The following is a 51,110-nucleotide window of genomic DNA, read 5'->3' as shown; positions in this document are numbered from 1 at the left end:
CGGTCCGTTTCCGGCCCGAATTCCGAATCCGACTTTCCCCTGTCGGCGGGGCGCCTTCCGGCTGGCCCTTACTTTAGAGGATTTCCCCGCCAGGCTCAAAATCGAGCCTTTCGCAGAACAATTCGGCATGCCGAAAAGACCCCTGCGAAGGAGAGTCGTACTGAAGTAAGAGTTTCCGCCGGAGTGGCGGGAGAGCCGCCACGGAACCACTACAGCTCCCTGGCAACCCGGGGAACCTTACGGATCACGTGGGGCGGTGTCAACTGAGGGTGTTCCGGCTTCAACTCGCCCTTGTACCGGTTCAGTCGAGGTCGGTCAGGCGTCCGCCGGCGTCCGGCTGGGCGTGCTCGACGCGGCGCAGGAGGCGGGTGAGGAGTTCGCCGAGCTGGCCGCGTTCCCGGGAGGAGAGATCCTGGAGGAGGTCCTCCTCGAAGACGGAGGCCATGCGCATGACCTCCAGCCACTTCTCCCGGCCGGTGTCGGTGAGGCCGATGATGACGCGGACCCGGTTGTCCATGTCGCGCTCCCGGGTGACCAGTCCCTGGGTCAGCATGCGGTCGATGCGGTGGGTCATGGCCGCGGGGGTCAGGCCCAGACGCTTGGCGATCGTGCCGGGCCACAGCTGGTACGGGCTGCCTGCCATGACCAGTTCCTTGAGGACTTCCCACTCGGGGCTGCTGAGACCGAGGGTGGCCAGTTGGCGGCCGTAGGCGACGCTCATGCGCCGGTCGAGGCGGCTGAGCGCGTTGACGACCTTCTCGACCTGGGGGTCGAGGTCGCGGTACTCGCGCTGGTAGATCGCGATCTGCTCGTCGAGCGTCGGTTGTCGGTCCGGCATGTGCGGAGTATCCCATGGGAACGCATTGGCCCTAAACGCTTGCTCTATGTATTCTTTAGCATCGAAGTTTAGCTTCGAAGTCTTCCCATCCACCCTCTTCACGATCTAGGCAGGTGAGTGTGACCACGGCGACGGCCGCCGCTCTGCGGCGGATCCAGCTCGGCAACGCGCTGGCGGCATTCGGCAACGGCTTCACGGTGCCGTTCCTCTTCGTATACGTCGCGCGGGTGCGCGATCTCGGTGACGGGACGGCGGGCGCGGTACTGGCCGCGTTCGCCGCCGCCGCGCTGGTCGTGCTGCCCTTCACCGGACGGGTGATCGACCGCAGCGGGCCGCTGGTGATGGTCTTCATCGGAGCGGTCTCGGCGGCGCTGGGTGCCCTGGGGTTCGGGCTGTCGACCAGCGCACCGACCGTGCTGGCCTCCTCGGCGCTGATGGGCGCCGGCATCGCCGTGCTCCAGCCGGCGCTCGCCACCATGATCGTGTGGTGCTCGACGCCGAGGACGCGTTCGCGGGCCTTCGCCACCCAGTTCTTCCTCAACAACCTGGGGCTCGGCGTCGGCGGACTGCTGGGCGGGCTGCTCGTGGACGAGAGCGACCCGGCGAGCTTCACCCTGCTGTTCACCATTGAGGCGACGATGTTCCTCGTGCTGCTGGCCGTCCTGGTCACGGTGCGGGTGGCGCGGCCGGAACAGCCGGGTGCGCCGGTCTCCTCCGGCGGGACGGCGCGGGGGTCCGGCTGGGGGGTGCTGCTGCGGGACCGTTCGATGGTGCTGCTGTGCGTGCTGGGGTTCGTGGTCTTCTTCTCCTGCTACGGACAGTTCGAGTCCGGGCTGTCGGCCTACGCCGTGGAGGTCACGCGGATCTCGACGGCGACGCTGGGGATCGCGCTGGCCGCCAACACCGCCATGATCGTGCTCGCGCAGTTCGTGGTGCTGCGGCTGGTCGAGCGGCGGCGGCGCAGCCGGGTCGTCGCGGTGGTCGGGCTGATCTGGACCGTCGCGTGGCTCGCGGCGGGGGCTTCCGGGCTGGTGCAGGGGGCGCAGGCGGTGGCGACCGCGCTGCTCATCGGGACGTACGCGCTGTTCGGAGTCGGCGAGACGATGCTCTCGCCGACCATGGCGCCGCTGGTGGCCGATCTGGCGCCGGCGCGGTTCATCGGGCAGTACAACTCGGCGTTCGCGCTGGTCAAGCAGCTGGCGCTGGCGGTGGGGCCGGCGATCGGCGGGCTCATGGCGGCGGCCGGCGCGTGGTCGGTCTACATCGGGATGCTGGTGCTGTGCTCGCTGGGGATCGCCGTGCTGGCGCTCGTCCTGGGCCGGCGCCTCACCGTGGGCCAGGACCGGCCGGCCTCCGTCGTGGTGGCGCGGGGCGGGCCTGACGCGGAGTCCGGAGTCGAGTCCGCGGCGGCGTCCGGGTCCGGGGTCTCCGGGGCGAACGCTCCTGCCGGGCGGGTGACGACCGCCGCCTGACCCGGGCCCCGGATACCGCTCTTCGCACATCCGTGCCCCTCCCTGGTGCAGCTGTCGCATCGGGGAGGGGCACGGGTGTGTGGTCGGTCATCTGCCCGGGAGGGCGAATTCGCACCAGACCGCTTTGCCGCCGTCCGGCGTTCTGCGGGAGCCCCAGGCCGAGGCGATGGTGGCGACGATGGAGATGCCCCGGCCCGCCTCGTCGGCCGGTTCGGCGCGGCGGCGGTGGGGGAGGTGCTCGTCCCCGTCGGTGACCTCGACGATCAGCCGGCGGTCGGTGCGGCGCAGGCGCAGCCGCATGGGCGGGGTGCCGTGCTGGAGGGAGTTGGCGACCAGTTCGCTGGCGGCCAGGACGCCCAGGTCGCGCAGCTCGGTGGGGAAGCGCCAGGAGGCCAGCACGCCGGAGGCGAACGCGCGGGCGCGCGGGGCGGCTTCGGTGCCGCCGAGGAGTTCGAGCGCCGCGTTGTGGAACAGTTCGGCGTCCGGGCCCGTGCGCGCCGGGTGCTGGAGGACGAGCAGCGCCACATCGTCGTCGTGCTCGGCGGTGATGCCGAGGGCGCGCAGCAGCCGGTCGCAGATGATCTCGGGGGAACCCGAGGCTCCGGCGAACGCGCGTTCCAGCGCTTCGACGCCTTCGTCGATGTCGGCGTCGCGGCGTTCGATGAGGCCGTCGGTGTAGAGGACGGCGGTCGAACCGGGGCCGAGGGGGAGGCTGCCGGAGGTGTGCAGCCAGCCCCCGGTGCCCAGCGGGGGTCCGGTGTGGTCCCCGGCGCGGTGGACGGTGCCATCGGCGTCGCGTACGAGGACGGGGACGTGGCCGGCCGACGCGTAGCTGAGCCGTCCCTCGTTCGGGTCATGTACGGCGTAGACGCAGGTGGCGATCTGGTTGGCGTCGATCTCCGCGGCGAGGCCGTCCAGGAGTTGGAGGACCTCGTGGGGCGGCAGGTCGAGGCGGGCGTAGGCGCGTACGGCGGTGCGGAGCTGGCCCATGACGGCCGCCGCCCGCACGCCCCGGCCCATCACGTCGCCGATCACCAGGGCCGTGCGGCCGGCGCCGAGGGTGATGACGTCGTACCAGTCTCCGCCGACAGCCGCCTCCGTACCGCCCGGCTGGTATGTGGCGGCGACGCGCAGGTCGTCGGGCTGCTCCAGCTCCTGGGGCAGCAGGCTGCGCTGGAGGGTGACGGCGGCCTCGCGCTGGCGGCGCTCGCTGGCGCGCAGCCGCTCGGCGGCCTCGACCTGGTCGGTGACATCGGCGGCGAAGATCAGCACGCCGCTGTCACCCGATGTGGTGAGCGGGGTGCAGGTGAAGGTGTAGTAGCCGTCGCGGGTGTCGCGGGCGCTGGGACGGGGATGGCCCGCCACCTTGCGGGACTTGACCGTACGGGGCCGGCCGCTGCGCAATACCTGGTCCATGAGCGGCAGCAGGCCCAGTTCGACCAGTTCGGGCAGGGCTTCGCGGGCGGCGGCTCCGGTGGGGCGGGGGCCGAAGACCTCGGCGTAGGTGTCGTTGACGAAGGCGATCCGGTGGTCGGGGCCGTGCACGACGGCGGCGAGCGCGGGCACCTGTCCGAGCAGTTCGTACACGGACAGCGCGTCGATGCCGCGCTGGTCCGCCTGGGGTTCGGTCCCGGACCGGCCGCCGCGCCCGGCGCTCTTGGCGGTGCTCGAACTGCTGCTCGTGCCGGTGATGGTGCCGGAAGTGCCGGTGCTGTCGGCGGGCGTGGGGTTTTCGGCGCCCTTCGTGCTCCCCGCGCCCTTCGTGCTCTTCGTTCGTCCGGGACGCTCGGAGCGGGGACGGTGGCGCGCGCCCGGGACGACGGGCGTCTCCTGCCCGGAGCCGGGGCCGGAACCGGAACCGGGCTGCGGCTGGGACACCACCGCCTGGCCGGTCGTCTCGTCCTGGCGGTCCGGGGAGGATCCCGGATCCGCCCCCGGGGCCGGGACCTTGGCGTCGGGGAGGGAGGCGGGGTCGGCTTCGGATGCCCCGTCCGCCGCCTCCGGGGAGTCGTCCTGGGCCATGACGGTGTCGGACGGGGACTGCCGCGCCTCTATCGCCGCCTGGGCGGCAGCGGTGCGCCGCTGTGTGCCGGGCAGTCGGGCGCTCCAGCGCGTGAAGTTCACGTCGTCCGATTCCTTGTGTGGTTCGCTGCGTTCGCTCGGTCGCTCAGATCGCGGATCACAGTGCGGTGTGCTCTTGTGCTCGGTGCTTCGTGCTTGGCGCCTCGTGCACCGGGGTGGCGCTCGGGTGGCCGTACGTACGTACTTGTACTCGTACTCCGGTGCTGACGCGGGTCACTCTTCGCAGACGTGAGCCCACCCATCGTCACACGCCCAGTGTGGCCCACCGTGCCGACATCCGTCAGACGCCGCTGCCCGGCGGGGAGTTCCTCGCTGGCGCCTCAACTCCCGTCGGGGCGCCGTCCTGTGCCCGCCGCCAGTTCGAACTCGGCGCGGGGGTGTTCCAGGGAACCGAGGGAGACGATTTCCCTCTTGAAGAGGCCGGAGAGCACCCATTCGGCGAGCACCCGTGACTTTCTGTTGAACGTCGGGACGCGGCTGAGGTGGTAGGCGCGGTGCATGAACCAGGCAGGGTAGCCCTTGAGCTTATGTCCGTACACATGCGCGACTCCCTTGTGCAGGCCGAGGGATGCGACGGAGCCCGCATGGGCGTGGCGGTACGGGGTGAGGGGTTTGCCGTCGAGCGAAGCGGCGAGGTTGTCCGCGAGGCGGCGGGCCTGGCGGACGGCGTGCTGGGCGTTGGGGGCGCACGGGGGCGGCTCCGCGCCGGGCGGCGCCTCGGGGGCCGCGCCCGGCTCGGCATCCGGGCCCGTGGAGCGGGCGGGTACGGCCGCCGGGCCGGGTTCCGCCGCCAGGTCGGGTACGGATGCCGCGTCTCCCGCCGACCAGGCGTGCGGGGTGTCCTTCACCTGGAGCGTGGCCTCGCAGACGAGCCTGCCGCGTTCGTTGAGGGGCAGACCGGTGGCGGCCAGCACCGGATGCGGCTTGACTCCGGCCGTCCACACGAGGGTGCGGGTCGGATGGCGGGAGCCGTCGCTGAGGGCCGCGACCCGCTTCTCGCACGAGTCGAGGCGGGTGTCGAGGCGTACGTCGATGTTGCGGGCGCGCAGTTCGCGCAGCGCGTAGGCGCCCATCTCCTCGCCGACTTCCGGCAGGATCCGGTCGCTCGCCTCCACGAGGACGAAGCGCAGGTCCTCGGCCGAGATGTTGTGGTAATAGCGGCAGGCGTAGCGGGCCATGTCCTCCAGTTCGGCCAGCGCCTCGACCCCCGCGTAGCCGCCCCCGACGAATACGAAGGTGAGCGCGGCGTCCCGGACGGCGGGGTCGCGGGTGGAGGAGGCGATGTCGAGCTGTTCGAGCACGTGATTGCGCAGGCCGATGGCCTCCTCGACGGTTTTGAAGCCGATGCCGTGCTCGGCGAGCCCGGGCACCGGGAGGACGCGGGAGACGGAGCCGGGGGCGAGGACCAGTTCGGTGTACGGGAGTTCGAGAGTGCTGGGGACGGCCGGGGCATCGGCCCTGCCTGCCCTGCTGCCCCCGCCACCGGTACCTCTTTCGGCCGAGCCGGTCGCGCGTGCGGCGTCCGCGTCGGCGTCCGCCGTGGCGAGGGTGGTGATGTGGGCGACGCGGCGCTCGTGGTCGATGCTGCGGGCCTCGCCGACGATGATGCGGCACGCGGGCAGCACGCGGCGCAGCGGCACCACGACGTGGCGCGGGGAGATCGAGCCCGCGGCGGCCTCGGGCAGGAAGGGCTGGTACGTCATGTACGGATCCGGGTCCAGGACCGTGATCGTGACGTCAGCGCTGCCGTCCGGCCGCGCTCTCAGTTGGTGCCTGAGCCTGCGCTGCAGGCGCAGGGCGGTGTACATGCCGACGTAGCCGCCGCCGACGACGAGGATGTGCGCAGGTTCCCTCATGGCCTTCGTCACCCGTCCATGACGCACCCTCAGCCCCGGGTTTGTCCACAGGCAACATCAATTGATGTGACTGCCGTGCGCCGGACACGGCTTGTGCTTCCAGTCCTGTGAGAAGTGGGAACTCCGCAGGTCAGAAGGGGCGTGCGGGGTGTGTGAGAGGCGCGTTGAGGGGGCCGGACGAGCGTGTGGGCCAGAGGGTGGAAGGCCGTGGCGGAACCGCCCCCTTCTCTCATCTCGTGGGCTCAACTATGTTCGTATCCCAACGGGGTGCGACTTGTGACGACCAGTGCACCGCATCCCGCCGCACACGCGGGGGTCTCCGGGGGGAGACATGGGATTACCGGGGGAACACATGCGCATTCAGGGTATTCACGACTCTCAGTTGGCGACGACGGTCTCTGCCGTATCGGAAGGCCGCGTCGTTCCGGGCGCGACCGGTCCGGGAGGCGACAGGAGTCCGATAGCGGCGCCGCAGGGCGCCGGGGCCGGGGCAGGCGCTCCGGCGGGAGAGGCGGGGCCGGCCACACCGCGCTCGACACCGCTTCGGGTGGACGCACAGCGCAATCTGGAACATGTACTGCGTGCGGCCAGAGAGGTGTTCGGCGAGCTGGGCTACGGCGCGCCGATGGAAGACGTCGCCCGCCGCGCGCGCGTCGGTGTCGGGACGGTATACCGCCGCTTCCCGAGCAAGGACGTGCTGGTGCGGCGCATAGCGGAGGAGGAGACCGCACGGCTGACGGAGCAGGCACGCACGGCGCTGGGGCAGGAGGAGGAGCCGTGGTCGGCGCTCTCGCGCTTCCTGCGCACGTCCGTCGCCTCGGGTGCCGGGCGCCTGTTGCCGCCTCGGATACTGCGCGCCGAGGGCTGGATGGACAGCCCCGCGCGGGTGCCGCACCAGCGCGCCCCGGCCGTGCCCGAGCACGACGGGCAGCCGGGACTGCGGCTGGTGGAGCGGCAGGTACCCGCCGCCGTACCGGAGCGGGACGCGGGCTACGACGCGCAGGACGAGGACCCGGGCGCCGCCGAACTGCTCGATGTGGTCGGAAGACTGGTGGAGCGGGCCCGCGAAGCGGGTGAGCTGCGGACGGATGTGACGGTCGGGGATGTGCTGCTGGTGATCGCCACGGCGGCGCCCTCGCTGCCCGACGCCGCCCAGCAGGCCGCCGCGTCCACCCGGCTGCTGGACATCCTGCTGGAAGGGCTGCGCTCTCGCCCCTCCCGCTGAGCCGCTTCTCGGGCCGGGCCTGCCCGTTCGGCCGGCTGCTCCCCGGACAGGACTGATCCTCGGACAGGGCTGTTCTTCCGGCTGGGCCGCCTCTCCGGCTGGGCGGCCCGCGCGTGGGGGCCTTCCCGCGCCGAGCCGCCGCCGTGCTGAGCGGGGGCTGAGTGCGGGTGGGGCCGGGGCGGCGCTGGGGTGTCCTCAGGGGCTGGTGCTGGGGGGAGTGGGTTCGTTGCCGGAGCCGGGGGTCACGCAGTGGCCCGTACCGCTGTTCGCGTGGGCGTGCGAATCGCCCCGGTCGGGTGGTTGGTGTTCTTGTCGGGTTCTCATTCGGTGGGGCTGTGGCACGCTGACGCGATGTTCCGCAGTGACGGTGGGTACGGGGGCCGCGGCTATGGGAGTTGACGAGGGACGGGGACCGGATCGGGAGGCCGGGCTTCCTGCGCGTCAGGTACCCGGGCAAGGCGGCCCCGCCCGTGGCGGACACCCCCGGCGCGCCGGGGGCGGCGTACCCGAGCAGCGCAGGCGGGGCCCGTTCCCGGGTTCCGGACCGGACCGGGGTCCGGGCTCCGGGGACGACCCGGCGGACCGGCCCTCGGACACACTGCTGGTCGCCCGCATGCGCGAGGGCGACGCCGCCGCGTACGAGGAGCTGTACCGCAGGCACGCGGACCCGGTGCGGCGCTACGCCCGTACCTGCTGCCGTGACGCGCACACGGCGGAGGACCTGACGAACGAGGTGTTCGCGCGCACCCTCCAGGCCGTGCGCGGCGGCAAGGGGCCCGAGACCTCGGTGCGGGCCTACCTGCTGGCCTCGGTGCGGCATGTGGCGGCGGCGTGGGCCCGCACCCGCCGGCGGGAGCAGCTGGTCGACGACTTCGCGGTGTTCGCGCAGTCGGCAGCCGGGGCCGCGGCGGCCTCGGAGGAGGACACGCTCGATCTGGGCGCCGATGTGCGGGCGATGCAGGAGGCGGAGCAGACCCTGGTCGTCCAGGCGTTCAAGAGCCTGTCCGAGCACGACCAGATGCTGCTGTGGCACACGGCGATCGAGGGCGCCAAGCCGCAGGAGGTGGCGCCGCTGCTGGGCAAGTCCAAAGGGGCCACGGCCACGGCGGCGCACCGGGCGCGGGAGAACCTCAAGCAGGCGTACCTCCAGGCCCATGTGAGCCAGGCCCGTACGGCGGAGGGCGACTGCGCGCGGTATGCGGACCGGCTGGGCGCGTATGCGCGTGGCGGGCTGCGGACGCGGGCCGAGCGGGGGCTGCGGCGGCATCTGGCGGAGTGCCCGGCGTGCAGCCAGGCCGCGCTGGAGGTCAAGGACCTGAATGAGGGCATCAGGGTTCTGGTGCCGGTGGCCCTTATCGGCTGGTTCGCGACGGCGGGGGGCGCCAAGGCGTTTGCCGCGCTGGTCGGCGGGGGCGGCGCGGCTGCCGCCGCGGGCGGGGCCGGAGTCGCCGCCGCAGCCGGGGGTGCCGGTGCGGGCGCGGCGGGTGGAGCCGCGGGTGCCGCCGGAGCCGCGAGTGGCCATGCGGCGGGCGGGGCGGGGGGTTCCGGGGGCGGGGCTGCCGGTGGGGCGGGGGCCGAGGGGCTGGGGGCGCCCGCGAAGGTCGCCATCGGGGTGGGGGCGGCGGTGGCGGCCGGTGCCGTCCTCGCGTACGCGCTCGCCGGCGGTGATGCCGAGCCCGCCAAGAAGCCCCAGGCCAGGCCGTCCGCGCCGCCCACGGCCGAACAGCCGCCCGAGAAGCCGGCCCCGAAGCCGAAGCCGCCCGAACCGGGCCCCGAGACCAGGCCCGGCCCGCCCGAGCGGACCCGGGAGGCACCCGCACCGGGGCGACCGCCCGAGACCGAGCCGGCGGACCGCGAGAAGCCGCGCCCCAAGCCCCCGACACCCTCACCCCGCCCGCCCGCCGACCCGCCCGGCACACCGCCGCCCGATCCGCCGCCTTCCCCGCCCGCGCCGCCGGAGCCCGCGCCGCCGGAGCCCGCTCCGCCGGAGCCCGCTCCGCCGCAACCCGCTCCGGTGCAGCACAAGCTGAGCGAGCTGAAGTGGGATCTCCTCAGTCCGGACGCCAAACGCAAGGGCCCCACCGTGCGCACGGTGGGGAGCAGTTGGCTGTGGCAGCGCTGGGGTCTCGATATCGGTGACAAGCGCTACAGCCACGGCGTCAGCGTCCGCACGCCCTCCTCCGTCACGATCGACCTCAACAGACCCTGCACCGCCTACACGGCGCTCGCCGGTGTGGACGACATGACGCCGGGGCGGCGCGCGGTGCGCTTCTCGGTCTACGGCGACGGGACACGGCTGTGGCGCTCCGGGTTCGTGGGCAGGGGCCAGGCGCCGGTCCCGGTGCGGGTGCCGCTGGCGGGCACGGCGTCGATCCGGCTGGTCGTGGAAGCGCGTACCCCGGTGGACCGGATCGCACTGGCGGACTGGGCGCAGTCGCAGATCGCGTGCCGGTAGGCCGCCGAACGCGGGTACGCCGCCGACCGCCGGTAGGCCGACCAGCCCTCCGGGGGGATATGACCCCTCCCCGCGTCCAGCGCTCCGTAGCAGGGCCAGGCCCGTTCAACGCTCGGGGGGCCGGCCCGTTCAGCGCTCGCCTTCCGTCAGGTCCGCGCACAGCGCTTCCAGGTGTGCGAGTGCGGCGCGGGGGGTGAGGGCGGGCTCGCGCGCCGGGGGCGCTCCGCCGGGGAGTCCGGGGACGGCGAAGGCGCGGATGGTGCCGTCCATGCGCAGTTCGGGCACGCTCGCGGGCAGTCCGGCGCGTAGCACGTGGGCCGCGTCGGCGAGCAGGACGGCCGGCTCGTGCCTCCCATCGAGGTACAGGACATAGCCGGCGGTCAGCAGGACGGTGCAGATGACGCTCTCGGCGACCTCGTTCTCCAGCCCCGTGCGCAGCGCCTCGGTGGCCTTGCGGATGGCCGTGGGGATTCCGGTCGCGCCCTCGTTCGCGGTGATGCGGGCGTCCAGCATCTGGGCCAGGATGTCGAAGGCCGCGGGCGGCGTGCCAACGGCGGCGTAGGTGCGGCTCTTCTCGTACAGTTCGCGCGCCTGTACGAACCGTCCGTCCTCGGCGGCGGCGACGGAGCGCAGGAAGACCGCGAAGGTCTGCGCGTCCCGGATGCCGAGCCGGTCGGCGTCCTCCATGGCGCGCTGGGCGAGCCTGTCGGCCTGGGCCGTATCGCCGCGCCGGAACCAGATATCGGCGATGCGGGCGAGCAGGACGGGGATCTCGGTGAGCGCGCCGAGCTGCTGGGCGTAGCGCAGCGCGGTCTCGCACTCTGCGCGCGCGTCGTCGTAGCGGCCCTCCTGGATGGCGATCTCGGCGCGCAGTCCGCACACCTGGCTCAGCATCCACCGGTCGCCCGTGCTCTCGGCGAGCGCGGTGACCTCCGCCAGGTCCTCCGTCGTATCGCGCAGACCGCCCGGGGTGTCGATGCGCACGTGTGCGCGGAAGAGCAGCGCCACGGCCAGCTCCCACGGCGAGCTGTAGCGGCGGCAGTTGGCGACGGAGCTGTCCATGAGCGTGGCGACGCCCTTGTTGCCCTGGAGGAGGTATCCGGTGAACGGCCACAGCAGGCCGGGGAAGCGGGCCGCGGCCGGGCCGGGCTTCTGGAACGACTCGACCAGCTCGGCGGCGACGGCCTGGTGGCGGGGGTCGGAGAGCATCTCCTGGGTGTAGTGCTCGGACAGCAGGAAATACTCCAGGAGCTGGAACTCCCGGAAGAGCGGTTCCTCTTCCTCGTCCCGTTCCCCGGCCTTGTCCGGCAGCATGCCGAGGACGGCCTCGACCCAGTGCGCGCCCTCGTCGCGGTAGTTGCGCAGCCACCAGAACCAGCCGACCGAGCGCACCAGTGTCACCAGTGTGCCCAGGTCCCGGCGCTGGAGGCAGCGGTGGAGGGCCGCGCGCACGTTGTCGAGTTCGGCCTCGATGCGGGGCAGCCACGTGAGCTGCTCCGCCGAGCGGATTCGGGGCTCGGCGGCGGTGACGAAGCGGAGGATCTGCTCGGTGTGCCGGGCCTCGGCCGCCGCACGGTCGCGCGGTTGTTCGAGGGCGCGCTCGCGGGCGTACTCGTGGATGGTCTCCAGCATCCGGTAGCGCATGCCGGTACCGGACAGGGCGGGCGGTGGATCGGGGACGAGGATCGACTTGTCGACCAGGGCGGAGAGCAGGTCGAGCATGTCGTCCGCGGAGACGGGGTCGGAGGGGGTGGGGTCCGAAGGGGCGGGGTCTGCGGGGCCGGGACCCGAGGGGGCTGGGTCTGCGGGCCTCACGGCGGCGGGCCGGGCGGCCCGGGGCGGGGGATCGTCTGCGCACACGTGTTCGGCGGCGGAGAGGGTGCAGCCGCCCGCGAAGACCGACAGCCGCCGTACGACCGTCCGTTCGCGCTCGTCGAGCAGGTCCCAGGACCAGTCGACGACGGCGCGCAGCGTCTGCTGACGGGGCAGCACGGTGCGGCTGCCGCTGGTCAGCAGGCGGAAACGGTCGTCGAGCCGGTCCGCTATCTGTCGCGGTGTCAGCGAACGCAGCCGGGCTGCGGCCAGTTCGATGGCGAGCGGGAGCCCGTCCAGTCTGCGGCAGATCTCGGCGACCGCCTCGGGGTCCTCGCCCGTACGGAAACCGGGGCGCGCGGCGGCACCCCGGTCGGCGAACAGCCGGTGCGCGGAGGCGGGCGGCAACGGCTCGACCGGGCGGACCGTCTCCCCCGGCACTCCCAGGGGCTCGCGGCTGGTGGCCACGACGGTGAGGCCGGGGCAGTGGCCCAGCAGCGTCTCGGCCAGGATCGCGGCGGCGTGGATGAGGTGCTCGCAGTTGTCCAGTACAAGGAGCGGACGACGATTCTCCAGGTGTTCGACGAGCAGGGCCGTGGCGTCGATGTCGCCGGAGTGGGAGCGCGTGCCCTCCGTCGCCGCCGTCGAGAGCGCGGTCTCGCGCCGCCCCAGCGCGCTGAGGACGGCGCCGGGGAGGGCGGCGGGATGGTCGAGCGGGGCCAGCTCCACCATCCAGGTGCCGTCGGGGTACGGCGTCGCGGCGGACTCGCGCGCGGTCGCCGCGACCTGCTCGGCGAGCCGCGTCTTGCCCGAGCCGCCCGGCCCCGTGAGGGTGACCAGCCGCGAACGGGACAGGTCCCGGCCGATGGTCACGAGATCGGACTCCCGCCCGACGAAGCTGGTGAGACGGGCCCGCAGGTTGCCGGGCGGAGGGGCAGGGCGGGGCGGGTCCTCGTCGGGGCGAGAGCCGGTGAACGGGCCACCACCCGGGGGGTCAGCGGGCGAGGAGCCGGCGGAGGAGCCGCCACCTGGTGGGGTGCCGTCGGACGGCGGACCAGCGGGCGGCGGGCCGCCGGTGCGCGGAGTGCCCGGCGTTGCGGGGCCGCTGTCGCGCGGTCGGGTGGTGGCGGGCTCGCCGTCGCCTGGGACGTGTGCGTTCCGGTCCGGGTTCGCGTCCGGGTCCGGGTCCGGGTCCGGGTCCGGTTTTGCGTTCGCGTTCGCGTTCAGGTTCGCGTTCGGTCTCAGCTCTGGGGCCGGGTCCGGGGCCGGTTTCGGGGTCCCGTTCGGGCTCGGGCTCGGGTTCGGATCCGGTCTCGGGTTCGGCCCCGTACGCCCGTTCGCGGTGCCGTCGCGGGCGCGCCCGACCGGGAAGCTGTCGGCGCGCGCGGGGAGGCGCCGCGAGGGCGGGCCGCCGTCGGCGGCGCCGGAGCCCGCGCCCGCGCCCGCACCCGCACCCGCGCCCGCGCCCGCACCCGCACCCGCGCCCGCGCCCGCACCCGCACCCGCACCCGCGTCGAGGAGTTGGGCGTGCAGCGTGCGCAGTTCCGGGCCCGGGTCGGTACCGAGGCGGTGGGCGATGTCCTTGCGCACCGACTCGTACGCCGCCAGGGCCTCGGCCGTACGGCCGCTGTCGCGCAGGGCGCGGATGAAGAGCGACTGGAGGGGTTCGTCCAGCGGGCGTTCGGCCGCCAGCTCCCGCAGCTCGGGCAGGATGCGCGCGGCGCGGCCCAAGGCGAGGTCCGCGGTGAGGCGGCGGAGGAGAGCCGTCTGGCGCAGGGCCTCGGCGCGGGCCGCGGAGGAGGCGCGGTCGGGCAGGTCGGCGAGGGCGGGGCCGCGCCACAGGTCGAGTGCCTCGCGCAGCACGGTGGCGGCCGTCGCGGGGTCGCCGTCGTCCAGGGCACGCTCGCCCTGTGCGGCCAGTCGTTCGAAGCGCAGCAGATCGACGTCGTCGGCCTCCGGGTCCGTACGCAGCCGGTAGCCGCCGGGGAAGGAGAGGACGGCGTCCTTGCCGATGATCTTGCGCAGGCGGCCGACGAGCGCCTGGAGTGCGGCGGGGGCGTTGTCGGGCAGCATGTCGGGCTCGGTATCCGCCCACACCTCGCTGATCAGGGTTTCGGGAGACACCGGGGCGCGGCTGTTCGCCCGCAGCGCGAGCGCGGCGAGCAGTGCCCGGAGGCGTTGCCCGCCCAGCGGGAGGGCGCGCCCCGCCTCGTCGTGGACCTCGCTGGCCCCCAGGATCAGATACCGCACCTCCTCATTGTCCCTGTACGGGTCCTTGAGGGCCGGGGGTTTTCACGGGACAGCGGGGCCCCGGGCGGCCCAGGAGCGCCCCCGGACCGCTCCGGCAGCCCGTCGCGAGCGGCCCCGGCCAGCACAGGCGACTCAACCAGCACAGCCCGGCGGCCAGCCAGGACAGGCGGCTCACCCGTAGCTCAGCGGCCCAGCCAGCACAGGCGGCCCAGCCAGCACAGGCGGCTCAGCCGAAGCAGGCGGCACGCATGTAGTCCGGCGGCTCAGCCGGGGCCGGGTGGGAGGGTGCGTTCGTAGCGGGTGGCCGGGGTGACGCCGGCTGCCGCGGCTCGCCGGCGGGGTGCGGCGGAGCCCGTCCAGCAGGTGCCGCGCCGGGCCAGCAGCCGGCCGAGCCACAGTTCCATGGAGACCAGGTCGGCGAGCCCGTCCAGGGGCAGCGGCTCGCCCTTGGCGATCCGCTGGATCGCCTGGCGGACGACGCGGGCCTCCACCAGTCCGGCGTCGGCGAGCAGCGGTGCCTGGAAGAGCTGCGTCAACTCGTCGGCCGCGAGCCGTATTCCGGCGCGCAGTGATGCCTCGTGCGCCGTACGGGAGGGCGTGCCCCACCCGGGGGGCAGCTCGTGGACTCCGGCGCCCGCCAGCGCGGCACGCAGGATGGAGGCGCGCGCGCCGGGCCGTACGCGGAGCGCATCGGGCAGTGCGCGGGAGGCTCTGACGACCTGGTTGTCGAGGAAGGGCGCGTGCAGCCGCTGGTTGCGGATCTCGACGGCCTGTTCGAAGACGCGGTGGTCGGCGGCGCGCCGGGCAAGCGCCGCGCGGGCCCGCCGTTCGCCCGGCCGTTCGACCGAGGGCCGGGCCTGGGCCGCGACGTCGAGGCGCAGCGACACCTCGGCGAGGGCTTCGCCGGTGAGCCAGCGCGCGGCGGGGCCCGGTCTGCACCAGGTGAGCGCCGCCACCGAGGCATCGACGGCGCTCTCCCCTCCCTCCCGATACGGGGCGAACGCGGCGGCGGCCACCGTTCCGTCGCGCAGCTGCGCGGCCGTCTCTTCGACACCGTCGCGGTAGGAGGTACGGGCCAGTTTGCGCGCGGCGCGGTAGATGGTGACGGGCACCAGCAGAGAGCGCCCGGCGGTCTGGCCCTCGGAGCGGGCCAGCGCGGCGACGGGGCGTACGAGGTGGCGTCTGCGCCGGTCCAGCAGCAGGTCGGCCAGGCGGGCGGGGTGCGCGTCCAGGACCTCGCGGGCGCCGAGCCCGACGAAATGGTCGGAGCTGCCGGCGGCGAGCCGGTGCCGGTGCCGTTCGGCCGTCACGAGAGAGGGCGCGGGCTCGTCGGTGAGGGGGCTGCCGGTCAGGTCGGCGTAGGGCAGTGCCGCCTCGTCGCCGGTGACGACGAGGTGGTGCAGGCGCGGGTTCTCGGCGAGGGCGCGGGCCCGCTCCAGCTCGGCTTCCTTGGAGCCGGCCGGGTCGCCGGACAGGTCGCCCGCCGGGCCGCCCGCGGGTCCCCCCTCCAGGTCACCCGCCGGGGAACTGCCGCGCACGGTCAGGTCGTTGTAGGTGACGGCCAGCAGGCGCTCGCCCGCCCCGGCGGCGCCGGTGCCGTACCGGCCGTCGGGACCGCTGGAAACAATGCCGGGCATGCCCGGCAGCCCCGCCGCGAGCAGCGCGAGCGTTCCGGAAGCAGGTCCTCCGGACAGGTCGGCGCCGATGCCCGGGGCGGGTCCGCCGCGCGCGGCCCGCCGGTCGGCCGGCCCCATACCGGGCACGGGCCCCGGGTCGCGTACGTCGAAGTCGTGTTCGGCCGCGTGCCGGGGAGCGGTCATCCGGGCGCGCACCGCCTCCACGAGCGCGTCCCGCACCCCGGCCACTGCGGCGTCCGGATCGACGGGCGGGGCGCCGACGACGAGCGAGGCCGACGACTCGTATCCGGCGATCTCGCGGCTGCCGCCGTCCCTGACGATGAGCGCGTGGCCCGGCGGCACCCGGCGCACACCGAGGTAGGGCGTGCCGTCGCCGAGCGCTTCGGGGGAGTCGGGGCAGGCGAGCAACGCGGCGAGGTGGCCCACGTCCAACTGCGCCTCGATGAGGTCGGCCAGCGGCAGGGCCGCCGTCGCGTAGGCGGTGCCGCCGGCCCAGGGCGCGTGGAAGACGGGCCGGGCGCCGGCCAGGTCGGCGGCGATGGTGATGCGGCGGCCGACGCAGGCGACGGCGGTGTAACTGCCGGGCCAGGCCGTCAGGTGGCGAAACGCTCCGCCCCGCGCGGCGACGAGACCGGCGCGCAGCTCCTCGTCGCTCGCTCCGCAGCAGCCGAACACCGCGAGGCGGCTGCCGGGTTCGGCCTCGACGACGCGGATCTCGTCCGGCCGCCAGTCCCCCACCGCCCACAGCGGATCGGGCCCGTCCCACAACACCTGGGCGCCAACGGGCTGGAGCACGCCGTCCGCCGTGGAGCCCGAGGCGCAGCCGGGGATGTGCGCGGTGTGCGCGGCGTGCCCGTACGGGCCGTAGGAGTCGTACGGGTCATAGGAGTTGCACGGGTCGCTGGAGCCGTGAGGAGTGGAGGAGCCGTACGGGGCGGAGGAGTTGTACGGGTCGGTGTAGGCGGCGTGACGGGAGGGGCCCGCAGTGCCGGAGGGGGCGGTGTGCTGGCGGTGGCTCTCGGGGCGTGGGGTGCGGTTCCGGCCGTTGGACCCTGCCGAGGCGCTGCTCCACCCCACCAACCAACGCATCGCCGCCCGCCTTCACTTCGCCGCTGTCGCTCGCCGCGGTCGTCCGCCGCCGTCGTCGGTCCGCCCGCGGGCGGACCCGGCGGCGCGAGGGCGCCGCTCGACCCGTGCCGTTGCGGCCATGTTGCCACGAGAGTGGCGCGCGGGAGGCGCGTAAGGGGCGCATAGCTTGGTGGAACGCGATGAACATCGCACCTCCTCCCGCGCCGTCGGTACGCCCCGCGGCGCCGGAGTCCGACCGGAGTCCGGCCGGTGCGTCGGGGCGCATATACCGGTGGCTTCGGCATCCGGCACCGCACACCCGACCGATGTCATTCGGCCAAATATGGAAATGCGCCCAGCCGCGCCGAGCGAAGAGTGACGGCTCGTGGCGCAAGCGCCGAACGGGTGGTGCGGAAGGCCGGAGTTAGGCGCTCGCGCCGCCCCCGGGGGCTCGCGGAAGCGGCACGCGCCAGGCTCGGGCGACGGCTACGCGCGCGGGCGGAAGCGGGCCGGGGGCGGGCCGGGAACGGGAGCGGCAGCGGGGCGGGCGCACCGTCATCACACGGCGTCTGCCTCGGGGTTCGCCGCCGGAGGCCGCGTACGGGCACGGTCTCGGCGGGGCGGCGGAAGGGCGGTGGCGCGCCGTCCCCGCGGGGTGGCGGCAAGGTACGGGAGGACCTTCGCACAAGGCCCGTGCGCGGCCGGACAGTTGTCGGCCCGGGAGGCGGCGATCCGCCTCCCGGGCCGAAACCGCCGCCCGCGGGGAATGAGACGGCGGTGTCCCCCAGCCCACTGATCCTGAGCAGCGGGCCGACCCACGCAAGACTCATGGAACCGCTCCCCGTTCCCGCTGGACAGGCGCATGAGTGGGCGCACGGCCACACACCGGGAGCACATGGTCCGCCGGATTTCGCACACGATTCCGGCCGCGATGCGCGGGTCGGCGCTCAGTTGGCACGTGACCCGCGCACGTACACGAGTACGGACATAGATCTCGCCATCCGGGAGAACGCCCCCTTAACGGTCGGGATTCAGCGAACTACGCTGTGTTCGCAAGTGCTTCCGTGCCGCGCAGAGCGCGGTGACGGGAGGGGGCCCCGCACCCCGCGGGGCGGTCGTCGGTGTGTCAGGGGTGCGCATGTCCAGGGAGTCACGCGGGCCGAATGAAAAGCTCGGCACCGTCCTCGCACTCGCGGGAATCAGCAACGCCGGACTTGCCCGAAGGGTCAATGACCTGGGGGCACAGCGCGGCCTCACCCTCCGGTACGACAAGACGTCGGTGGCCCGGTGGGTGTCGAAGGGGATGGTGCCGCAGGGTGCGGCGCCCCACCTGATCGCCGCCGCCATCGGCAGCAAGCTCGGCCGGCCCGTTCCGCTGCACGAGATCGGGCTCGCGGACGCCGATCCGACCCCCGAGGTCGGACTCGCCTTCCCGCGCGACGTGGGCGCGGCCGTCAAGTCGGCGACGGACCTCTACCGACTGGATCTGGCCGGGCGGCGGGGCGGCGGGAGCATCTGGCAGTCCCTCGCGGGCTCGTTCTCCGTCAGCGCATATGCCACGCCGGCTTCCCGCTGGCTCATAACCCCGGCCGACAGCTCGGTCGCCCGCCACGTCGAGCACGCCGAGGAGGCCGCGCTCGCGCGGGGCGCACTCGCCGCCGGGGAGGGCAACTCGCCCGCCGCCGCCGAGGCCCGCGCCCGCGAGGAGGAGGGCGGGGGGCTGCCGCTGCGCGTCGGCCACACCGACGTCTCCAAACTGCGCGAGGCCGCCGACGAGGCCCGCCGCTGGGACTCGAAGTACGGCGGCGGGGACTGGCGTTCCTCGATGGTGCCCGAGTGCCTGCGCGTGGACGCGGCGCCGCTGCTGCTGGGCGCCTACACCGACGAGGTGGGCCGCTCGCTGTTCGGCGCGACCTCCGAACTGACGCGGCTCGCCGGCTGGATGGCCTTCGACACCGGCCAGCAGGAGGCGGCCCAGCGCTACTACATCCAGGCGCTGCGCCTGGCCCGCGCGGCTGCGGACGTTCCGCTGGGCGGCTACGTACTCGCTTCCATGTCGCTCCAGGCGACCTACCGGGGCTTCGCCGACGAGGGCGTGGACCTGGCCCAGGCCGCGCTGGAGCGCAACCGGGGGCTGGCGACGGCGCGGGCGATGAGCTTCTTCCAGCTCGTGGAAGCACGGGCGCACGCGAAGGCGAACGACGCCCAGGCGTGCGCCGGCGCGCTCTCCGCCGCCGAGAGCTGGCTGGAGCGCTCGCGCGACGGCGATCCCGACCCCTCCTGGCTGGACTTCTACTCCTACGACCGGCTCGCGGCCGACGCCGCGGAGTGCTACCGGGACCTGAAGGCCCCGCGCCAGGTACGCAGGTTCACCGAGAAAGCGCTCTCACAGCCGAAGGAGGAGTTCGTCCGCTCGCACGGGCTGCGGCTCGTCGTCTCCGCCGTCGCCGAACTGGAGTCGGGAAACCTGGACGCCGCCTGCGCCGCGGGCACCCGCGCCGTCGAGGTCGCGGGCCGCATCTCCTCGGCCCGCACCACTGAGTACGTCCGCGACCTGCTCAACCGCCTGGAGCCGTACGGGGACGAGCCACGCGTCGCGGAGCTGCGCGAGCGGGCACGCCCGCTGCTGGTCGCCCCGGCGTAGGCCGGTACGGGCCGGGGGGATTTCCTTGATCATCGACGGGAGGGGCGCCGCCGCGCGATGTCAGAGGCGCGGGTCATGATGGGTGCTGTGTCCACGACGTCCCACGGTTCAGCGGCCTGCGATGTGCTGGTGGTCGGCGCCGGCATCGTCGGCCTGGCCACCGCGTACGCCCTCACGCGCGCCGTGCCCGGCACCCGCGTCACCGTCCTGGAGAAGGAGCCGGGGCCGGCCCGCCACCAGACGGGGCGCAACAGCGGCGTGATCCACAGCGGGATCTACTACCCGCCCGGCTCCCTCAAGGCGCGGTTCGCGCTCCAGGGCTCGGCCGAGATGGTCAAATTCTGCGCGGAGCACAGCGTTCCGCACGAGGTCACCGGCAAGCTGATCGTCGCCACCGAGCGCGCGGAACTGCCCCGGCTGCACGCGCTCATCCAGCGCGGCAGACAACACGGCCTGCCCGTACGCGAGCTGGGGCCCGCACAGATAAGCGAGTACGAACCGCATGTGCGCGGCCTGGCGGCCATCCACGTCGGGACCACGGGCGTGTGCGACTTCACGGCCGTCGCCCGCACCCTGGCCCGGCTCGCGCGGGACGCCGGCGCGGAGCTGCGGTACGGCGCCGCCGGTGAGGTCGTCGCCGTCGATCGGCGGGCGGGCCGCGGGGTGGCCGTCCGTACGGCGGACGGCACGGTGCTGCGGGCGCGGGCCATGGTCAACTGCGCGGGCCTGCACTGCGACAGCCTCGCCCGACTCGCCGGAGACGAACCGCGGGCCCGGATCTTCCCCTTCCGCGGGGAGTACGCCGAGCTGGTGCCCGAGCGGGAACACCTGGTGCACGGGCTGGTCTATCCCGTCCCCGACCCCGCCTTCCCCTTCCTGGGCGTCCACCTCACGCGCGGCGTGCACGGCGGCGTGCACCTGGGCCCCAACGCGGTCCCGGCGCTGGCCCGCGAGGGCTACGCCTGGCCCGTCGTGCGCCCCGCCGAGCTGGGCGGACTGCTCGCCCACCCCGGCACCTGGCGGACAGCCCGCAGACACTGGCGCTACGGCGCGGGCGAACTGCGCCGCTCCCTGTCCCGCACGGCCTTCACCGCCGCCGTACGACGCCTGCTCCCGGAGGTGACGACGGCGGACCTGCGCCCCGCACCCGCCGGAGTACGGGCCCAGGCGGTGCTGCGGGACGGCACGCTCGTGGACGACTTCCTCTTCGCCGAGGGCCCCCACACGATCCACGTCCTCAACGCCCCTTCCCCGGCGGCGACCGCCTCCCTCCCCATCGGCCGCGAGATCGCGCGGCGGGTGGCGGGGGTGCTGGGGAGCGGGTGAGCGCCGGGGGCCCGATCCGATCCCGGCCGGCACCGGGCACCTATCCCGGCTCAGCGATGGGCATCGATCCCGGCTCAGCGCCGGGCACCCGTCCCGGCCGGCACCGGGCACCCATCCCGGCTCAGCGCCGGACCTCCGGCCAGGCGCCGCCGGGGGGCGATCGGGGAAGGACCGGGGAAGGTCGCGGGGGCCGTAAAATCGACACATTGTGTCCGAGCACTTCCCTCACCAGAACGGCTCCCCCGGGGCCGCAGACGACGCTCCGGCCGACGGCGATCCCGCAAGCGCCGACGGCCGTGACGAGACCCAGCCGGGAGCTGGCGACCAGGCTGGCTCCGGTCGTATGTTCGCGCCGGGGGCCGGGCCCTCGCCCGATCCCGCCGGGTCGCATCACGAGCGCCGTATCCGCAGCTTTCAACCCCGTCGCAGCCGTGTGACGGCGGGGCAGCGCGCCGCGCTGCAGCGGCTGTGGCCCCGCTGGGGCTTCGACATCGACGGGCTGCGGCGCCTAGACCTGGGCAAGCTGTTCGAGGACCCGGATCTGCCGGTCACCTTGGAGATCGGCTTCGGAATGGGCGAGGCCACGGCGCGGATGGCGGCGGCCGACCCGTCCACCGGCGTCCTCGCGGTCGATGTCCACACCCCCGGGCAGGGCAACCTGCTGCGCCTCGCCGACGAGCAGGGCCTGACGAACGTACGGGTCGGCAACGGCGACGCCGTCATCCTCCTGCGCGAGATGCTCGCCCCCGACTCCCTGGTGGGGCTGCGGGTCTTCTTCCCCGACCCCTGGCCCAAGGCCCGCCACCACAAGCGGCGGCTGCTCCAGCCCGAGTTCCTGGACCTGGCGGCCGGACCGCTGCGCCCGGGCGCGCTCGTGCACTGCGCGACGGACTGGGAGGACTACGCCGAGCAGATGCTCGAAGTGCTCACCGCGCACCCCGACTACGAGAACACCCAGCCGGACGGCGGCTACGCGCCACGGCCCGCGTCCCGCCCACTGACCCGCTTCGAGGAACAGGGCCTCGGCAAGGGGCACGCGGTACGGGACCTGCTCTTCCGGCGCCGCTGAGACTGTCGGCGTCGCCGACAGCGTCGGCAGCGTCCGCCTCGTCGGCAGCGTCCGCCTTGTCGGCAGCTCCGGCAGCTCCGGCGGCTCCGGCGGCTCCGGCGGCTCCGGCAGCCATCAGGTGGCGACGACCGTGGCCGAGGTTGGGGCACGGTGCCAGCACATGTCACCCGTACTGGTTACTGTCGATGGGTGCATGACGAGGCAACCGGCGCTCCCAGCTCGCCGCCGAACCCCACGACGGCCACGCCGCCGTCCCCGCCGACGGACGGCTCCGCGGACGGCTCCGCGGTCGGTCCCGCGGTCGGCGCCCGGCCGAGCGAACCGGGGGCGGAGCCGGAAGCGGCATCGGGAGCGGCGGGGTGGACGGATTCCCCGTCAGGAAACCGAATACCCAGCCAGCCCCCGGCGCCGCAGCCCGAACGGGAACGCGAATCGGAATCCGAACCGGCCGACGCGATACCGGTCCCGAACACGGACTCGGACTCGGACTCGGACTCGGCGCCTGGCGCCGCCGCCGGTACGGGCACAGGCACCCCGGGCACCCCGGGCACCCCGGGACAGAACGCACACGACCCGGCGCCCGCTCCCCCCTACGCGCCGCCCACGCCGTACGCGCCCCACGGGCCGTACACGCCCTACCCCGCTCCGTCGCCCCGGGCGCCATCGGACCGGGCGCCATCGGACCGGGCGCCATCGGACCGGGCGCCCGCACCCGGCGCGGTGAACACGCCCCCGCCGCATACCCCGTACTTCCCGGAGATGGCCGCGAGGAGCAGCGGCCAGGACGACGGCCCCGGCAACGGCCCCAGCGGCCCCCATGCCCCCCTTGGCCCTGGTGGCCCTGGTGGCACCGGTAACCCTGGTAGCCCCAGCGGCTCCGCCGGTCACCTCGCTCCCGGGCCGCCCCCGGACGCTCCCGGCGCATGGCCGTACGGTGCGGGTCCCGCGCACCCCACCCCCTCCTGGTGGCAGCGCCACCAGCGCACGCTGCGCGGTGCCGCGCTCATCGTGCTGCTCGCGCTGTGCGGGCTGATGATCCTGGCACTGGTGCGCGAACAGACCGGTACGCAGGGCCTCCTCGTCGGCTTCGGGCTCGCGCTCTTCCCCGTACCGCTGCTGCTGACCGCGTTCCGCTGGCTCAGCGCGACGCTGCCGGCGCCGTGGCGCACACATCTGTTCGCGTTCGCGTGGGGGGCGTGTGCGGCGACGCTCGTGGCGATCCTGGCGAACGGCTTCGCGACGGACTGGCTCGCGAGTTCCGTCGTGGTCGACTCGCCCAAGGAAGCCGACACCCTGGGGTCCACCGTCATCGCGCCGATCGTCGAGGAGTCGACCAAGGCCGTGGCGATCGTGCTGCTCTTCCTCTTCCGGCGACGGCACCTCGACAGCGTCGTCTCGGGGATAGCGGCGGCCGGAATCACGGCCACCGGTTTCGCCTTCACCGAGAACATCCTGTACCTGGGCACGGCGTACGGCGAGGACTCGCTGCTCGACCCCCAGAGCCTGTCCGGCTCGGCGACGGCGGCGACGTTCTTCATCCGGATCGTGCTGGCGCCGTTCGCGCACCCGCTCTTCACCTCGTTCACCGGCATCGCGTTCGGCATGGTCGCGGCCATGCCGAGGCGCCGGCGTGTGCTGCGCTGGGTGGTGCCGTGCGTCGGGCTGTTCACGGCGGCCCTGCTGCACGCGATATGGAACGGCTCGGCGTCCTTCCAGAACCTCACCTTCATCGCCGTCTACGCCCTGTTCATGATCCCCGTCTTCGCCGCGCTGACCTGGCTCGCGATCTGGTCGCGCCAGCACGAGCTGAAGGTCGTCCACACGACGCTGTCGGCCTACGCGGCGGCGGGCTGGTTCAGCGAACCGGAACCGTGGGCACTCTCCTCGATGCGCGCCAGGTCGATGGCCCGCGCCATGGCCCGCCGCAGCCACGGCCCGGAGGCCGCCCGCACCCTGGCCGGCTACCAGCACGACGCCACGGCCCTCGCGCTCCTCCGCTCCCGCGCCGACAACGGCGCCACGGCCCCAGACTTCGCCGCCCGCGAACACGCCCTCCTCCAACGCCTCCGCACCGCCCGCCCCCTAGCCGCCCCACCCACCACCAGCGCGGCCCTCTCCCTCAGCCGCCCGGCGGCGCCGACGTGGGGGGCGGCGGCGCGGGGGCCCTCGGGGCCTCACGGGTATCCGGGGGCTCATGGGCGCCCGGGAGCCACGGGGCATCCAGGGGCCCCGGGGCGCCCGGTGGCTCCCGGGCATCAGGTGGGGGTGCCTCCACAGGGGTATTGGGGGCGGTGAGAGGGAGCCGGCGTCATCGACCCGCACACGTCGGGGCCCAGCCTTCGCTCGTTCCACCTCGCGTGCGGCGCGGCGCCGGCCCGTCTCCGTTCGCGCACCAGGGGCTCCGCGCGGCGTGACTCCGCCATCGCGGGATCACAACGGCGCCCGGAAGGAGGAGACTGGGGCCATGCGTGCCGTACCCGCCTCCAGCCCCGACGTCTCGGCTCGGATGAGCCGACAGACCAGCCAGGACACGGGTGCCGAACGGGCTGTGCGGCAGCTCCTGCACGCCGCCGGATATCGCTATCGGACCCACTATCCGGTACCGGGCATGCGCAGACGCAAGATCGACATCGCTTTCACGCGCGCGAAATTGGCCGTCCTCATCGACGGTTGCTTCTGGCACGGCTGCCCGGAGCACGCCACCAGCCCCAAGGCGAACGCGGGATGGTGGCGACAGAAGCTCGATCGCAACATCGAACGGGACCGGGAGACGAACGCACAGCTGTTGTCCGAAGGTTGGACGGTCCTGCGCTTCTGGGAACACGAGCCACCGGACGCCGTCATGCGCGAGGTGGCCGCGGCTGTCGAACGGGAAAGAGCAAGCAGAGGAACGCGACGGTGAAATGAGCGGAGACCGATGAGCGAACTGCGATTCATCGATATTTGCGCGGGTGCGGGTGGATTGTCCCTGGGGTTGGAGCACGCCGGTTTCGAGCCCGTGCTGCTCCTGGACAAGATGCCTGTGGCCTGTGACACGCTGCGCATGAATCGTCCGATGTGGCAGGTGTTGGAAGCGGACCTGCTGGATTTCTCCCCTTCGCGACACCAGGAGATATACGACGTCGATCTGCTGGCTGCCGGGTTGCCCCGCGTGAAGTCCAGTGCGACCGTGGGCCGCCCCCACACCGAGGCCGAGCTTCAGCTGCTGGAGACGACCGTCTACCTGGCACACGCCGTCCAGCCCCGGGCCTTGGTGATCGAAAACGTATCGGGGCTCGCGGGTGCCCCCGGCTTCGAGTCGGTACGCGACCTCATCCGCAGGGAACTCGACCACCTCGGCTACCGGTTCCTCTGGTTCGTCCTCGACGCAGCCGATTTCGGCGTGCCGCAGAAGCGGAAACAAGGGTTGCTCGTCGCACTCAAGAAGCGGTATTTCGAAGCCTTTCACCCACCGGAACCGAGGGTGCGCGAGCACCTGTCCGTGGGTCGGGCCCTGCGCCGATCGATGGCCGCGGGCGGTTGGCGCGACGCCGATCGGTGGGCGGACCAGGCGATCGGCGTGGCCCCGACGTTGGTCGGCGGATCGGACAGGCGAGGAGGGGCGGACCTCGGTCCGTCGGGGACGAGGAAACGTTGGGCCCGCATGGGGGTGTACGGAGGTAGCCTGGCGAACCACGTACCCGGCCCGGACTTCACCTGGGCTCCGGAGACGGGACGGGACGGCATGGTGAGGATCACGACGGACCAGACCGCGATCCTGCAAGGATTCCCGCCCGATTGGAGATTCGCCGGGAAGAAGACGGCACGTTACCGTCAGATCGGGCACGCCTCACCACCGCCGGTGGGCAAGGCTCTCGGTCTCGCGATCCGAGCCGCACTGGGCGCACCTGGAACCTCCGAGGTCAACGCCTACACTTCAGGATCATGAACAGCCCAGGACCACAAGGCCACCCTCTCGACGGTGTCCGCATTCTGGACCTCTTCGCGGGCCCCGGCGGACTCGACGTGGCGGCGCACTTCCTGGGCTTCAAGAGCATCGGAATCGAGTGGGACCGTAACGCGTGCGAGACGCGCTATGCGGCGGGCCTTCCGACGATCCACGCCGACGTGAGCGTTGTGCGCGAGACCCGTTTCGACGAGATCCCCGCCTCCGTCGACGTACTCGCGGGCGGGCCACCCTGTCAGTCGTTCTCCGTCGCGGGCACCGGCGCGGGGCGGGTCGCGCTGGACACGGTGAAGGACTTCATCCACCGTCTCGTCCACGGCGAGGACGAAGCCGAGATCGACAAGGACTTGCACTCCCTCGACGAGGACCTGCGCACCGCCTTGGTCCTGGAGCCTCTCCGCTGGTTGCTCAAGGCGATCGAGACAGAGGGCCGCGACCCGTACAAGGTGATCGTTCTGGAGCAGGTACCCGCGGTCCTGCCTCTGTGGGAGGTGTACGCGAAGCTTCTGCGCAGCGGGGAAGGAAGACTCCAGGGGGTCAAGTACGAAGCGGAATGCTGGGCTCTGAAGACCGAGGAGTTCGGGGTGCCGCAGACGCGTACGCGCGCCGTACTCGTCGCCCGACTTCCCGGGGACGGGACCGTCCGACCGCCGAGGGCCACACACCTGCCCTTCGACCTGCGTCGAGGTAAACGCGCAACGGCTCAGGAGGAGATGCTCCCGACGGACTCCACACTTCCGAGGGCCGGCCGGCCCTGGGTATCCATGGCGGAGGCACTCGAAGCGGCGAGCGAACCCGACGATTCCCCCGTGGATGTGTCCCGGCTCCGGACGGAAGGCGACATGACCTTTTTCGTCGTCTCGAACTACGGTTCCGGGGGCGATCCGAAGAACAGAGGGCGGCGGCTGTCGTCCGAGCCCGCCTTCACGGTCACGGGGAAGATCTCTCGGAACAAGGTGTACAAGAGCGTCGCGGACTACGAGGTCGGCAAGTCCGACCGTTTCACGATCCCCGAGTCCGGGGTGCTCCAGACCTTCCCGCACAACTTCCCCTGGTCGGGAAAAGACCAGGCGCAGCAGGTGGGCAATGCGGTACCGCCGCGACTGGGCATGCACGTACTCAGCCGGGCGCTGCGTGACAACACCCCCTCGGACGAGGAATTGACTGCTGCTGCCACGTGGCCCGCTGTGCCCCGGACGCTCTCGGACGAGCTGCGCGGCATCGGCTGCGGTGATCGGAGCCGATGCCCAGCGGACTCGCACAAGGTCACTCGTCCTCGCCCGCAGACCGTCCCCTGACCGGGGCGTCCGCGTACAGCTCCTCGAAGTGGGCGATGAGTGTGTGAACCGACTCCTTCGGAACACGGTCCTCATCCGGGCCCTCGGGAAGATGGTTCCGGGGAGACGGGAGCGCCGAGGCGGCCCCCGCGATCCACTCGCGCAGCGGCTCTCCGTCTCTGTCCCCATCCGGGGCGACGACGTCGTACATCAGTGTCGCCGCGGCGGCGTTGATCGCCGGCGTCAGGGCGTTGACCTCACGACCGGTGCGCACCGTCCCCCTCTCCATGAGGCCGACGACGGCCTGAGCGGTAGGGCGGTGGTCGATGATGTCCAGGCGCAGAGCGGAGTTGAGCACGTCCTGGCTTCCGCAGGCCACAACGGCGGGTTGGTAGTCCGCGCCGTCACGGAAGAGTTCGGCCGCCCACCAAAGACGTGAGAACGCCTGTTTGTAGTGCGCACCGACGAATTTCTCCCGAGCCACACGGCCGCGCGAACCGTCGGCCTTCGGCTCGGACAGGTGCCGCCAGACGACATAGTCAGGCGCCACCCCCAGGGCCATGTAGGTCCAAAGCTGCCTCTCGGCCGCCTCCCGACGCGTCAATCTGAGGGTTTCGTGCAGGCGCGGCGCCAGCCACGCGTCGGCTGCCGTGGGGCGCTCGTCGCGAAAGCGGTTCAGCGCGTCGTCGATGAGGTCTCGTACCCGGTGCAATCGCAGCCGTGCGTCGTCGCCGGGCAGTGGCTCGGCGACCTTGTTCAGTGCAATGGAAGGGACGTCTTCACGTCCTTCGAGCAGTCCTGTGGAGATGTATTCGGCTGCCTGCGCGTCGGAGAGCAGGGCAAGCCGTTCCGGCAGGTGCTCGGGGCGGGAAGTCACGCGGGGCTCTCCTGGTCGAGTCGTTCGATGTCGCGGACCGTGACGGCCAGTGTCCTCGGGACCTCGGCCCGGCGTGCGGCGGCGTAGTGGATGCGCGGTTGCAGGTCCGTCCAACTCCCCTCTCCGGTACGTCGATTGTGTACATCGCGAAGAGCGTCCTCCGCCGAACGACCGGGAACGATGTCGGGAAGCATCTCGCGCAGCACCGCCCCTCGCCAGTCGGGCGGAAGGAGCGGCGTCCCGTCGTCCTCGACTTCCAGATCGCCGATGGCGCTGTGGAATACAGCGGTCCACACATCGGCGCACATCTGGGCCAACAGCATCTCCGCCACGACCTTCTCCACCTTCGAGCCCTCGCCCTCCACGAGCGCTGCCAGCCCTTCGAAGTCGGAGTTCAAGCGGACCGTGGGCATGCGACCGGAGGTGTCCACGACCCATGGCGCGTCCTGGAAGCTTCGCAACCACTCGGCGCCGCGCGCGAAGCTGACGGTGGTGACATCGAGCCGGCGGTCCCTGAGCGGGACGTCCGCCGTCACATCGATCATCCAGTCCTGGGTCGTGGAGGCGATGATCCGCCCCGCGACCTCTCCGACGGTGGCCACCACGTGCACGGCGAGAGAGGCGCGGTCGAGGTGGTCTTCGCGATTCAGCTCGATCTCACCGGTCCAATCCCTGCTGCCTTCCGGGCCGGGAGTCAGCCTGGTCACAGTGCGGGTGTTGGTGGCCCCCTCCGTCACGACGGCGACCACCGCGATGTCGGACCAGTGGCCTTTCGATTCGATCTCGCGAGCCGGCACTGTCGCCGCCAACGAGATCCGTGCCGTGTGCCAGTCCTCCCTCTCCGCCCTCCCGAGCGCCACGACCTGCTCGACGACCGAAAACCCCTTGGTGTCCAACTGCTCCCGGCTGTCTCCGGGTCCTCGAAGCCGAACGGCCGTGACCCTCGCCGTCACCGCCCCGGTCGGTCGGGGGTACGGGTAGGCCCTCACGCGATGCCTCCCTTGCTCTCCTGGAGTTCGACGACGAGACCCGTCAGGGCCGCTCGCACGGGATGAGTGGACACATCGGTGGTGCCCTTGAACACGGCACGGCGAGTGCCTGGCGCGAAGTGCAGTGTGCCGTCCCTCACTTCACAGTTGTCGACCGCGGTCAACTCGGCCCATTTGACCACCGGACGCGGGCCGGAACGTACCTCCAGCTTCGCGACCGGGTTCATGCGCCAGGGCTCGTCCCCAGGTGAGAGCTTGACCTCGGCCGTGATGTTCCAGGCTCCGGAAGGGGCGATCACGGCTTCCAGATCGTCCAGCTTCGGTGGCGTCACCGTGCCCCGGACCTTGGCTGCGGGCTTCCCCGAGATTTTCAGTCGCCTGCTCACCTTGCTCGTGCCGCTCGGCTTCTTCTCCTTGGGGATCGCCACGAGCCCGTGAACGGCCCTGTTGGTCTCCGACGTCAAGGAAGCGATCCGTCGGTGTGCGGAGGGCGAGTAGCGCATCCTCAACTCCTCGGTCTGAGCCCACTTGTTGTGCTCCGGCGGCTCGGAGGAGCGCAGGAACTTCTCGGCCTCGGCCGCGAACGGCGCCTCGTCCCCCGCTGCCCGCCCCACGAGCAGGACCGCCTGGAAGGGGTTTGTCCCCAAGGGCAGGCCGGGCACCCATCGGGTCTTGACCGTCATGCGGTTGCCTCGCATCGCGGTCACCTGATTGATCTTCCCGTCGGCATCCGTGGCCTCGGTGACGAGGAGCACGGCACGGTGCTCGCCCGCCGTACCGGCGATGCCGTCCCGTTCGGGCACCTTCAACGGCACCGTGGTGAGGGCAACCTGGCCCGCTTCGGTAAGCCGGTCCACCGTGGTACCGCTCAGGAAGGCACGAAGAGCACGCGAACGCGCGGGCTGATGCACGTGGGGATCGACTCTCACCTCCTCCAGGTGCTCCACCCCGTTGCGCAACGTCCGCACCGACGCCTCCAGCAGCGGTTCTCGGTCGCCTCCCGCTGTCATCGCGGCCCAGAAGTTGCGTCCGAGAGCACGGACCAACCTGTGGTGCATACGCTCCAGGCTGTCCTCGTCGTCATCCGTGTCGCCCTCTTGGTCCTGCCCCGCCCCGGCCAAGCTGGCGACGTCATGCGCACCGACGATCAAGAACGAGGTGCCCGGATCGTCGTCCTCGCGGGTCAGATACAACTCCTCCGCCGTCTCCTCGTCGGCCCACCATGAGCGGACCACGCCCGCGTTGTCGGCCTCGGGGTCCGGCCGACCCAGCCAAGCGGGGCCGGCGAACCTCCTGCCGTCCACCTCTCGCCAGGGCAGATCGAGCCGTCCGATCAGTCGCCGCCGGGTGTGTCCCTCATGCGGTTCGGAGAGCGTGGAGTTCATGAGGACGAGGCCCAGGCGGCTGGTTGCCCAGAGGGTGGCCTTCCCGAGGCCGTAGGAGCCGCCGGCCGCCGCGTCCGACTTCCGGCTTTCGAGTTGGCGTCGCACCACGGCGGCGAACCGGCCGTCCTCGTAGTCGTCACCGGTCAAACCGGTGGCGTTGTAGTCGTCGACGCGCAACAGCACCAGCCGATCCCGCTCGAACATCTCACGAAGGCCGGCGCTGATGACACGCCCGACCTTCTGGTCCTGCGCGGAGGCCGCCTCGTAGTGCGCCCGGAGGTCGTCCCAGCGGATCGCCTTACGGAACCGGGCCAGGGGTTCACCGGTCAGTTCATGCAGAACGTAACGGACTCTGACGGGCCGTTGGTTGCTCCTGTCGCGCTCGTCCAGGCTGTTCTGGGTCGCCTCACGGGCCAGGACCTCCAAGTCCGCCTCGAAGGCGAAGGCTGCCGCGTTGCCGAGTTCCCGGCCGCCGTCCTCGTGTCCGGGGCGGTGGTACCACACGAGCGATGCCCCGGAGGGTCCGTCGCGCCGTTCCGGATCGATCACGGAGCCCTGTTCGGCTTCGTCCTCGTCCCGGGTTCCGGCTTCGCCCACGGCTCCGGCTCCGGCTCCGAGCAACTCCCGCACCCTTTCCAAGTGGTCCGGTCTCGGCGTGGAGCGATCGTGGATCCAGGCTTCGACAAGCACCCGTGGCACCCCGAGCAGGCGCGCCAACTCACCCTCGTCCGCCTCGTTCTCCCGCATCCGCTCGGCCAACCACCGACCGAACGTTGTTCCCTTCGAGGTCACCGTTCCCTCTCTCCCATCGGAACTGAACTCTGTCTCGGACGCTCCCCCGACCTCCCGCGCGGAGGCCGCAACGGACTTCCTGGTCCCCCGCCTCTCCGAGCCTCGGCAAGGAGTGGTTGTTTCTGTGGCCTCCTGCGCGACCTTTCGAGCGGCATTACGGCGACGACGTGCCGAGTCGGGGTCATCGGGTTCCAGCCCCATGTGGATCCTCAGCTCGTGCAGTGCGCGTTTCTCGATCTGCCGAATACGTTCCCGCGAGACCCCGATGTGCTTACCGATCTCATCCAGTGTCCACGGTGTGCCATCGACGAATCCGTACCGGAGCAGAAGAACTCTTCGCACTCTCTCCGTGAACACACAGGCATCGAACCGCTGGAAAATCTCTTGCCGTTCGAATTCGGGTCCCAGCACGCGCTCCGGCCCCGATACCGGTCGGAACGTGTCGACGACCAGGTCTCCGAGCGTCACGTTCTCGCCGACGGGCTGGTCCAGCGACAGCACCGCGCGTGTGCCCAAACGCCGACACCGCGCCACCGCTTCCGGACTCAGCTCACAGGCCAGGGCCAGGTCGTCCACGTTGGGAATTCTGCCTTGGCCGAGAAAAGCCCGTTCCTTCTTCCGCACCTTCTCCACATCGGTCCAGACATGAACCGGAAGCCGAATGGCCGAGCCTTCGTTCGCCACAGCCCGTGTGATGCGCTGCCGAATCCACCAGGTGGCATAGGTGGAAAATTTGCACCCCAGGGAGATGTCGAACTTCTCCAGAGCGCGAATGAGCCCCACCATGCCGTGCTGGGCAAGGTCCTCATGCATGAGGCTTCCCGCCCAATGCCCCGAGCCCTGCAATATCTTATGGACGAGCCGCTTATTGTGAACAACCATCGCGGAGAAAGCCCGGTACGCCTCGCTTTCCCGCGGAAGTGTCGCCGGATATCCATCGGGCAGCTCCTGCGAGGCATCGCAGGCGCCCCGGAACAGAAGGCAGAGCCCGACTTCCTCCTCGGCACTCAGCAGGTGCCGGCCCGGATCCCTCCGCCACCGATCGCGTTCGAGCAGGTCCCGGGCGGCACGACGCGCAGCGTCCAGGTCCTCGACACGCACCGTCCCCCGAAACGATGCGAGGTCCGGTACTTCCTCTTCCTCGGAAAGGTCCTCTTCCTCATGGAGCTCCTCCTCCCCCAAGGGGTCCGCATCGGGCTCGCCGCCCACTTCGGCCGCACGGTCGGCACCCGCGTCCCGCGCGACCTCCGGTGCCTCATCCCGCACCATCGCCACCGTCACGGCTTCGTACAGGGCCTGGATCTCCCGCGTATCGAGACGCGCGGCTCTCATCACCTGGCTCAGGGCCGCGCGGCGGTCGACCCCTTCAGCCGTGAATCGGCGTACCAGCCCGACAAGCAGTTCCCAACCGCCGTCTCCGACCGGTCGATCGGATGCACCGCCCCACTCCGTGGTCATCACGCCCCCCCCGCGCCCCCACTACGCCGCTGTCCCCACGTAGTCCATCACTCATCGGGCCACCGCTCCAACCGCCGGCAGTTCCTCGCGGGAGACGCCCCCAGCAGAATCCCTCACTGGGTACTTTGAGAACGTGTCGGCCTGACCATGGGGAGAGTGGATGCGGATCATTCCGAGCGAGATCTCTGGCAACACCAGGAGCCGGGCCGAACGCAGTGTCTTCGCGGCGCTCAAGGCGATTCCCGACGAGCGGAGCGTGGCGCTGCACACTGTTCACCTCCCGCGACACCGCAAGAAGCGTGTGGGTGAGATCGACTTCGTCGTCATCACGCCCGACCTCCTGCTCTTCATCGAGGTCAAGGGTGGCCGGGTCCAGCAGCGCGACGGGAATTGGTACTACGGGCCGCCGGGCAGTGAAGAAGGGCCGAAGGAGAGCCCGTTCGTCCAAGCCAGCGGCGGGATGCACGAGTTCGAGCGGCAGATCGGTAACCTGGTCGGTGACTTGCGGGACCACGGTGTCCCCAGCGGGTACCTGGTGATCACCACGGATGTCGATCTGAGCCGCACGACCGAGTTCGAGCCCCAGCAGTATCTCGGCGCCACTGCCTACGCGGGCGGTCGCGGTCTGGCACAAGGCATCGATCGAGCCACTCGCTTTTGGCTGACGCGGAACAGGTGGGCCCACACTCCGGTTCCGGCCGGCCTGCGCACGAAGATGCTCGACGCCATCCGGCCGGAATTCGACCTCGTACCCAATTTGCAGTCGCGCCTGACGCATCTGGATGTCGCGTTCGAACGCCTCACCCAGGAACAGCTGGGCAAACTCGACGAACTGGAGTCGAACCCGCGCCTCATCCTCACCGGTGGAGCCGGTACCGGGAAGACGTTCCTCGCGGCTGAGGCCGCCCGCCGCAAATCGGCCCATGGGAGCGTGTTGTTCACCTGCGCGAGCACCACGTTGGCGACCCACCTGGCCCGGCTTCTCGCAGAACACGGGATCACCGTCCTGCCCTTCGAGCGCCTCGACGAGGTGCGGGGGCGCACCTTCGATCAGCTGATCGTGGACGAGGCACAGGATCTGATGACCCTGGACAGCCTCGAAACACTGGAGGCCCTGATCCCCGGCGGCCTCTCCGAGGGGCGATGGATCTTCCTGCTGGACCAGAACAACCAGGTGTTGACGCCCGACACCTTCGACCCCGAAGCCTGGGAATACCTGCGACCGCTGGGCTTCGTCTGCGGGCCCATGAGGCGCAACTGCCGTAACACCGTGCAGATCGTGGAACAGGTGCGCTCCTACACGGGAGCCGACCTGGGTGTCGCCTCCGCCGGGGAGGGCGATCCGGTCGGTTTCACCGAGGTACGGGACGTCCAGGAGGAAGCCGCGGCTCTCGACGCCTACGTGAACAAGCTCTGGGAGGAGGGCGTCTCCCCCCGGGACATCACGCTGTTGTCCGCTTCCGGGGACTGGCAGGCGAGTTCGGCCCGTCTGTCACAGCGGGCCGCCAAGATCGAGCGTTTCGCCGATGTGGTCGGGACCGACCGCACGAAGCACCGCCCCAGCTGGTCGTCCGTACCCGACTTCAAGGGCCACGAGAACCATGTCGTCTGTCTGATCGATCTCGAACCCGAACACCTCGAAGGTCGCCTCGACGCGCTCTACGTCGCCTGGACCAGAGCGCGTGCCCACCTCTGGGTCGCGTGCCGCCCCGGGGTCCGACGGCAACTGAGGGACCTGGGCATGGCCACACTGCGACGGGAAGGACTTCTCCGGTGAACGACTCCGAAACACGGTTCTCCGAGCACCGCGACGCGTTCGTGACCTACCTCCGCCGGCAGTTGGTCGGGCCCGCCGGGGCCGAGGACGAGACCCTCGCCGACCCTCCGGACCGCCGCTATCTGATGGGGACGCTGTATCCGCGCGGAGCCTCTTTGCTGAAACGCTCGGAGGAAGACGGGGACCCGACCTACGGCGAAACGTCCGCGGGAAACGGGGAGGAGGACAGCTTCGCCGACGATCCCGTGGCCGAGGCGAACGCCTGGCTTCCGTCCTCCCTGGGGTTCTCCTTCTTCACCAACGCGCCCCGGTTGGAGGTGACGTGCGAAGCCTCCCGCTACGTGACCCACCGCGAGAGCGGGCGCCGTAGTTGGCGAAGACAACCCCGACTCCGCGCGACGACGACCGTCACCGCGGATCGAAGAGAGCCGATCCCCGTTCTGGAGGGGCACGGTCGCCTTCACGTGCGGTGGCGCCCCTTCGGCGCCGGCCACCTTGTCACGTGCGTACTGGCCAACGCCCACTCCGAGGAGGAGAGCGCCCGCAAGGATCGCGACCTGATGCTCTTCCAGGCGGAGCTGTGGGCGACCTCGGTCGGCGGGGAAGTCCTCGAATACCCGAGCACCCGTCTCAACAGCCGCGACAAGGAGGAACAGGAGCTTCGAGTCCAGTACCGGCACATCGTGACCAGGGCTGTGGGGCACGGATGCGCCGTCGAGTGGGACACCGACATCGAGCCGGTCACCACCGTTCGCGCCCAGATCATGCCCCAGCAGGTGGTCGAGCACATCAAGCCCGACGGCCCCAAGGACTTGCCGGTGCTCAACCTCGGGCACCTGGCCCGCCCCGATGCCACCGTGGCAGAACTCGGTTCGGAACTCCACGACTTCGTGCTGGGCTATCGGGACTGGTTCGAGGCCCAGCGAGCACAGGCGAAGAACCTGCCGGCCTGGGCCGCCGCCCCCGCGGAACGTATCCTCGACCGCATCGGGACCGCGCTGGACCGCATGACATCGGGGGTGGAAGCCCTCACCGCGTCGACCTCCGCGGGAGGCAAAGCCCGCGAAGCCTTTCGCCTGGCCAATCGGGCCATGGCACTCCAGATGCTCCACAGCCGTCCGGAACTGGCGGGCAGGCGTCGCCGCAGAAACAGTGACGTGGTCCAACTGGCTGAGCCCGATGACGCATACGCATGGCATCCGTTCCAGCTCGCCTACTTCCTGCTCGTGGTCGAGGGCCTGATGAACCCGGAGCACGAGGACCGCAAGACGGTCGATCTCATCTGGTTTCCCACGGGAGGGGGCAAGACGGAGGCGTACCTGCTCACCGCCTGCTTCGAGATCCTCTGGCGCCGGTTGCGCTTCGGCGCGGACGGCGGCGGCACCGCGGTGCTGAGCCGATACACCCTCAGCCTGCTCACCACACAGCAGTTCCAGCGCACGGCGACGGCCGTCTGCGCGCTCGAATACATCAGGAAGGGATACGACGGACCGCTGCCCCACGACCTCGGAGAGGAGACCATCTCCATCGGGCTCTGGGTGGGCAAGGACACCACACCGAACAAAATCTCCGACGCGGAGGAAGAGCTGGGTGTGTTGAAGCAGATGAACGCACCTGATGATCGCTTCCTGCTGGAGCGTTGCCCCTGGTGCGGCACGGAGATCGTGCCGGAGCGGCAGGGGCACGACCGGGATTTCGGCATCAGAGCGGACGGGATCACGACCTCGTTCTTCTGCCCGCGCGACACCTGCGTCTTCCACGAGCACCTCCCGGTGGCCGTCGTGGACGAACAGATCTACAGGGACCCTCCGACGTTCGTGCTCGGCACCGTGGACAAATTCGCCCGCCTGGCCTGGGAACGGCAGGCCGGGAACCTCTTCGGGCGGGGCGGCAGACGCGCACCGTCGCTCGTGATCCAGGACGAGTTGCACCTGCTGGCCGGTCCGTTGGGCACAACGGTCGGCCTCTACGAATCCGCCATCCTCGAACTGTGCGCCTGGCGCGGCTCCGTACCGAAGGTCATCGCATCGACGGCGACGATCCGACGCTCCCAGGATCAGGTCCGCAGCCTCTACGGCCGACCGACACAGCTCTTCCCCCCGGCCGGGATCGAGGCCGGCAACTCCTACTTCGCGTCGCCCGACAAGGACCGGCCCGGGCGGCTGTACGTGGGCGTCATGGCGCAGGGACACACCGCTTCGACCTCGACGGTCCATGTGGGGGCCGCCGCGTTGCAGGCCCCGAAGGAGATCTGTGACGACGACAGCCTCCGCGACGCCTACTGGACCGCGGTCGCCTACCACAACAGCCTGCGCGAACTCGGCCGCACCATCACCATCGCCAGGGACGACATCCCCGCGCGCCTCGAACATCTGACGAAGGACGCCGCAAGGCGGCGCGAGCTGAACGACGACTCGGTCGTCGAGTTGACCAGCAACATCCCCCGTGCGGCCCAACCACGGCTCCTGGAACGCCTCGGCAAGGAATTCAAGGACACCGGCAGTGTCTCCTTCCTCGCCACGACCAACATGCTCTCCGTGGGCGTCGACGTTCCGAGGCTCGGTCTGATGCTCATGAACGGGCAACCCAAGACAACATCGGAATACATCCAGGCCACCAGTCGCGTCGGGCGTCGCCATGTACCCGGGTTGATCGTCACGCTCTTCCGCTCGACCAAGCCCCGCGACCGGTCCCACTACGAGTCGTTCGGTGTCTACCATCGCTCGCTCTATCGGCACGTGGAGCCGACGAGCGTCACGCCGTGGTCACTGCCGTCGCGCAACAGGGCCCTGCACGCCGTACTCACCATCTTGGTACGGCACGGAATCGGACTGGACGCGGAGAACAAGGCCGGGGAAATCCTCGGTCACCCGGCCGAGGTCGATCGTGTCCGCGACCTGGTGGTTGCCCACGTGCGGCGGGCCGACCCGGACGAGGCCGAGGCCGCCGCCACGGAGTTGGACGAGCTGATCGGCGAGTGGCGACAGCAGGCACAGATCGCGCGAAACGATGGCAGTCGCCTCTACTACCAGCCTCAGGGCCGTGCGCACGAGGCGCTCCTCACCGATTTCGGCAAGAAGGACGGCCTGTGGCCGACGGCCCAGTCGATGCGCAACGTCGATCGTGAATGTCTCGTCGCCGTGAAGGGTGCGTGAGAGCGATGAAGGATATTCGTCGGAAGGTCCGTAGGTCACAGACTATCGCGCCATTCGGCGTCGGCGGTATTCTCGATCTCCGAGGAGAATCCTTCGTCGCGGCCGATTCCCGAAGCTGGGCGCGGAACGCCGAGCGCGTGGAATCACCGCGACTCGCGAGAAAGTTGCGTGTCGCGGAGTTCCGTTCGGCTCCCGTCATTCCCTCCGGGAAAGCCGCCTATGCGAGCCAGATCGGACCGCTGTACGTACGGTTCCCCAAATGGTTGTTCTGTCCTCAATGCAGGGACACGCAGCTCTGGCGCCTGGATCGCGAGCGTGATCTGAGAGGCAAACAACCGACCTGCCTACGTTGCGCGACGAAGCCCAAGCTGGCACCGATGCGTTTCATTCAGGTGTGCAGAGCCGGCCACATGGCCGACATCGACTGGCGTCGATGGGCCCACTCCAGGAGCGAGGAGCCCGCACAGCGCCAATGCCAGGTGCACAAGCTGCGGTTCATCGCCACGCCCGAATCCTCCGGGCTGGAGGCCCTGCTGGTCGTCTGCGCCGTCTGCCGAGCCGAACGCAGTCTGGCAGGAATCAGCCAGAAGAACAGTCTCAAGCAGATGGGCAGGCCATGCCCGGGAACCCACCCGTGGCAATCCGAAGCCGATGAAGCGGATATTTGCGAGGAAACACCACGAGCGGTACAGCGTGGTGCCTCCAACGTCTATTTTCCGCTCACGCACTCGGCGCTCGACATCCCCGCGCCGACAAGCGTGATCGGCGACGACGAGTCGAGTCGGAGCGTCGTCAACAGTCCTATTTGGCCGATGCTCGTCGAGGCGGGCGAATCCCCTATCGCAGATTCCTATAAAAGAGTGCTCGCCGATCAGTGTCAGGTTTCCGTGGATTTCGTGGACACTCTTCTGCGCCACCATTCTGCCGAATCCGCGACGCAATCTTCCTCTACGGATCCGGATGACGACCTCAGCATCGCGGAATGGGAAGCCTTTTCCGTCCCGGGGTCCGTCGCCAATTCGAGTACCTTCTCCGTGCGCGGGACCCGGCTCGGCGTCGACGACCACGACCCGGCTTCCATGCGGGAGCTGGCCGCGCGCATCTCCTCGGTGGTCGTCGCGGACCGGGTACGCGAGGTGCGCGCACTCGAAGGGTTCTCGCGCTACGAGCCCAGCTCCGGCGAGGGCGAAGAGGGCGAGGGCGGGCGCGTCGTGTCGGTCAACACGCAAGCCAGAGCCCAATGGTTGCCCGCCATCGAGACCTACGGGGAAGGAATCTTCATCGCCGTCGACGAGGAACGACTGAGCGACTGGGAGAGGCTCCCGTCGGTACGGGACTGGACACAACGCATCGATCGCAACCTGGACGCCTCGTTCAAGGCCGACCGCCTCAGAGGAAAGTCCGGTCCGATACTCCTCCCTCGGTTCGTGATGCTGCACACCCTGGCCCACCAGTTCATCCGTCAACTCTCGTACGACAGCGGCTACAACGCGGCCTCACTGCGCGAACGCGTCTACGCCCGCAGCCACGCCGCGGGTAGCGAACATCCACCGCAAGCCGGCGTGTTCATCTACACGGCCGCCGGGGACACGGAGGGGACGCTGGGCGGGCTCGTCCGTCAGGGAAGGCCACCGAACCTCGTGGAGACCTTGATCCGGCTGCTCGAATCGGCTCAGTGGTGCTCACAGGACCCTCTGTGCGCCGACTCGACGGGCAGGTCTTTGGCCAACCTCAACCGTGCCGCCTGCCATGCGTGCACCCTCCTGCCCGAGACATGTTGTGAAATCGACAACTCCCTCCTGGACCGCACGTTGCTGATCGGTGACGGCGAGGTGCCGGGATTTTTCCGTGGGGTCCTCCACGCCGCGCTGGAGGAATCGGCAGAAGCAGTGGATCTCCCATGAGGATTCCCTCCCTGCTGGACCTGGAGAGCGAGCAGCGAGCCGTCGTCGATCTCCCGTTACACGGGAGTCACGTCGTCACCGGGACGCCCGGCGCGGGAAAAAGCGTGCTGGCCGTCTACCGCGCGTGGGCCCTGGCCACCGCCGGCCGCCGGGTCGCCCTCGTCACCCGCGCCAATCTGCTGCACCAGTACCTGGCTCAATTGGCTCCGGATCTCACTGAGGCGCTCCAGGTCACCACCTATCACCTGTGGGTCAGGGCCTTCTGGGACCGATCCTTCCGATCCGAGCCACCACGGACCGATGAGGAGGGGTGGAGCTACGACTGGATCGAGATGCAGCGGGAGTGCATCGAGCGACGGGCCCGGTCGAACTCGCACCTGGTGATCGACGAGGGTCAGAATCTGCCCCTCGGCTTCTATCAGCTCTGCCGCATTCTCGGTGTCGGTGTCACCGTCTTCGCCGACGAGAACCAACTGATCCACGACGACGAGAGCACCATCGCCGACATATGTCGAACTCTCACCCCGAACACCGACCCGCTCGTTTTGTGGGAGAACCGCCGGAACAGCCGGGAGATCGCGACACTGGCATCCGAATTCCGCGTGGGGACGTGGAGCGAGGTGCCCATACCGGCACGGAGGGGCAGCACTCCCGCCCTGCTGAAAGTGCCCTCACTGAGAGCATTCCTGACCGGCGTTTCCCGGTACTTCAACGCGCACCCGGATCGAAGTATCGGAATCATCTGCAGGTCGGTCCGTGTACTGCGGGAGGCCCAGAGCGAACTCACGGCCCTCGGCCTTGCCAAGCACACTCAGGCGTACGTGTACGACGATCCGTACCGGGCCGCCATCGATTTCTCGACGCAACCCATTCGTCTCCTGAGCACGGCCAGCATGAAGGGCCTGGAGTTCGACAGTGTCTTCGTGCCGGATCTGGACGCGTACACCGAGGACCCGACCGGTGTGGCTGCCCGCCTTCGTCTTCTCCTTCTGTGCACGCGCGCCCGCGAGGATCTCCACTTCGCGCACCGCGGCGACCAGGAACCAGCGATCCTCTCCGGCATTCCGGATTCCTTGTTGGCACGACACACCGGCTGACTTCTTGAACGACCGCACCTCTCCTGTCGTCGCCCCCTGCGCGGACTGGTCCCTTTCGTGAAAGAACCGAGCCGGGTGCCGTTTTTCCGGGACCATGAGGCCGAGTGGGCTCGGGAGTGCGAACGGAGTCCGAGCCGTCGTTCGAGGAGAGCTGGAGGCACTGTGATGGCTGAGGGCAATTCCGGGCCGTCGGCGCAGGAGGCGTTGCTCGGGTTGGTGGGGGAGCACGACCGGGGGGTGCTGGTCACCTTGCGGCGGGGTGGGCGGGCTCAGTTGTCCAATGTGAACTATGCCTGGGACAGCGGTAGTCGGATGGTGCGGGTGTCCATCACCGATGGGCGGGCCAAGGCGCGGAATCTGGCACGGGATCCTCGGGCGAGCTTTCATGTGACCAGTGAGGACGGGTGGGCGTGGACCGTGGTGGACGGGGTCGCGGAGCTGACGCCGGTCGCCGAGGATCCGCACGATGCGACGGTGGACGAGCTGATCGAGGTTTACCGCGCCATCCGGGGCGAGCACCCGGACTGGGACGAGTACCGCGCCGCGATGGTGTCCCAGCGGCGGCTGGTCGTACGGCTCACCGTCGAGCATGTGTATGGGCAGTTGCGGCAGGGGTGAACGGTCTGATCGGCCGGGCCCCGGCGCCGTACCGGGGCCCGGCCCCCGGGGGGCGGGCGGGCCGGCCGCCGGGGGCCGGGGGCCGGGGGTGTCCGCCCGTCGCCCCTTACGCGGAGACGTACGTCAGCAGGCGGAGTTCGTTTACGCGGAGGCGTCCGTCAGCAGACGGAGTTCGTCTTCCGTCAGGGCCAGGTCGTTCATGGCCATCAGGGGCGGGAGTTGTTCGACGGTGCGGGCGCTGGCGATGGGGGCGGTGACGGTGGGGCGGGAGGCCAGCCAGGCGAGGGCGACGGTGGCCTCGGCGGCCTGGTGGGCGGAGGCGACCGTGGAGAGGGCCGCCAGGACGCGCTGGCCCCGGTCCGTGGCGAGGTAGCGCGCCGCCTTGCCCGCGCGGGCGCCTTCCGGTACCTGTTCGCCCGGCCGGTATTTTCCGGTGAGGAAGCCCGCTGCCAGCGCGAAGTACGGCAGGACGGCGAGGGATTCGCGTCGGGCCAGTTCTTCCAGTTCGCCCTCGTAGGTGTCGCGCGAGACGAGGTTGTAGTGCGGCTGGAGCGCGACATAGCGCGCGGTGCCGGCGGAGTCGCTGAAGTCGAGGGAGGCGCGCAGGCGGGCCGGGGAGATGTTGGAGGCGGCGATCTCGCGGACCTTGCCCTCCTTGACGAGGTCGTCCAGCGCGATGACGATCTCGGAGACCTCGACGGACTCGTCGTCGAAGTGGGTGTAGTAGAGGTCGATGTGGTCGGTGCCCAGGCGGCGCAGCGAGTCCTCGGCGGCGGCTTTGAGAGTGGCGGAGGAGAGGCCCTCATGGTCGGGGTGGCGGCCGGCCTTGGTGGCGATGACGACGTTGTCGCGGACAGCGGGGCCGCGGGCCGCGAGCCACTCTCCGATGACTGTCTCGGACTCGCCACCGGAGTGGCCCTCGATCCAGAAGGTGTAGGCGTCGGCGGTGTCGATGTGGTTGCCGCCGCCCTCCGTGTAGGCGTCGAGGACTGCGAAGGAGGTAGGCCGGTCGGCGGTCCAGCCGAAGACGTTTCCGCCGAGCGCGAGCGGCGAGACGGAGAGTTGTCCGATCTGGTGGTCGGCGTTCATCTGCATACTCGCGACCGTAGCGCGGGGGCGTACGCGTGACGGTGACGCGGCGTCGCGCGCCGCACCCGGAGCATCGCCGCCGCCCTGACGCCCGGAGAGTGCGGCCCTGGTTCCGAAGTCGACGGTCCCGGAGCCGGCGACCCGCGGCATCGGGGGCCCACGGAGTCGGTGACCCGCGGAGTCGGGGCCAAGGCGGCGGGGCCTCGGTGCCGGGGGCGCACCGGAGCCGCCGGGGGCGCGCGCTGGAACCGTCCGGTTCCTGGGCCTCCGGAGTGCTTGGACGCCGCGATGCATACGCGGCGCCGCCGGGCGGCTCCCGGGCGCCGCCGCCTGTCCCCTCCTGCCGGCTGTGCGGCTCGGGTCGTGCGGTGTGCTGCCTCAGCGGGCGGTGCGAGGCGGCGGCGTGGGTCTGTGGGCGGGCGCGGCACGGTCGGGATCGGCTCCGGTCGGGGCCGGGGCGGGCGGGGCGCCGCTTCGGGCCCGGCCGCCTGGGCTCAGACCTTGACGCCCTTGTCGCGCAGCCACGGCAGTGGGGCGATCGGTGTGCCGCCGCCGGGGCGTACCTCCACGTGCAGGTGCGGGCCTGTCGAGTTGCCGGTGGAGCCGACGCGGCCGATGACGTCGCCGGTGCTGACCTTCTCGCCCGCCGACCTGGTCATCGAGGAGAGGTGGCAGAACCAGAGTTCCGTCCCGTCCGCCAGCTTCAGCACGATCCGGTAGCCGTACGAACCCGCCCAGCCGGCTTCCTTGACGGTGCCGGAGTGGATGGCCTTGACGGGGGTGCCGTTCGGGGCCGCGAAGTCCTGGCCCGTGTGGTCGTTCTGCCATCTGCCGCCCGCCTGGCCGAAGCCGGCGCTGAGCTGGAAGGAGGCGAGGGGTGCCGTGTACGCGCGGGCGAGCTTGGCGCGGCGTTCGGCCGCCGCCTTCCGCTTCTTCTCCTCCGCGGCCTCGCGCTTGCGTTCGGCCTCGGCCTTCTCGTCGGCCGCCGCCTGCTTCTTGGCCGCCGTCGCGGCCTGCTCGGCGGCGCGCTGGGCGGCCTGCTCGCGGGCGGTGGTGTCGGCCTCGGACTGCTGCTGCTCGGCCTGCGCGAGGATGCGGGCTCGCAGTGCCTCGCCCGCGTCGGTCCTGCCGCCTGCGGCCTCGTCCGCGGAGAGGCCGGCCTGGGTGAGGGGGGCCCGCGCGGCGACGGAGTCGGCTGCGGTGCCGTCGGCGCCATCGGCACTGTCGGCGTGGTCGGATATGAGGTCGCCGATGCCGGGGAGTTGCTCGGCGTCGGGCAGGTGCCCGGGGAGGTCCTTGACGGCTCCCGCCGCCGAGGCCAGGTCGGGCATCGAGACGGCCGCCGGGTCTCTGTCCTGGGCCGTCGCCATGCCGCCCGCGCCCACGGCGGCGATCATGCCGACGCCGAGGACCGCGCCGCTGCGGGCCACTCCGCCGGAGCGCTGCTTGCCCACGCGGTGGCGCCCGCGCAGCGGGCGGAGGGAGTCCTCGGTGGGGTTCCACTCCTCCCACGTCTCTTCGCCGGTCCCGGCCTCGATCCCGGCTCCGGACCCGGCCATGTCAGCCAGTCCGGACCCGGCACCTTCAGTTGTTCCGGCTCCGCCTCCGGCCGCCGGGTGGCGCGGGTCGTGGGCTCCGGCCGCCGGGTGGGTCGGGGCGTGGGCTCCGGCCCCCGGGGGGTTGCCGAGCGTCTCGCGCATGCCGATCGTCCGGCGCGGATCCGCCGACTCCCGTACGCCGTACGGGACTTGCGCGTCGTACCGCTCGTACACACCGGCACCAGAGCCGGAACCGGCACCGGCACCGGCGACAGAGCCCGGGGCCGGGGCGGAATCGGTACCGGCGCCGAAACCGAAACCACCGGAACCGATAACGGCACCGGCCCCCGCGCCCGCCCTCGGCGCGGAGTCGTACGCGCCGTTGGGCCCGTACGTGCCATGGGGCCCATACGTGTCGTACGGAGCGGCGGCGGACGGGGAGCCGTCGTCGGGATAAGTGCCGTAATAAGGGCCGTACATGGCCTCGGGGGCATGCCGCTGCGACCTGGACGCCACGGGGGCGCTCTCCTTTCCTTCCTTCTCGCCTACCGGGTTAGCTGACGGGTTCGGAGCAGGAAGGTCTCCTACGGGCGTCCCCGCGCCGGGCGCGAGGCTGTCCGATTCACCCCATCCTTCCCGCCCTTGCGAACGAGAAGGGGTGGTTCCCCGGTTCCCGCGTGCGGTGGTGCCCGCCGAGTCACGGCTCAGGCGGTCGAGTGGAGACTCGCGCTGACGAACTGCGGCTCGTGGTGCCCCGCTTGCGGGATTCGGCGACGGCGCACGGTGCCGTCTCTCGTGACGACAGTGACGACCGCGCTGCGTTATCGGACGTTAATAGAAGGGAGCCGATGTTTCCAAGCTGTTCCCGTTATTTTGTAGTCACAACGACCCACCCTTTCCGGGCAAGAACGATCAATACGGGACACTCACTCACCCGGATGAATCCGTACCACTGCGTAGCGTGACATCTGCGGGCTTCTGGTGGGAGACGGCGAGCAGGGCCATGTCGTCCCTCGACACCCCTCCCGTGTGCGCCTCGACATCCGCGAGGACCGTCTCCAACAGCTCCCCGGGATGGGCGAAGTAGCTGTGCGCGAGCCGCTTGGCCGGCTCGTAGAAGTCCCCGTGCTCGTTCCGCGCCTCCGACAGCCCGTCGGTGTAGAGGAGGAGATGGGCGCCGGACGGGAAGGGGACCTCGTCGGTGTGGTCGGGCCACACGCCCAGCTCGGTCATGCCGAGCGGGAGAGCCGGAATCGACGGCTCCAGAAGGGTGGTCCGCCCCCGGTTGATCAACAGCGGTCCCGGATGGCCCCTGTTGACGATCCGCGCGAGGTGCGAGCCGGTGGTACTGCCCTGGTCGTCCCAGGGGATCTCGACCAGCACGGCGGTGGTGAAGCCCTCGTGCTGCGCGGCGCCCAGCTGTCTCCTGCCCTCGCGCTGGAGTGCCCGGTCCAGCCGCACCGCGACCCCGCTCAAGCTCGGCTCCTGCTCGGCCGCCTCCCGGAAGGCCCCCACGACGATGACCACGGCCTCCACAGCCCCCAGCCCCTTGCCGCGTACGTCGCCGATGAGCAGCCGTACCCCGTGCGGGGTCTCCTCGGCCGCGTAGAAGTCGCCGCCGACCCGGGTGTTGGCCTGCGCGGCGCGGTAGTGGGCGGCCAGCGCGAGCCCGGCGAGCCGGGAGGGCGGGGCCGGCAGGACGGCGAGCTGGACGGCCTCGGCGACGGTGCGCGCCGAGGCGAGCTGCTCGCTGCTGCGGCGCAGCAGCAGATTGATGCCGACGGCCAGCACCGAGACGGTCACCCCGGTGGCGATCCTGGTCTGGGTCTCGACGCTCCCGATCGTCGTGTCGCGGAAGATGATGAACCCGGCCAGGAAGACCGCGCTGAGAACGCCCGTGGTGACCGTTCCCCACAGGCTGAGCAGCGCGGAGGCGGCCAGGGGTGCCGCCACGAACGGCGCGGAGAACGCCACGTCGCGCGGAGTGGCCAGTTCGAGGACGATGCCCAGAGCGAGGAGGGCGGCCGGAAGCAGTCGCGCGAGACGGCGCAGCCGGGTCAGCCGGGTCTGCTGCCCGTCGGACGATGCGCCGTCGGACGACGTACCGTCCGCCGCGCCCGTCCCGCCCGACCGGCCTGTTTCGCCCGACCGGCCTGTTTCGCCCGAGCGGCCTGTCCCGCCCGTAGCGCTCGCTCCGCCCGCTCCGTTCACCCGCACCGTCCCAATCTGTCCTGAGACGCGGGGCTCGGCCAGTCGGGAGGAGCGTCGGGGGGCGGACGGATGTCAGTGCGAAGCGGGGCCGCCGTCCTCGGCCGGGCGCGGCCCCGGCCCGGGATCCGGGCCCAGGCCCGGCCCCGGATCCGTGCGCAGGCCCGGCTCCGGGCCCGGTGACGGGCCGCGCTCCGCCGTGGCGGCGGCCAGTGCCGCGAGGCCCGCGTTCCACAGTGCGGGCAGCGCCTCGATGCCGGGGACCACCTCGTGACCGAGGAAGGTGGCGTGCAGCTGTCCGCCGTAGGTCGTCCAGGCGATGAACAGCGGCTGGCCCGGCACCGAGACCGGCACGGGGAAGAACGCGAGCGGCGATTGCCCCGCCCAGGTGAGCCGCGTGCGGGCCCGTACGTCGGCGAGGGTCAGCGGCACATAGCGCGGGTCGATACCACGGCTGAGCCCGATCCGCCCGCACCAGTACGGCAGCCGGTCGAACAGCACACGGTGGCGGCGGCCGACCGCGCTGAGCCGGGTGTGGGTCACCTCGTGCTGGAGGAGGGCGAGACGCCGCATCGGCGACGGCTCACCGCACGGAAGCGGAACGGTTGCCACGCCGCCGTAGTTGCCCAGCAGCCGCAGCGGGTCGTCGGCCGTACGGAGGCTGAGGGCGAACGTCGCGCGCAGGGTACGGGCCGGGTCGCCCGCCCAGGCGGCCGGATGCCAGGCGCGCAGCGCGGCGGTCACGGCCGCCAGGCAGATCTGGGTGATGCCGGCGCGGGTGGCCCGCGAGACGGCGTGCAGCGGTGCCAGGTCACACGATCCGGTGACAGCCACCCGTCCGCTCTGCCCGCTCCCCGCGCTCTTTCCGCTCTGCCCGCTCAGGGCCGTCATGGCGGTCAGGGCAGGCCAGTTCGCGGTGGGCCGTACCGGGGGCAGCAGGTCCTTCAGGATGGTCAGCCCCCAGTCCCCGCGGGCGGGCGCGGGGGCGAGCTGTGCGCCGAGGGTGGAGGTGCGCTGGTGGGGCGGGGGGCCGAAGAGGCGCTCCATTGTCTCGATGGCGGCCCGGCCGTCCTGGAAGGCATGGTGCGCGCGGTAACAGAGCGCGAAGCCCCCGCCGCGGGTCCCCCGGGCCTGGTCCCCGTGCGCCCCCTGACCACCCTCCTGTTCCACCAGCCACACGCCCCACAGCGGACGGTCGCGCTCCAGCGGCTGGTCGAGCACGGCACGCAAGGTGGCGTCGGGGTCACGCGGGACGTTGCCGGGCACGGTGACCCGGTGGATGTGCCGCCGTACGTCGAACGCGGTGTCGGGCACCCACTGGGGCCGCCGGCCGCCGGAGCCCGTCTCGACGAGGCGGTAGGTGAGTTCGGGTGCCGCCAGCACCCGGGTGGCCAGATGTGCCGCCAGCTCCTCCGTACGGGGCGGGCGCCCCGCGAACAGCAGCAACCCGCCCAGGTGCAGCGAACTGTCGGGGCCGCGCCGGGCGATGTCGAGGATCAGCCGGTCGCGCACGGACAGCGGCCGAGGCTCGGTGAGTGAGGGGGCGGGCCGGGAAGGCGGGAGCGCTTCGGTCATGGCGGGCCTCTCTGTCCATCGGCTGTCCATCAGCTCTGTCCATCAGCTCTGTCCGTCAGCTGTCCATCGGCTCTGCCCGTCAGCTGTCCGTCAGCTGTTCGTCGGCTCGTAGGTCCGGGCTCCCGACGGGGGTTCACACGGGGTTCGCAGGGGGGTCACGCGGCGGGTTCACGCCGGGGCCAGGGCGAGGGCCGCGTTGTGTCCGCCGAAGCCGGCGGAGACCGAGAGGGCGAGGCCGGATTTGTGGTCGAGTGCCCGCGTCGGCAGGTTCAGCGTGAACTCGGGAGAGGACTCGGTGAGGTTGGCGTTCGGCGGCACGCCGCCGTACTCCACGGCGAGCGCGGTCAACGCCGCCTCCACCGCGCCCGCCGCGCCCAGCAGATGGCCGGTCACCCCCTTCGTGGAGGAGACGGGCGGGTGGTGCGGCAGCAGCAGGGCGAGGGCCGCGGCCTCCACGCGGTCGCCGAGCGGCGTGCCGGTGGCGTGCGCGTTGACGTAATCGACGTCCCTGGCCTCCGCCCCCGCGCGGACGAGCGCCTCGCTCACGGCGGAGCGGAGCCCGGCGCCGTCCTGGCGGGGCTTGACGACGTGGTGCGCGTCCCCGGCCGCGCCGTAGCCCGCGAGCCGGGCGCGCACCCGCGCGCCGCGCGCCGTCGCGTCCGCCATGCGCTCCAGCACGAGCACCCCGGCGCCCTCCCCGATGACGAAACCGTCCCGCGTGACGTCGAAGGGGCGGGAGGCGGTGGCGGGTTCGTCGTAGCGCCGCGAGAGCGCCTTGATGCGGTCGAACCCGGCGACGTGGAAGGGGGTCAGCCCCGCGTCGGCGCCGCCCGCGACGGCGATGTCGCAGCGGCCGAGCAGCAGCAGGTCCATGGCGGTGCCCAGCGCGGTCGCGCCCGCCGCGCACGCGGTGTTGACGGTGAAGCTGGTGCCCTCGGCGCGCAGCGCCACGGCGAGTTGCGCGGCCAGCGAGTTGCCGAGCGAACTGGGCACGGCGTACGGCGACATCGCGGAGGGGCCGCGGGTCAGCAGGACGCGGTGCTGCGCCTCGTAGGTGTGGGCTCCCGTCGCGCCCGACCCCATGACGACGGCCACCCGGGCGCCGCCCCAGTCCGGCGGCTCCGTGCCCTGGGCGCCCCGCGGCCACCAGCCCGCGTCGCGTACGGCCTCCTCTGCGGCCAGCAGCGCGAGCTGCGCCGCGCGGTCCGGTCTGCGGGTACGGGCCTGGCCCAGCCGCGCGGGGTCGAACTCGGGTGCGGGGCACGCGAGATGTGCGGGCCCGCCACCGACCAGCACGCCACCGGCCGGTCCGGCACCCGTCGGGTCCCCACCGTTCGGAACGTCACCGGTTGAACCGGTGACGTTCTGCCGCGCCGCCTCTCCGCCCGGTTCCGGGCCGAAGCCGGGGACGAGTACCGAGGTCGGCGTGCCCGCGCCCACCCGGGCCCAGGTCGCCTCGGCGCCGTCGCCCGCGGGGGTCAGCAGGCCGAGACCGGTGATGCCGATGTCAGCGGCGCCCGACCGCCTCACGCGGCACCCCCGGCACCGGCCGTACGCGCACGCGTCCCCTGCGCGGGTACGGCGGAGGCGCCCTGCGCGGAAGTGCCCTGCACGGAGGCGGCCTGCACGGAGGCGGCCTGCGCGGCGGCGCCGTTCGCGCGCGCCGCGAGGCGGTCCAGCAGCGCGACGACCTCCGCGACGGTGACGACGCCGTGCAGCTGCTCCTCGGTGACGGGGACGCCCCGCTCCTGGTTCATGACCAGCGCCAGTTCGGCGATGCCCAGGGAGTCGAGCCCCACCTCCTCCCGTACGGCTTCCGGGGTGATCAGCGCTTCGTCCACTCCCATGGACACCAGTACGGCCTTGAGTTCCTCGACGGTCATGTCACTTCCCTGTCGGGTGGGTTACGGGGATGGCGCGGGGCGAAGGGACGGACGGGGGCGGCGCCGCGGCGTCCCGCACCCGGGGTAGCGCCGTCATCCGAGCGTCGTCGAAGCCCAACGAGAACGCGGCGACGGCGCACAACGGCCCCTCACGCACCGGGCGCAGCTCCCAGCGCGCCGCGAGCGAGGCCAGCACGAGGGTCATCTCCGTCCAGGCGAAGCTCTCGCCCGGACAGCCGTGCGGGCCGAGGCCGAAGGGCAGATACGCCCGCAGCGCCGGGCCCGCCACGGGTGGGACGGGGCCGCCGGTCCAGCGCTCGGGGCGGAAGGCGGCGGGCTCGGGGAAGAGCTTCGGGTCACGCTGGAGCGCGTAGTAGGAGAACATCACCATCGAGCCCGCCCGGAGCGGCAGTTCGCCGAGCCCCTCGGCGTGCACCGCGGTGTCCCGCACGGCGGTGCGGGAGATGAGATAGCCGGGCGGATACAGCCGCAGCGCCTCGCTCAGCACCCCGCGTGTGTACGTCAGGCGGGGCAGGTCGTCCCAGCGGGCCGTGCGCCCCGCGAGCACGGCGTCGGCCTCCGCGTGGAGCGCGCGCCGCGCTCCGGGGTTCCGGGCCAGCAGGTGCAGGGCCCAGGTGAGGGTGCGGGATACGGATTCGGTGCTCGCGATCAGGAACGACATCGCCTCGTCGTGCACCTGGCGACGGGACATCCGCGCGCCGGGGCCCGAGTCGGCGGCGCACAGCATCGCGTCCAGCAGGTCACCGCACGCGCCGTCCCCGCACGCGCCGTCCCCGCACGCGCCGTCCCCGCACGCGCCGTCCCCGCACGCGCCGTCGCCGCGAGCGGCGATCAGGTCGCCGACGACGGTGTTCAGCGCGGCCATGCTGTGCCGGAAGCGGCGGTTGAGCGGGCTGACGGGCCCCGGGAGCCGGGTCAGCAGGCCGGTGGGATCCATGCCCCGGCTGCCCGCCCACGCCATGACGACGGGCACGGCCTCGGCGACACGCGCCACCTGATGTGCGCCGATACCGGAGGAGAACAGGCAGCGGGTGGCGTTCTCGGTGGCGAGCGCCATCAGCATCCGGTCGGTATCGACGGGCTGACGCGCGTCCGCCAGCCCCGCCAGGTGCCGTTCGGTCAGCTCGGACATCGTCTCGGCGTAGGACGGCAGCCGGGATTGCCGCAGCGGGGGCAGCAGCGCGCGGCGCTGGTCACGGTGGAAGGGGCCGTCGGTGGCGAGCAGGCCGTTGCCGATGATCCGCTTCATCACGCGGAAGTGCGAGCTGAGGCCGAAGTCGGCGGCGCGCGCGGCGAGGACGTCGCGCACCAGGCGGTGGTCACTGAGCACGGTCACGGTCTCGCGGCCGAGCCGGACGGTGGCGGCGGGGCCCAGCTCGCGCAGCGATTCGAGGAAGGCGAGCCGCCGGTGCAGCATCCGGGGCGCATGGCCGAGGAGAGGGAGCCCGCCCGGGGCAGGCGCGGGGACGAGGGGCATAACCCGGCCATCACAGCAAAAACCGGGGCGCCGCCAAACATCGGTGGGCGCAGCGCACTTCGGACGGGTGAAGAGCTTCACTCGCGGGGGTGGCCCGGGGTCCGCGACGGGGACGGGGCGGGCGGCGCCCCGGTGAAGTCCGTTCGGAGCGCCCGCCCCACAGGCCGGCCGCCCCCGCCGCCGGTCCGCCCCGCGGGCCGGACGCTTCCGCCGCCGCAGTCGGTCACCGAGGAGAAGCCTTGTCGTCGCAGAGCAGCGCCGCCCCCCTCCCACCGTCCCAGCCCCTCCCGTCGTCCCCACCCCGGCCGAC

General features: G+C 71.6%; 30 protein-coding genes and 1 riboswitch. Of the genes, 15 read left to right on the top strand and 15 right to left on the bottom strand.

The window, feature by feature from the left end; all coding sequences use genetic code 11:
* Positions 1 to 301: 301 nt before the first annotated feature.
* Positions 302 to 838 carry a MarR family winged helix-turn-helix transcriptional regulator gene (locus ABD339_RS13525; RefSeq protein WP_344565615.1) on the bottom strand — a complete coding sequence of 179 codons (537 nt, stop codon included), beginning with the start codon at positions 836 to 838 and terminating at the stop codon, positions 302 to 304.
* 119 nt (positions 839 to 957) lie between these two features.
* On the opposite strand from ABD339_RS13525, the gene ABD339_RS13520 reads away from it, so the two are divergent.
* Positions 958 to 2,310: an MFS transporter gene (locus ABD339_RS13520; protein ID WP_344565680.1), complete on the top strand. Its 1,353-nt coding sequence runs from the start codon at positions 958 to 960 to the stop codon at positions 2,308 to 2,310.
* An 87-nt stretch (positions 2,311 to 2,397) separates the two neighbouring features.
* Here ABD339_RS13520 and ABD339_RS13515 read toward each other — a convergent pair whose 3' ends face one another.
* Entirely contained in the window at positions 2,398 to 4,434 is a 2,037-nt protein-coding gene (locus ABD339_RS13515; RefSeq protein WP_344565613.1) for an ATP-binding SpoIIE family protein phosphatase, read from the bottom strand.
* Positions 4,435 to 4,712: 278 nt separating this feature from the next.
* On the bottom strand, positions 4,713 to 6,248 hold the full coding sequence (locus ABD339_RS13510) for an NAD(P)/FAD-dependent oxidoreductase (protein WP_344565611.1): 1,536 nt from the start codon (positions 6,246 to 6,248) through the stop codon (positions 4,713 to 4,715).
* A 352-nt stretch (positions 6,249 to 6,600) separates the two neighbouring features.
* Here ABD339_RS13510 and ABD339_RS13505 point away from each other — a divergent pair, with 352 nt between their 5' ends.
* Together ABD339_RS13505 and ABD339_RS13500 are read left to right on the top strand one after the other, a co-directional pair.
* On the top strand, positions 6,601 to 7,473 hold the full coding sequence (locus tag ABD339_RS13505) for a TetR/AcrR family transcriptional regulator (protein WP_344565609.1): 873 nt from the start codon (positions 6,601 to 6,603) through the stop codon (positions 7,471 to 7,473).
* Between the two features lie 388 nt (positions 7,474 to 7,861).
* A complete protein-coding gene (locus tag ABD339_RS13500; protein WP_425575971.1) occupies positions 7,862 to 9,928 on the top strand; it encodes a sigma-70 family RNA polymerase sigma factor in 2,067 nt (688 codons plus the stop codon).
* A gap of 129 nt (positions 9,929 to 10,057) precedes the next feature.
* Here the strand turns inward: ABD339_RS13500 and ABD339_RS13495 are convergent, their stop codons facing one another.
* Both ABD339_RS13495 and ABD339_RS13490 read right to left on the bottom strand, forming a co-directional pair.
* On the bottom strand, positions 10,058 to 13,990 hold the full coding sequence (locus tag ABD339_RS13495) for an AfsR/SARP family transcriptional regulator (protein WP_344565605.1): 3,933 nt from the start codon (positions 13,988 to 13,990) through the stop codon (positions 10,058 to 10,060).
* 263 nt (positions 13,991 to 14,253) lie between these two features.
* Complete coding sequence (locus ABD339_RS13490; protein ID WP_344565603.1) at positions 14,254 to 16,716, bottom strand: asparagine synthase-related protein; 2,463 nt, start codon at positions 16,714 to 16,716, stop codon at positions 14,254 to 14,256.
* Between the two features lie 1,117 nt (positions 16,717 to 17,833).
* On the opposite strand from ABD339_RS13490, the gene ABD339_RS13485 reads away from it, so the two are divergent.
* From ABD339_RS13485 to ABD339_RS13455, 7 genes are all read left to right on the top strand, one after another.
* A complete protein-coding gene (locus tag ABD339_RS13485; RefSeq protein ID WP_344565601.1) occupies positions 17,834 to 19,339 on the top strand; it encodes an NsdA family TPR-like regulatory protein in 1,506 nt (501 codons plus the stop codon).
* Between the two features lie 78 nt (positions 19,340 to 19,417).
* Positions 19,418 to 20,665: an L-2-hydroxyglutarate oxidase gene (gene lhgO, locus ABD339_RS13480; RefSeq protein ID WP_344565678.1), complete on the top strand. Its 1,248-nt coding sequence runs from the start codon at positions 19,418 to 19,420 to the stop codon at positions 20,663 to 20,665.
* Between the two features lie 208 nt (positions 20,666 to 20,873).
* Positions 20,874 to 21,734: a tRNA (guanosine(46)-N7)-methyltransferase TrmB gene (gene trmB, locus ABD339_RS13475; RefSeq protein ID WP_344565599.1), complete on the top strand. Its 861-nt coding sequence runs from the start codon at positions 20,874 to 20,876 to the stop codon at positions 21,732 to 21,734.
* A gap of 759 nt (positions 21,735 to 22,493) precedes the next feature.
* Complete coding sequence (locus tag ABD339_RS13470; protein WP_344565597.1) at positions 22,494 to 24,029, top strand: PrsW family glutamic-type intramembrane protease; 1,536 nt, start codon at positions 22,494 to 22,496, stop codon at positions 24,027 to 24,029.
* Positions 24,030 to 24,198: 169 nt separating this feature from the next.
* Complete coding sequence (locus ABD339_RS13465) at positions 24,199 to 24,636, top strand: very short patch repair endonuclease (RefSeq protein WP_344565595.1); 438 nt, start codon at positions 24,199 to 24,201, stop codon at positions 24,634 to 24,636.
* Between the two features lie 15 nt (positions 24,637 to 24,651).
* Positions 24,652 to 25,662, top strand: a complete 1,011-nt coding sequence (locus tag ABD339_RS13460; RefSeq protein ID WP_344565593.1) for a DNA cytosine methyltransferase — start codon at positions 24,652 to 24,654, stop codon at positions 25,660 to 25,662.
* Positions 25,659 to 26,978: a DNA cytosine methyltransferase gene (locus tag ABD339_RS13455; RefSeq protein WP_344565591.1), complete on the top strand. Its 1,320-nt coding sequence runs from the start codon at positions 25,659 to 25,661 to the stop codon at positions 26,976 to 26,978. The genes ABD339_RS13460 and ABD339_RS13455 overlap by 4 nt, the downstream gene beginning before the upstream one ends.
* On the opposite strand, the gene ABD339_RS13450 is transcribed toward ABD339_RS13455, so the two are convergent.
* The 3 genes from ABD339_RS13450 to ABD339_RS33770 are packed head-to-tail and all read right to left on the bottom strand — an operon-like array spanning position 26,947 to position 32,458.
* The gene (locus ABD339_RS13450; protein ID WP_344565589.1) at positions 26,947 to 27,834 is read right to left on the bottom strand and encodes a DUF6339 family protein; all 888 of its coding nucleotides are present in this window, start codon (positions 27,832 to 27,834) and stop codon (positions 26,947 to 26,949) included. The genes ABD339_RS13455 and ABD339_RS13450 overlap by 32 nt on opposite strands.
* Positions 27,831 to 28,823, bottom strand: a complete 993-nt coding sequence (locus ABD339_RS13445; protein WP_344565587.1) for a hypothetical protein — start codon at positions 28,821 to 28,823, stop codon at positions 27,831 to 27,833. Before ABD339_RS13445 ends, ABD339_RS13450 begins: the two co-directional genes overlap by 4 nt.
* On the bottom strand, positions 28,820 to 32,458 hold the full coding sequence (locus ABD339_RS33770) for a sigma-70 family RNA polymerase sigma factor (RefSeq protein ID WP_425575976.1): 3,639 nt from the start codon (positions 32,456 to 32,458) through the stop codon (positions 28,820 to 28,822). Before ABD339_RS33770 ends, ABD339_RS13445 begins: the two co-directional genes overlap by 4 nt.
* A 160-nt stretch (positions 32,459 to 32,618) precedes the next feature.
* Here ABD339_RS33770 and ABD339_RS13430 point away from each other — a divergent pair, with 160 nt between their 5' ends.
* From ABD339_RS13430 to ABD339_RS13410, 5 genes are all read left to right on the top strand, one after another.
* Positions 32,619 to 34,235: a nuclease-related domain-containing DEAD/DEAH box helicase gene (locus ABD339_RS13430; RefSeq protein ID WP_344565585.1), complete on the top strand. Its 1,617-nt coding sequence runs from the start codon at positions 32,619 to 32,621 to the stop codon at positions 34,233 to 34,235.
* The gene (locus ABD339_RS13425; RefSeq protein WP_344565583.1) at positions 34,232 to 37,390 is read left to right on the top strand and encodes a helicase-related protein; all 3,159 of its coding nucleotides are present in this window, start codon (positions 34,232 to 34,234) and stop codon (positions 37,388 to 37,390) included. The genes ABD339_RS13430 and ABD339_RS13425 overlap by 4 nt, the downstream gene beginning before the upstream one ends.
* 5 nt (positions 37,391 to 37,395) lie before the next feature.
* Positions 37,396 to 39,294, top strand: coding sequence for a DrmB family protein (drmB, locus tag ABD339_RS13420; protein ID WP_344565675.1), 1,899 nt, complete (start codon positions 37,396 to 37,398; stop codon positions 39,292 to 39,294).
* On the top strand, positions 39,291 to 40,391 hold the full coding sequence (locus ABD339_RS13415) for an AAA family ATPase (protein ID WP_344565581.1): 1,101 nt from the start codon (positions 39,291 to 39,293) through the stop codon (positions 40,389 to 40,391). The genes drmB and ABD339_RS13415 overlap by 4 nt, the downstream gene beginning before the upstream one ends.
* 165 nt (positions 40,392 to 40,556) lie before the next feature.
* Positions 40,557 to 41,009 (top strand): PPOX class F420-dependent oxidoreductase, encoded by a 453-nt coding sequence (locus ABD339_RS13410; protein WP_344565579.1) that lies wholly within the window; start codon positions 40,557 to 40,559, stop codon positions 41,007 to 41,009.
* A 141-nt stretch (positions 41,010 to 41,150) separates the two neighbouring features.
* On the opposite strand, the gene ABD339_RS13405 is transcribed toward ABD339_RS13410, so the two are convergent.
* From ABD339_RS13405 to ABD339_RS13375, 7 genes are all read right to left on the bottom strand, one after another.
* Positions 41,151 to 42,104 (bottom strand): aldo/keto reductase, encoded by a 954-nt coding sequence (locus ABD339_RS13405; RefSeq protein WP_344565577.1) that lies wholly within the window; start codon positions 42,102 to 42,104, stop codon positions 41,151 to 41,153.
* Between the two features lie 488 nt (positions 42,105 to 42,592).
* Positions 42,593 to 43,657: a M23 family metallopeptidase gene (locus ABD339_RS13400; RefSeq protein ID WP_344565674.1), complete on the bottom strand. Its 1,065-nt coding sequence runs from the start codon at positions 43,655 to 43,657 to the stop codon at positions 42,593 to 42,595.
* A 507-nt stretch (positions 43,658 to 44,164) separates the two neighbouring features.
* A riboswitch (cyclic di-AMP (ydaO/yuaA leader) is annotated at positions 44,165 to 44,357 on the bottom strand.
* 209 nt (positions 44,358 to 44,566) lie between these two features.
* The gene (locus ABD339_RS13395) at positions 44,567 to 45,853 is read right to left on the bottom strand and encodes a PP2C family protein-serine/threonine phosphatase (protein WP_344565575.1); all 1,287 of its coding nucleotides are present in this window, start codon (positions 45,851 to 45,853) and stop codon (positions 44,567 to 44,569) included.
* Between the two features lie 66 nt (positions 45,854 to 45,919).
* A complete protein-coding gene (locus ABD339_RS13390; RefSeq protein ID WP_344565573.1) occupies positions 45,920 to 47,419 on the bottom strand; it encodes a wax ester/triacylglycerol synthase domain-containing protein in 1,500 nt (499 codons plus the stop codon).
* Positions 47,420 to 47,587: 168 nt separating this feature from the next.
* Entirely contained in the window at positions 47,588 to 48,949 is a 1,362-nt protein-coding gene (locus tag ABD339_RS13385; RefSeq protein WP_344565571.1) for a beta-ketoacyl-[acyl-carrier-protein] synthase family protein, read from the bottom strand.
* The gene (locus ABD339_RS13380) at positions 48,946 to 49,302 is read right to left on the bottom strand and encodes an acyl carrier protein (RefSeq protein WP_344565570.1); all 357 of its coding nucleotides are present in this window, start codon (positions 49,300 to 49,302) and stop codon (positions 48,946 to 48,948) included. The genes ABD339_RS13385 and ABD339_RS13380 overlap by 4 nt, the downstream gene beginning before the upstream one ends.
* Position 49,303: 1 nt before the next feature.
* Complete coding sequence (locus ABD339_RS13375) at positions 49,304 to 50,800, bottom strand: cytochrome P450 (protein ID WP_344565569.1); 1,497 nt, start codon at positions 50,798 to 50,800, stop codon at positions 49,304 to 49,306.
* Positions 50,801 to 51,110: the final 310 nt, after the last annotated feature.

This window comes from Streptomyces axinellae (assembly GCF_039532135.1).
Lineage (GTDB): Bacteria > Actinomycetota > Actinomycetes > Streptomycetales > Streptomycetaceae > Streptomyces > Streptomyces axinellae.
Note: the sequence above shows the minus strand (reverse complement) of the source record. Positions and strands in the feature narration are given on the sequence as shown.

Coding starts and splice junctions, on each gene's coding strand:
- ABD339_RS13470 (WP_344565597.1), top strand. CDS start 22,494: ATGGCCGCGAGGAGCAGCGGCCAGGACGACGGCCCCGGCAACGGCCCC.
- ABD339_RS13390 (WP_344565573.1), bottom strand. CDS start 47,419: ATGACCGAAGCGCTCCCGCCTTCCCGGCCCGCCCCCTCACTCACCGAG.
- drmB (WP_344565675.1), top strand. CDS start 37,396: ATGAAGGATATTCGTCGGAAGGTCCGTAGGTCACAGACTATCGCGCCA.
- ABD339_RS13415 (WP_344565581.1), top strand. CDS start 39,291: ATGAGGATTCCCTCCCTGCTGGACCTGGAGAGCGAGCAGCGAGCCGTC.
- ABD339_RS13380 (WP_344565570.1), bottom strand. CDS start 49,302: ATGACCGTCGAGGAACTCAAGGCCGTACTGGTGTCCATGGGAGTGGAC.
- ABD339_RS13430 (WP_344565585.1), top strand. CDS start 32,619: ATGCGGATCATTCCGAGCGAGATCTCTGGCAACACCAGGAGCCGGGCC.
- ABD339_RS13500 (WP_425575971.1), top strand. CDS start 7,862: ATGGGAGTTGACGAGGGACGGGGACCGGATCGGGAGGCCGGGCTTCCT.
- ABD339_RS13510 (WP_344565611.1), bottom strand. CDS start 6,248: ATGAGGGAACCTGCGCACATCCTCGTCGTCGGCGGCGGCTACGTCGGC.
- ABD339_RS13525 (WP_344565615.1), bottom strand. CDS start 838: ATGCCGGACCGACAACCGACGCTCGACGAGCAGATCGCGATCTACCAG.
- ABD339_RS13485 (WP_344565601.1), top strand. CDS start 17,834: ATGTCCAGGGAGTCACGCGGGCCGAATGAAAAGCTCGGCACCGTCCTC.
- ABD339_RS13460 (WP_344565593.1), top strand. CDS start 24,652: ATGAGCGAACTGCGATTCATCGATATTTGCGCGGGTGCGGGTGGATTG.
- ABD339_RS13375 (WP_344565569.1), bottom strand. CDS start 50,800: ATGCCCCTCGTCCCCGCGCCTGCCCCGGGCGGGCTCCCTCTCCTCGGC.
- ABD339_RS13455 (WP_344565591.1), top strand. CDS start 25,659: ATGAACAGCCCAGGACCACAAGGCCACCCTCTCGACGGTGTCCGCATT.
- ABD339_RS13490 (WP_344565603.1), bottom strand. CDS start 16,716: ATGCGTTGGTTGGTGGGGTGGAGCAGCGCCTCGGCAGGGTCCAACGGC.
- ABD339_RS13405 (WP_344565577.1), bottom strand. CDS start 42,104: ATGCAGATGAACGCCGACCACCAGATCGGACAACTCTCCGTCTCGCCG.
- ABD339_RS13465 (WP_344565595.1), top strand. CDS start 24,199: ATGCGTGCCGTACCCGCCTCCAGCCCCGACGTCTCGGCTCGGATGAGC.
- lhgO (WP_344565678.1), top strand. CDS start 19,418: ATGGGTGCTGTGTCCACGACGTCCCACGGTTCAGCGGCCTGCGATGTG.
- ABD339_RS13400 (WP_344565674.1), bottom strand. CDS start 43,657: ATGGCCGGGTCCGGAGCCGGGATCGAGGCCGGGACCGGCGAAGAGACG.
- ABD339_RS13505 (WP_344565609.1), top strand. CDS start 6,601: ATGCGCATTCAGGGTATTCACGACTCTCAGTTGGCGACGACGGTCTCT.
- ABD339_RS13410 (WP_344565579.1), top strand. CDS start 40,557: ATGGCTGAGGGCAATTCCGGGCCGTCGGCGCAGGAGGCGTTGCTCGGG.
- ABD339_RS33770 (WP_425575976.1), bottom strand. CDS start 32,458: ATGACCACGGAGTGGGGCGGTGCATCCGATCGACCGGTCGGAGACGGC.